This window comes from Limnohabitans sp. 2KL-27 (genome assembly GCF_001269345.1).
In the GTDB taxonomy this organism is placed as follows: Bacteria; Pseudomonadota; Gammaproteobacteria; order Burkholderiales; family Burkholderiaceae_C; genus Limnohabitans_A.
Window position 1 is genome coordinate 1,343,067 of sequence record NZ_CXOP01000002.1, and the last position, 55,713, is coordinate 1,398,779.

The following is a 55,713-nucleotide window of genomic DNA, read 5'->3' on the forward strand; positions in this document are numbered from 1 at the left end:
GAGGCCACGCCAGCTGAAGCTGCCCGAGCCTGTGCCGTGCAACAGCAACAGGCACGGGCCTTGGCCCATTTGCTGCACATGCCACTGGATGCCACCGGCTTGCACGAATCGGCTGTGCTGCGCGTGTGGCCATGTGGCTTGGTGAGCGGCCCAGACCATGCCGGGGTAAAAGCTTTCAAACATGGCGGTTCATGCGCCGGGGGCGCGCACCCGTTCGATGGCGTGTGCCATGCGCTGCGACTGCACCTGCGGCATGGGCAAGTAGCTCGCGCCCATCGTGGCCGCCAGTTGCTGCGCTTGCGCGTCGGGGTGCTGGGACGTGTCGATCCACAATGCCCGGTGGCCGCTGGCGCGCCACTGTTGGCCCCAGCTTTGCGCGTCGGTTTGGGCTTGGGCGCGGCCGCCCAGGCCTTGCAGGGTCACGTTGGCGCGGCCGTCGCTGAGCACCACCAAAATCGGCGTGACGCCTTGGCGTTGTAACTGCGCCGCTTGTTCATGCGCCATTTTGAGGGCCAGCGCCAAGGGCGTGCCGCCGCCACCGGGCAGGCCGGTCATGGCGCGTTTGGCACGCACCAATGAACGCGTCATGGGCAGCAGCAGCTGGGCCTGGGCACCCCGAAAGGCCACGATGCACACGCTGTCGCGCCGCGCGTAGGACTGTTGCAGCAGCAATTCGACCGCGCCCTTGGCCTCGGCCAGGCGTTGCAGTGCGGCCGAGCCCGAGGCGTCCAGCGCCAGGATCAGGCAGCTGGAGGCGCGTTGCTGGTAGCGTTGGATGTGGAAGTCTTCGGCGCGGATGGCCACGCGGCCGGTGTTGTGCGCTTGGCGCAAACGCTGCTTGGGCGCGGCGGCGCGCAAGGTGGCCAGCACATGCAAGCGCGCCTGACCGCCGGGGCGCCCCGGGCGTGGGGGCAGGGGGCGGCCGCGCTGCGAGCCCGCGCGGGTTTGGCCGCTGCGGCCGGAGGTGTTGTGGCTGGCTGCGCCCTGGCGGGTCATCAAGGCATCGAGCATGTGCGGCGGCAAACTGGCCAAAGCCGCCGCCACCATCATCTCTTGCAAATCTTCGGCGCTGGGTTCGGGGGGTGCGTCTGTGTTCTGGTCGTTTTCAGCGTCGTTCTCAGGCGCGGTGTCGGCGTTTTCTGGGGGCGCTGGCGGCGGTGGGGTGTCTGGCTGTGGCGCGGGTTCTGCGGCCGTTTCTTCGGCTGACGGCTCTGCCGGCCACTGCGTGGCGCGTGGCGCGAGCACGCAGCGCGCGGCAAAACCCAGATCGTCCGCGTCCAATGCCTGGCGCCCGTTCAGCGCGGCATGGCCGCAGGCCACGCGCAACGCCAGGCTGGGCACGCGCAAAGAGGCAATGCCCAGTCCCAGCGCCGCAGCGCACAGTGCCTGCATGTGGTCATCGCTGGCTTGCACCAGCGGCAGGTGTTCGCGGGCGCGGGCCAAAGCGCCAGGGCTCAGGCGGATGTGCAGGCGGTCGGCATCCGCATCGGCATCGGCCCAGCCCGCGTGGATGTCGGTGGGCGAGAGTTCGTGCAGGTCCAACCACAGGCCCAGACGCTCTGCCAAAGCCGCGCCTAAGCCGGGTTCGTCGGGCAAGGATTCGTCGAGCGCCACCACCCCAAAACGGGTGGGTGTGGGGGCTGCGCTGTGGCGGGTGGCCGGGACCTGGCCTTGTTCGAGGGCCTGCACCAAAGGCGCAAGCAGGGCCGGGGATAAGCGCTCGGCCATGGGTAGGCACACCAGCCCTTGGTCGGCCTGCTGCAGCAGGCCCGCTTGCAGGTGCAGCTGCCCGGTTTGCAGGGTCTGGGCCAGGTCGATGCCGCCCAGCAGCCGCTCGCTGTCCGCCGAGCCGGGGACTTTGACCAGGCCAAGGCCCAGCCCCGAGAGGGCTTGCAGCCAGCGCTCGCGCACCGGGCCGTGCGGCGCGCGCAGGCACACGCCGCCAAAACCGTGGGGGTCGAGTTGCAGCAGCTGCAGCGAGGTGAGCGCGTCGTTCCAGCGCTCCAGCGGGTCAGAGGATGCCTTGGGCGGCGTGTTGTCGAGGGTCATGCGCCCAGGCCCACTTCAGGCGGCCAGCACTTCTTGCAAGCTGCGCTGCACGCGCGCGCCCGAGTCGGTGTCGTCCAGCGGGTTGCGGCGCAGGCGGTGGCGCAGGGCCAGCGGGGCCATGCTTTGCAGGTGCTCGGCCTTCACCGCCTTGTGGCCTTGCAGCGCGGCATACGCCCGTGTGGCGCGCAGCAGCGTGAGTTCGGCGCGCAGGCCGTCGGTGCCCAGCTGCTGACACAGGCGGGTGCACAGCATCAGCATGTCGTCGCTCACATCCACTTGGTCCAACAACTCACGCGCTTTGAGGATGCGCTTTTGCAGCTTCTGGTTGTCCTTGTGCCACAGCGCCTTGAAGGCCTCTGGGTCTTTGTCGAAGGCATCGCGGCGTTTGATGATGCTCACCCTCAGCGCCAGGTCTTGTGGGGTGCGCACCTGCACCGACAGCCCAAAGCGGTCCAGCAGTTGCGGGCGCAGCTCGCCCTCTTCGGGGTTGCCGCTGCCCACCAGCACAAAGCGGGCAGGGTGGCGCACGCTCAGGCCTTCGCGCTCGACCAGGTTCTCGCCCGAGGCGGCCACGTCGATCAAGAGGTCCACCAGGTGGTCGTCGAGCAGGTTGACCTCGTCGATGTACAAAAAGCCCCGGTGCGCTTGGGCCAGCAGACCGGGCGCGAAGGACTTGACCCCTTGCGACAGGGCCTTTTCCAGATCGAGCGCACCGACCACGCGGTCTTCGGTTGCGCCCAGGGGCAGGTCGACCACGGCCACGCTCTGTCGCTCGGTCACGACTTTGTTTTTCGGGTCACGGGCCTGACAGACCGGGCAGGCAGCCGCCGGTTTGGCCGGGTCGCAGCGGTAAGGGCAACCCTTAACGACCGAGATGGGCGGCAGCAGGTCGGCCAGGGCCCGCACGGCCGTCGACTTGCCGGTGCCCCGGTCGCCCAGCACCAGCACGCCGCCGATCGAGGGGTCGACCGCCACCACCTGGATGGCGAGCGTCATTTCATCTTGACCAACGATGGCCGCAAAAGGGAAGGTCAATGCCATGGGGCGTCCCGCAAAACTGTTCTCGGCCCATCATCCAAAAGACGCGGCAAAGTGTCAAGTTAAATTTACACTTGATGTCGGATTTTTGGCGTGGGTGGGTCCACTGTGTCAATTTCGGGCTTCAGTCCATGGCGGGCCGCCGAGTTCCAGCCGTGCTGCGCAAGCATGTTGAAGATGCGAGCGGGCCCTTCGCGGCACAGGCCCCGTTCGCATGACCGGTCAGCCAGCCCGGGTAAAGGGCATCACGCCGACCAGCCAAACGTGCAGGCCACCCATCAGGAAAGCCGCCCAGACGCCTGTGCCCACCACCACGGCGAGCAAAGTAGCCAGCAGTTTGCCTTCGGGCGCAGAGTGCATGCTCATGCGGTCTCGCTTGCGGGCCGCGCGGAACACCAGCACTGACCAGACCAGAAAACCGCCGAACAAGAGCACATCGGCCAAGTTGCCGTTGGACAACAAATGGCCGAGTGCCCAGACCTTGACCGACAAGGTCATGGGGTGGCGCAGTTTGGCCTTGATCTGGTTGCCAGGCACATAACTGGCCACCAGCAAGACCATGGCCAACCACATCAGCAAAATGGTGGCATGCTGCATGCCGCGAGGCGGTGTCCACAGCACCACAGGGTCGATGCGCGCTTGGCTGTAGCCTTGCACCAGAAGGTAAAGCCCGAGCACGGCCACCGCCGCATAAACGGCCTTGAAGCCCAGTGACCCCCAGCGGGCGATGCCGTTTTGGCGCATGTGTGGGGCCAGGCTTTGCAGAGAGTGAATGCCCAAAAAGAGCACCAAGCCGATCAGCAGTTGCAGCATGTCAAAACCTTTGTGAAAGCGGTGTGGATCTGTGCCGCATTCTGACATGGGCATGTCCAATACAGTTGACATTCATAAAGCAGGGCTTTCCTGTGTGTTTTGCTCAAGTATCCCGGGCCACATGACAAAGTGACTCATGTGGCGCACAATGAACCGTCCAGTAATTTTTGACATACCCTCAGAGGAGTCTTGCATGTCCCGTTTCACATCCACCCCTTCCACTCGCCGCGTCTTCATGATGCAAGTGGCCACTGCTGCCACCGCCGTCATGGCCGTGAGCGAAGCTTCTGCCCAAGCCATGGTCGATGAAAAAGACCCGCAAGCTGTGGGCTTGGCCTACAAGGCCGACGCCAGCAAGGTCGACAAAGCCAAGAACCCCAAGTTCGCTGCCGGTTCCAACTGCGCCAACTGCGCCTTGTTCCAGGCCAAGGCCGGTGCGGCAGCGGGCGGTTGCCCCTTGTTTGCAGGCAAGCAAGTGGCCGCCAAAGGCTGGTGCTCGGCTTGGGCCAAAAAGGCCTGATGCGCCATCGGGCCATGGCGGGGTGAGACCCGCCAAGACCTCAAAAACCGCCTTAGGGCGGTTTTTTGATGTCCGTTTCAAGTCTCAAACTCAGGGCATACCCTGATTTACCGGTCTAAATCAAGGCTTTCAACACACAAAGTGTCAATCCATCGTTACACTTTGCCTTGTCTTCAACCGACCGGAAAGCCTTTTCATGGCGTCTTGGGTGCTCACAGCGATGGACCTGGCCTGCCAAAAGGCCCAGCGGACCTTGTTCGAGGGCGTGAGCTTTTCCGTGCCTGCGGGCAGTTGGTTGCACATCGAAGGCGGCAACGGCTGCGGCAAGACCAGTTTGCTGCGCATCCTGTGTGGCCTGTCTCCGGCGGCACGCGGCCAGGTGCTGTGGCCTCAATCCCCTGCGTCCCGCCTGGCTCGCCCAGACCGCGCCGTGCTGCATTACATCGGCCACGCCTTGGGCCTCAAGCCCGATCTGACCGCTTGCGAAAACCTGTGTGTGGATGCCCAAGTCAGCGGCTTGGCGCTCAGCCGTGAGCAGGCGGTGCAAGCGCTGGCCGCCCAAGGCCTGCAAAGCCGTGCCCACCTGCCCGTGCGGGTCTTGTCGCAAGGCCAGCGGCAAGGCGTGGCTTTGGCACGTTTGCGCACCAGCCCGGCGCGGCTGTGGATTTTGGACGAGCCCTTGGTGGGCCTAGACGCGCAGGCCACCGCCACGGCCCGCGCCTTGCTGCAGTCGCATGTGGACGCAGGTGGCGCGGTGGTCATGACCAGCCACCACGATGTGGGTCTGCAAGGCCCGGGGGCGCGACTGCAGTTGGGGCGTGTGACTGGCCGTGAGGCGGGCCACGCATGAACGCACCCGCCATGAGCGTCCCCGTGCAAGCGCATCCGCACCCATTGCCCAGCCCCTGGCAGGCCATGGGCGGCGTGCTGCGCCGCGACCTGCGCCTGGCCTTCAGGCGCAAGGCCGAGTGGTTGGGCGCGGTGTTTTTCTTTGTGTTGGTGGCGGCCTTGTTTCCGCTGGCCATCGGCCCCGAGCCCGCCACTTTGCGCCTGATCGGGCCGGGGGTCTTGTGGGTGGCGGCTTTGCTGGCCAGCATGCTGAGCTTGGGCCGCTTGTTCGAGGCCGACCACCAGGACGGCAGCCTCGAGCAGATGGCCTTGTCGGCCGCCCCCCTGTCCTGGCTGGTGTCGGCCAAGGTGGCCGCGCACTGGTTGATTTCGGGTCTGCCCTTGGTGCTGCTGTCGCCGCTGTTGGGTTTGCAGTTTGGTTTGGGTTCTGATGCCTTGGTCATGCTGGCTTTGACACTGTTGATCGGCACGCCGGTCTTGTCCTTGCTGGGCGCGATTGGCGCGGCCCTCACTTTGGGGGTGCGCGGTGGTGGCGTGCTGCAGTCGCTGTTGCTTTTGCCTTTGTACGTGCCGGTGCTGGTGTTTGGCGCGGGTGCGGTCGATGCGCAGCTGCGCGGTCTTGGCGCACAAGCCCATGTGTCGGTGTTGCTGGCTTTGTTGTTGGCTGCAGCCGCGTTCAGCCCTTGGGCAAGCGCTGCGGCTTTGCGCCTGGCACTGGAATGAAGGACCCGACATGAAGCTGTTTCATTACGCCGCACCGCAACACTTTTACCCCCTGGCCGGGCGCCTGTGGCCTGTGTTGGCACTGCTGGCCACGGCGCTGGCCTTGGCAGGCTTGTGGGTGGGCTTCATGGTCGCGCCGTCCGATGCGCAGCAGGGCCAGGCCTACCGCATCATTTACATCCATGTGCCCGTGTCCTGGATGGCGATGATCATTTACCTGGCCATGGCGTTTTGGAGTGTGTTGGGCCTGGTGTTCAACACCCGCTTGTCGGGCCTGTTGACGCGCTCGCTCGCACCCACGGGGGCTTTGCTGGCGTTTTTGTCGCTGTGGACTGGGGCCTTGTGGGGCAAGCCCATGTGGGGCACCTATTGGGTATGGGACGCACGCCTGACCTCGATGCTGATTTTGCTTTTTTTGTATTTGGGCTACATCGCTTTGACCTCGGCCATCGAAGACCCGCGCCGCTCGGACCGGGCAGGCGCCTTGGTCGCGGTGGTGGGCGCGGTCAATGTGCCCATCATTTACTTCTCGGTCAAATGGTGGAACACCTTGCACCAAGGGGCGTCGGTCTCGCTCACCCAGTCGCCGCGCATGGCCAGCATCATGCTGACCGGCATGCTGCTGATGAGCTTGGCCATTTGGTTGTATGCGGCGGCGATCGCTTTGTGGCGCGTGCGCAGTTTGATTCTGACGCGCGACAGCCATGCGGCCTGGGTGCACCAGCTGCCCGAGGTGCTGGCGCACCGCGCTGTGAGAGGTGCCGCATGATTTGGTCCAGCGCTTCGGAGTTTTGGGCCATGGGCGGCTACGGCGTGTACGTGTGGGGCAGCATGGGCGTGAGCGCGGCCTTGCTGGCTTGCGAGGTGCTGCTCGCGCGCATGGGCCGACAGCAAGCGCTGGACGCGGTGTGCGAGGCCATGAATGCCGAGGCCCTGGACGCCGAAACCCCAGGCGGTGCGGCGGCCAGCCCAGCTGTGGCATCCCGCACCCTCCCTTTTCCCCAAGGAGCCGAGACATGAAAAGTCGCCACCAGCGGTTGTTGGGCATCGGACTGGGCGTGCTGCTCTTGTGCGGCGCGCTGTTTTTTGTGCTCAACGCCTTCCAGAGCAACCTGGTGTTTTTCTTCACGCCCACGCAAGTGGCCGCGGGTGAAGCGCCCAAAGAGGGGCACTTTCGTGTCGGGGGTTTGGTCAAGGCAGGCAGCATCGAGCGCGACGGCATGGCTGTGGCCTTTGTGGTGACCGACACACAGCGCGAGGTGCCGGTGCGCTATGTGGGCCTGTTGCCCGATTTGTTCAAAGAAGGCAAGGGCGTGGTGGCGCAAGGCCGCTTGGACGCGGGCCGTCTGTTCGTGGCCAGCGAAGTGCTGGCCAAGCACGATGAAAACTACATGCCGCCCGAGGCCCAGCACGCGCTGGACGAAGCGGCCAAGGCCCGTGTGGGCGCGGCGGTGGTGCGGTGACGCGCGCAGACATGAACGGAGCCGTGTATGTGGCCTGAAGTCGGCCATCTGGCCTTGATCATGGCGACCTGGGTCGCCTTGGCGCAGGCGGTGCTGCCGCTGTGGGGCAGCTTGTCAGCGCGGCGTGCCGGCTGGCAAAGCTTGGCGCGGCCTTTGGCGGTTTTGCAGCTGGTCTTGATCGTGCTGGCTTTCGGCGCTTTGTGGCACGCTTTTTATGTGCACGATTTCAGCGTCAAGTACGTGGCCCACCATTCCAATACCTTGCTGCCCACACCTTACCGTTTGTCGGCCATTTGGGCCGGACACGAAGGCTCGCTGCTGCTGTGGGTGCTGATGCTGGCGCTGTGGTCGGTGGCAGTGGCCACGTTTTCCAAGCGCTTGCCGCAGGGCTTGGTTGCGCAGGTGCTGGGCGTCATGGGCGCGGTGTCGGTGGGCTTTTTGGCCTTCATCCTCACACTGTCCAACCCGTTTGCACGGCAGTTCCCGGCGCCTGACGAGGGGCGTGACCTCACGCCTTTGTTGCAAGACCCGGGTTTGGTCATTCACCCGCCCATGCTCTACATGGGCTATGTGGGGCTGTCGGTGGCCTTTGCTTTTGCCATGGCGGCGCTGCTCTCGGGCAGGCTGGACGCCGCTTGGGCGCGTTGGGCGCGGCCTTGGACGGTCGCGGCCTGGGGCTTTTTGACGCTGGGCATCGCCTTGGGTTCGTGGTGGGCCTATTACGAGCTGGGCTGGGGCGGCTGGTGGTTTTGGGACCCGGTGGAAAACGCTTCGCTCATGCCTTGGCTGGTGGCCACGGCGCTCATCCATTCGCTCATGGTCACCGACAAGCGCGGGCAGTTCAAGGCCTGGACGGTGCTGCTGGCCATTGGCGCGTTTTCGCTCAGTTTGCTCGGCACCTTCCTCGTGCGCTCGGGTGTGTTGACTTCGGTTCACGCCTTTGCCACCGACCCTTCGCGCGGCATTTTCATTTTGATGTTTTTGGCCGTGGTGGTGGGCATGTCGCTGGCCTTGTTTGCTTGGCGCGCCCCGCAGTGGGCTAATGCCTCGCAGCCGGTGGCGGGCTCGCGCGAATCGTTTTTGCTGCTCAACAGCGTGCTCTTGGTGGTGGCCATGGCGGCGGTGCTGTTGGGCACTCTTTACCCCTTGATCATCGACGCGCTGAACCTGGGCAAGCTGTCGGTCGGGCCGCCGTATTTCGACCGCGTGTTCGTGCCCCTGATGGTGCCGCTGCTCTTGGCCATGGTGCCGGGCACGGTGGTGCCCTGGCATGTGGCCCGCTGGGCGGCCGTGCGTTCGGTGTTGGTGCCGGGCGCGCTCGCGTTGCTGGCGGCCAGCGCTTGGGCCAGCTGGGGCGCCGCGCCGCAAGATGCCGAGACGGTGACCACCGCAGGCGGTTGGCTCACGGTGATGGGCGGCACGCTGGGCGGCTGGATTGTGTTGTCGGGCGCGTGGCAAATCGTGCAGCGCTTGCGCTTGCCCGGATCGCCGGGCCTGGCCTGGTGGGGCATGCAGGTGGCGCACCTGGGCGTCGCGGTGCTGGTGCTGGGCATCACAGGCGTCAAGTCGTTTCAGGTGGAGCGCGATGTGCGTTTGGGTCTGGGGGACTCGGTTACGGTGGCGGGTGCGCGTTACCAACTGATCAGCGTGGACAACCATTTGGGGCCCAATTACTTGGCCTTGCGCGCGCAGATGCAGGTGTTCGAGGGTGAGCGCCAGGTGGGAACGCTGCAGCCAGAAAAGCGCCGCTATGTCTCCAGTGCCATGCCCATGACCGAGGCAGCGATTGACCGCAACCTGTGGCGAGACCGCTATGTGTCTTTGGGTGAGCCCTTGACGGGCGAGCCGCCGCAGTGGAGTTTTCGGGTCTACCACAAGCCTTATGTGTCGTGGATCTGGCTGGGTGCGGTGTTCATGGTCTTGGGTGGTGGTTTGGCCGCCTTGGATCGGCGTTACCGCCAAGCCCCATCGATAGTCGGTGCGCGGGGCGCTTTGGCCAACCAGGGCGCGGGTATGGGCGCACAGGGGACAGGTGTGCGTGCTGCAGCGCCTGGCGCTGTGGCCAAAGGAGCCTTGTCATGAGCGGCGCTTTTGCCAACGCCTCAGCTCGGCGGATGCCGCGCTGGGTGTTTGTGCCGCTGGGCTTGTTTTTGGGCATGGTGGTGTTTTTGGCCGTGGGCCTGACGCGCAACCCGCAAGAGATTCCCTCACCGCTGATCGGTCAGAATGCACCCGCTTTCAAGTTGCCGGTGGTGGGCGGGCCGGGCGTGTTCAGTGCTGAGCAGTTCAAGGGTCAGCTCACCCTGGTCAACCTGTGGGCCACCTGGTGCGCGGGTTGCAAGGAAGAGCACCCGATCTTGATGGCGCTGTCCCGCCAGCCGGGGCTGCAGATGCTGGGCATCAACTACAAAGAGCTGCAGGCCTCGGAGCTGTCCGGGCAGGACCCGCAAAGCGCCCAAGCGTTGCAAAAAGCCACTGACCGCAGCCAAGCCTGGTTGCAAAAACACGGTCAGGCTTTTGGCGTGAACCTGATGGACATGGACGGCCGCGTGGGCTTGGATTTTGGCGTGTACGGTTTGCCCGAAACCTATTTGGTGGACCGCGATGGGGTGGTGCGTTTCAAGCACGCCGGGCCTTTGACGCCGGATGTGGTGCAGCAAAAGTTGCTGCCCTTGCTGCGGAGTTTCAATTGATGCGCGCGCTGCTGCAGTGGCTGTTGGCCAGCGTTTGGTTGTGGGGCGCCTGTGTGGCGGCCCAAGCGCCGGTTGCTGCGACAAGCGGTGTGGCTGTTCAATCGGGGGTGCAGGCCACTTTGCCGGGTGTGGGCGCGCCAGGAGCGGCGCACACCGAGGCCCCCATGTCCTCGGCCGTGCAGGCGCGCTGGGACCACATCGCGGCCGAGTTGCGCTGTCTGGTGTGCCAAAACGAATCGCTGGCCTCGTCCAATGCCGAACTGGCGGTCGACCTGCGCCGCGAGTTGCGCAGCCTGATCGAGCAGGGCCAAAGCGATGCCGACATCCGCAGCTTTTTGGTCAGCCGTTACGGGGACTTTGTGCTCTACAAGCCCGAGGTCAAGCCCGTGACCTGGCTGCTGTGGTTCGGCCCCTTTGTGTTGTTGTTGGGCGCGTTGGCCGTGGCGCTGCGCTTGATGCGTCGCAAAGCCGCTGCGCCCGCCCCCTTGACCGACAGCGAACGCGCACGCGTTCGCCAACTCTTGGAGTCTTGATGTCCTTGTTGCCGCCTTGGCTGGGTTTGTTGTTGGCATGGTTGGCCTTGGGTGGGGTGTCCGCGTGGGTCTTGCGGCGTGGCCTGAAAAACCCTGTCCAGGTCGTGGGGCCCGAGTTGCAGTCAAAAACCAACCGCCTCATTCACCAGGAGCATCTGGCCGATCTGGACCGTGCTTTGGCCGAAGGCCGTTTGACGGCGCTGCAGCACCAGGCGGCCCGTGACGAGTTGCTGCGCCATCTGTTGGACGATGCGGCGCGGGCTGATGAGCATCCAGCGATCCTTGCCCCTGCGCGATGGCTGGGCTTGCTCGTGGGCCTGGTGTTGCTCAGTGGACTGAGTTATGTGCAATTGGGTGCGCCCCAGACCTGGTGGCCAGAGCCCTTGAGCCAGCGGGTCAAGATCAGCGCCACCACGCCCGAGCAACTGGCCGAGCAAACCCGCGTCTGGCAAGAAGCCACGCAAAAACGCCCTGACGATGCTCAGGCTTGGTTGACCTTGGCGCGGCTGCACGCAGCCCAAAACGCGCATGCCCCGGCCGAGCAAGCCCTGGCCCGTGTGCTGGCTTTGTCGCCTGAGCCCGATCTGTGGATTGAGCGCGCGCAAATGAAAGCCTTGAGCGCGGGGGGTGTCTACACCGGCGAGCCCTGGCAGTGGATTCAAAACGTGTTGCGTGGTCAACCCCAGCACCTGAACGCATTGGTGCTGGCGGGCAGTGCCGCGTTGTCCGAAAAACGGCCTGCCGCAGCGCAAACATATTGGCAGCAAGCACTGGCTTTGGTGCCTGCCGAAAGCGAAGCAGCGCAAGGCCTGCAACAGGCTTTGGCCCAAGCGGGCGAGATGGCCAAGGCAGCGGCTGTGTCTACGCCGGCTGGACAAGCGCAGCGGCCCGCAACGCTGGCTTCGCCCCATGCGCCGATGTCTGCGAGCGCGCCAACAGCAGGCCACAGCAGAGCCCTCATTCAGGGCGAAGTGCGTGTGTCAGCCCAGGTGCAAAGCCAAATCGGCTCGGGTGCCACTTTGTTCGTGTACGCGCTGGCCGAAGAGGGCACGCGCCGCCCCGTGGCGATTTGGCGCGGCACGCCCACCGCATGGCCGGTGCCCTTTGCCCTGAGCGACAGCATGGGCATGGGTGCGCCGCCGATGCTGTCGGATCTGAAGCAGGTTCGGTTGGTGGCGCGGATTTCCAAGACAGGCGCAGCCCAAAAGCAGGCGGATGATTTTCAGGTGGAGCTGCCTGGCGTGAAGACGGGCGTACAAGGTGTGGTGCTCCACATCACCGGACGCATCCCGTAGGTCGCACCTGCAGGTCCGACCTTGGCCTGCTGTGACACAGGTCCCTGTCGGGGCTGAAGCCGCCGACTGGCCCATACCGTCACTCAAGCTTGTCGCAATTTGCGCGAATGGCTGTGCACGGCCTCGACCAGCGCCGTCACATGCTCGGGCGGGGTGTATTGGCTGATGCCGTGGCCCAGGTTGAAGATGTGCGTGGGCCCGGTGGTGGTTGTGTCCGTGTGCGGCGTGCCAAAGCTGTCGAGCACGCGGTGCACTTCGGTGGCGATCTGCGCGGGCGGCGCAAACAAGATGTTCGGATCGATGTTGCCCTGCAGCGCTTTGCCGGGGCCGCCCACTTGACCGCCCACGAGAGCCCGGGCGCGGCCCAGGTTCATGGTCCAGTCCAGGCCCAACACGTCGCACTTCAAAGGGGCCATCTCGGGCAACCACAGTCCGCCGCCTTTGGTGAAGACGATGCTGGGGATGCGCTGGCCGTTGTGCTCGGTTTTGAGCTGGGCCAGCACGCGGGCGGTGTAGGCCAGGCTGAATTCCTGGAAAGCCCCGTCGGCCAGCACGCCGCCCCAGCTGTCGAAGACCATGACCGCTTGCGCGCCCGCTTCGATTTGCGTGTTCAGGTACAGGGCCACGGCGTCGGCGTTGATGGCCAGGATGCGGTGCATCAGGTCGGGGCGGCTGTACATCAGGGTTTTGACGTGGCGGTAGTCGTCCGAGCCAGCGCCTTCGACCATGTAGCACGCCAGCGTCCAAGGGCTGCCGGAAAAGCCGATGAGGGGCACGCGGCCGTTCAGGGCTTTGCGGATGCTGGTGACGGCGTCGAACACGTAGCGCAGCTTGTTCATGTCGGGCACGGCCAGCTGGGCCACGGCGGCTTCGTCGCGCACGTTCTTGGCAAAGCGGGGGCCTTCGCCCTGGGCAAACGACAGGCCCAGGCCCATGGCATCGGGCACGGTCAAGATGTCGCTGAACAGGATGGACGCGTCGAGCGGGTAGCGCTCGAGGGGCTGCAGGGTGACCTCGGTGGCGAAGTCGACGTTGGTGGCCAGGCCCATGAAGCTGCCGGCTTGGGCGCGGGTGGCGCAGTACTCGGGCAGGTAACGCCCGGCTTGGCGCATGAGCCAGACGGGGGTGTGGTCGGTGGCCTGGCGCAAGCAGGCGCGCAGGAAGGTGTCGTTTTGGAGGGGGGCGAAAGCCGAAGATGCGCTGGAGGTGTTGGAAGCCATGAAAAAACCCGAAGTCAAGGCTGGCATTGTCTCAGGCTGTCAAGCCAGGGTCCAGCACTTCAAGCGCAATCCGTCACTTGTTGTGCGCCATCACAACAGGGCCTGCCGCAGCAGGCCCAACACGAGGCAAGCGCCCAGCACGCGCACCACGCTGTAGCCTTTCCAGACCAAGGCCCAGATCGCCAGGAGTGTCAGCCCCATCGCACTCAGGTCGGGCAGCGCGTGCCAGCCTCCGGGCAGCCAGGTCTGGCGCGCGAAAACACCGGCCAGGTGCAAGATGACGCCGATCACCGCGGCCGTGATGCCTTGCAAAGGGCCGCTCAGTGAGGGTATTTTCCGTGTCGACTCCACCAGTGGCCCGCCAGCCAAAATGAACACGAAGGACGGTAGGAAGGTGAACCAAGTGACCACGCACGCGGCCACAACGCCGCCCAGCAGCGGGTGGCCGAGCAAGGCCTGGCTGTGTCCACCGAGAAAGCCGACAAAGGCCACGACCATGATCAGCGGCCCAGGTGTGGTCTCACCCAAGGCCAGGCCATCCATCATTTGGGCAGCCGTGAGCCAGCCGTATTGCACCACTGCTGCTTGAGTCACAAAGGGCAGCACCGCATAAGCCCCGCCAAAAGTCAGCAAGGCCGCTTGCGTGAAAAAGCCACCCATTTGGGTGAGGGTGTGGCCCATGCCGAACAGCCCGGCGATCAGGCCCAGGCTGAGCGCCCACAGGCCGACGCCCAAGGCCAGTGCGCGAAGCAGTCGCTTCGAACTGTGGTGTGTGTGTGCGGGCTGAGGTGAGGTGTCGTCCAGCCACCCTGCAGCATCAGAAGACGGCGGGTTTGCCCGCAAGGTGGGTTTGGGATTCACCACTGCGCTGGCATGGGCCATGTCGGTTGCTTCAGGGCGCTGACGCGTCATGTAGAAACCCACAGCGGCTGAGGCCGCAATGGTCAGCGGAAAAGGCAGGCCCCAAAGGGTGCCGACAAATGACACCGCCGCCAGCCCCCACAGCCAGCGTTCCTTGAGGGTTCGTGTGGCCATGCGGTGGGCGGCCTGAAGCACCAGCGCCGTCACCGCAGGCTTCAGGCCCCAGAGCAAGGCTTGCCCCCAAGGGTGTTGGCCCCAGGCGCTGTAGACCCAGCTCAGCACGATCAGCAGTAACAAAGAGGGCAACACAAACAGGGCGCCCGCCGCGATCCCCCCGCGCGTGCCGTGCATCAGCCAGCCCATGTAGGTGGCCAGTTGCTGCGCTTCGGGGCCGGGCAGCAGCATGCAGTAATGCAGCGCGTGCAGGTAGCGTTTTTCTGAAATCCAGCGGCGACGCACCACCAGCTCTTCGTGCATCAGGGCGATCTGGCCTGCGGGGCCGCCAAAGCTCACGCAGCCCAGCCAGACCCAGAACTTCAGGGCCTGTCCAAAGCTGACCGGGGCAGGGGGGCCGGCGTTGTTCATGGGGCGTCCCAGTGGTCGCGAAAGGCTTGGGCAAATGCCGGGGTGCCGCTCAAACTCAGGCCCAGTTCGATACGTTGGTGCAAGGACAGGGGCGTTATCGTGGTCTGGCCCGTGCTCGGGTTGAACACAATCTGCGCGCTCGAAGGCGCCTGGTCTTCGGCGTGCAGTGTGGCTTGCAGGTCATAGTCCCATTGGGCACCGTCTTCCAAACGGCCGGGACCTTGCGCGTTAAACAGGTAGGCCCACGCCAGGACCTCGGAAACCTCTTGGAGCAGGGCCGCGTTGTGGTGTTTGTGCGGCTGCGCCAACGCATCCCAGCACACCACACCCTCGGCGTCTTCACTGCATTCAAAGTCCAATAATTCCAAATCCATCGGGGCGTTCCTTCAAGGCGCTCAGATTGTCGCCGCTCAAAAATTCTCGTTCAATGATGTTATGAATACATTAATGATTTATTTTGCTTAAATAATGAGCAAATAACTGGAATAAAGGGATTCCCTGTATACATTGTTGGGCTGGTTGGTGGTTAAATATCTTTTTTATCGATCTCTCCATGAGCACATCCCCCGTCCGAACCCTTGCAGCAGATGCCGCTGAAGAAGGCGGCTCCCAAGCCATCAAGGCACAGCAGCGCCTGCGCGAATGGATTTTGGCGGGTGATTTGCCAGCGGGCAGTCGCATTGCCGAGTTGGGCTTGGTTGAGCGCTTGGGCATGTCCCGAACTCCGATTCGTGCCGCGCTGATGCGTCTAGGGCAAGAGGGCTTGCTGGAGCTTTTGAGTCACGGCGGCTATGCGGTGCGCACATTTTCAGAGCGCGATGTGGCCGATGCGATTGAGCTGCGGGGTACCTTGGAGGGATTGGCCGCAAGGCTGGCGGCGGAACGAGGTGTGCGCCCTTCCGTGCTCAAGCAAGCGGGCGAATGTCTCGATCAAATTGACGAGCTGTTGCGCCAAAGCGTTTTGGATGACGACAGTTTTTCGGTATTTGTGCTGTTGAATGGCCAGTTTCACAAACTCTTGTCTGAGATGGCTGACAGCGCCGTGTTGGCTCGCGAAATCGAACGTGCTTCGAGTATGCCCTTTGCCTCGGCTTCTGGTTTTGTGGGAGTGCAAGCCCACAAAAGCGATGCGCGCGACTTGTTGGTGGTGGCGCAGCACCAGCACAGACAAGTGCTTCAAGCCATTGAACAACGCGAAGCCGGACGGGCAGAAGCCATCATGCGTGAGCACTCGCGCATTGCCCGCCACAACCTGGGTCTGGCCTTGCAGAACCCCCAACAGTCGGTCACACCCGGCATACAACTCATTCGAAAAAAGGTTTGAAACATGTTCATCAAAAACACCTGGTACGTGGCCTGCACCCTGAGCGAACTCGAAGCCCTGGGCGACAAGCCGCTGGGGCGCACGGTTTGCAACGAAAAAATGGCTTTTTTCAAAGGACCGGACGGCCGTGTGGCGGCGGTGGAGGACTTTTGTCCGCACCGGGGAGCCCCCTTGTCGCTGGGCAAGGTGTGCAAAGGCCATTTGCAGTGCGGCTACCACGGTCTCGAAATGGGCGTCGATGGCAAAACCGTGCAGATGCCCGGTCAGCGTGTGCGCGGTTTCCCGGCCATCAAAAGCTTTGCGGTGCTCGAGCGCTATGGCTTTGTCTGGGTTTGGCCTGGTGACCAGAACCAAGCCGATGAAGCGAAGATGCCGGTGTTCGAATTTTTTGACAACCCCGCTTGGGCCTATGGTGGCGGGCTGTACCACGTCAAGGCCGACTACCGGCTGATGATCGACAACCTGATGGACCTGACGCACGAGACCTATGTGCACGCCAACAGCATTGGCCAGCCCGAGATCGATGAGACGCCTTGCACCACCACGGTGGAGGGTGATCAGGTCATTTTGCAGCGCCACATGACGGGCATTCAAGCGCCACCGTTTTGGCAAATGGCCATGAGCGCCCATGGTCTGGACCCGCAGGCCAAGGTGGACCGCTGGCAAATCTGCCGCTTCACGCCGCCCAGCCACATCATGATCGACGTCGGCGTGGCGCTGGCAGGTCAGGGAGGTTTTGACGCCGCACCCGAGCACAAGGCCTACAGCGTGGTGGTGGACTTCATCACCCCAGAGACCGAAACATCGCACTGGTACCACTGGGGCATGGCGCGTCAATTCAAGCCTGAAGATGCGGCGCTGACCGACAAAATCCGTGCCGGGCAAGGCGGCATCTTCAATGAAGACATGGCGATGCTGCAGTTGCAACAAGCCAACATCAGTCAGTGGCCCGACCGCAAACTCTTGATGCTCAACATCGATTCGGGTGGCGTGCAGTCGCGCCGTATCATCGACCGTCTTTTGGCCCAAGAAAATTCTCCCGAGATCACCGCATGAGCATCCCAGACCCGACCCAAACCCCCATCGATGCCGATGGCCACTTCGAAGTCCATTTGCAAAAAAGTGACCAGACCTTGAAGGTGCGGCCAGACCAAAGCATCCTGAGCGCGCTGCAGGATGCGGGCCACGAGGTGCCGTTTTCGTGCTCGCAAGGCGTGTGTGGCACCTGCCTGACCCAGGTGGTGGCGGGCACGCCCGACCACTGGGACATGTTCCTCACCCCCGAGGAACAGGCGACCAACACGCAGATGCTCATCTGCTGCTCGCGAAGCCAGACCGCGCGTCTGGTGCTGGACCTGTGAAGCGCCGACTGATTTTTGGGCGCCAACCCCGCTGAATCCTGGAGGGCTTCATGCTCGACATTCTGGGCATCACCGTCCCCATTTACCTGACCATTGCACTGGGCTATGTGTGCACCCGCATGGGGCTGTTTGCCAAGGCCGAAATGCAGGTGTTTGGGCGTTTCACGCTGCAGTTGGCCTTGCCCGCTTTGCTGTTCAACGCCTTGTCGCAGCGCAGCGTCGCGGAGATTCTGAACCTGAACTATTTGCTGGCCTATGCCTTGGGCTCTTTGGTGATGGTGGGCCTAGGCCTGTGGTGGGCGCGCCGGGTGCTCGGTCAGAGTCTGAGTTACAGCAGCATGATGGCCATGGGCATGTCCTGCCCGAACAGCGGGTTTGTGGGTTACCCCATCATTTTGTTGTCGTTTGGCCCGGTGGCCGGGGTGGCGCTGGCGTTGAACATGGTGGTTGAAAACTTCTTGTTGTTGCCTTTGCTTTTGGCCGTTGCCGATGCACAGGGCCGACCCGGGCAGTGGAAAAGTGTGCTGCGAGAGACTGTGAAAAATGTGCTCAGAAACCCCATGATTTGGGGCGTGGTGGCTGGTTTTGTGTTTTCGCTGTCGGGCCTGCAGATGCCTGCGCCTTTGGGGCGCACCATCGATTTGTTTGCGCAGTCCAGTGCGGTGCTGGCGCTGTTTGTGATTGGCGGCGCCTTGGTGGGCCTGCAGGCGCGGGGGCTGCAGGGCACTGTGCTGCCGATTGCGCTGGGTAAGCTGGTGTTGCACCCCTTGGCCATGTGGGCGGTCCTGGTGTGGCTGGTGCCCATCGAAGACCCGGCTTTGCGCGCCGCAGCCTTGCTCACAGGGGCCATGCCCATGCTGGGCATCTACACCATCTTGAACCAGCGCCATGGCCACGCCACCCTGAGCGCGGCGGCCTTGTTGGTGACCACGGTGTTGTCATTTTTCACGCTCAATGCGCTGCTGTGGTTGCTGACGCTGAAGCCTTTGTAAGTGGGCGTCAAGGCGGGCTGAGCCACTGAACGGCCATTTCGGTCAGCAGGGCCAAGGTGGCTTGTTGGGTGAGGGTGCTGGGGCGTTGCGCGCTGATGGCGGTGGTCAGCTGGATGTGCAGGGCCGGTTGCTTCAGTGGCCGCACCGAAAACGCCGAAGGCCGCACCGAACGCATCACAGCATTGCGCGGCAAGATGGCGTAGCCCGCGCCATCGGCCACCAGGTCCAGGATGGCGCTCACCCCGTCGATTTCCAGCGCAATGTGGGGGCGACAACCCACGGCAGCCATTTCTGACTCCACATGCATGCGGATCGCGTTGGGTCGGGTGGGGATCACCAAGGGCAGCGCGGCGACTTCTTGCAGGCTGATGGCGGGCGGGGGCGGGTCTTCTTGCAAGCCCGGTGGGCGCGGCTGCACCAGCAGCAACTCTTCTTGCCCCAGGGCGGTGTGTTCAATGCCAGGCATGGGGCTGGGGTTGTACAGCACCGCAATGTCCAGGCGACCGTTTTGCAGGTTTTCCTGCATGGCGCTCGACAGACCTTCGCTGATGGACAGTTGGGCCTCGGGCATCTTGGCGCGAAAGGCCCGCGTCAAAGGCACGGTGAGCACCCGCGCCACGCTGGGCGGCAGGCCCAAAGCCACCCGGCCCGTCAGGCCCGTGCGCACGCGGCCCAGTTCCTCCCGCGCACGTTCGACCTGGTGCAAGATGCCCCGGCCGTGCTCAAGCAACAGCTGCCCCGCCTGGGTGGGTATGGCACCCCGCCCATTGCGCACCAGCAGGTTTTGCCGCAGCTCGACTTCGAGCAGGCGCACCTGGCGGCTGAGCGCTGGTTGGGCGATGTTCAGGGCCTGGGCGGCGCGGGTGAAGCTGCCCAGTTCGGCCACGCGCACAAAGTATTCGAGCTGTTTGAGATCCATGAGGGTGGTAGGTTTTGGGTTGTATTGATTTTGTCATACCTATTGAGTGGTTATGCATATTTGTTCTAGCTGCTAGATGCACTGGGGACTGTGCTGACCAGTCTGGCACCTGCACAATCTGCGCAAACCATTTCCCCCATCAGGATTGCCCATGAGCCAAACCCAGCCTTTGATCATCGACGTGCACGGTCACTACACCACCGCCCCCAAGGCCTTGGAAGACTGGCGCAACCGCCAGATCGCCGGCATCAAAGACCCCGCGTCCATGCCCAAAGTGTCTGAGCTGAAGATCAGCGACGACGAACTGCGCGAGACCATCGAAACCAACCAACTGGCCAAGATGAAAGAGCGCGGCTCGGACATCACCATCTTCAGCCCCCGCGCCAGTTTCATGGCGCACCACATTGGCGACTTCAATGTGTCCTCCACCTGGGCGGCCATTTGCAACGAGCTGTGCTACCGCGTGAGCCAGCTGTTTCCTGACCACTTCGTGCCGGCGGCCATGCTGCCCCAGTCGCCCGGTGTCGACCCGGCCACCTGCATCCCCGAGCTGGTCAAGTGCGTCGAGCAATACGGCAACGTCGGCATCAACCTGAACCCCGATCCCTCGGGCGGCCACTGGACCTCGCCACCGCTGTCCGACAAGGCCTGGTACCCCATCTACGAAAAGATGGTCGAGTACGACATCCCCGCCATGATCCATGTGAGCACCAGCTGCAACAGCTGCTTTCACACCACGGGCGCGCACTACCTGAACGCCGACACCACCGCCTTCATGCAGTGCCTGACCAGCGATCTGTTCAAGGACTTCCCGACGCTCAAATTTTTGATCCCGCATGGCGGCGGCGCGGTGCCTTACCACTGGGGCCGTTTCCGCGGTCTGGCGCAAGAGCTCAAAAAACCCTTGCTGTCCGAGCACCTGCTCAACAACATCTTTTTTGACACCTGCGTCTACCACCAGCCGGGCATCGACCTGCTCACCAAGGTGATCCCGGTCAAGAACATCTTGTTCGCCTCTGAGATGATCGGCGCGGTGCGCGGCATCGATCCCGAAACCGGCCATTATTTCGACGACACCAAGCGCTATGTGCAAGCCACCGCGAACCTGAACGACCAAGAGCGTTACATGGTCTACGAAGGCAATGCGCGACGGGTGTTCAAACGGCTGGACGACCAGCTGAGCGCCAAAGGCATCTAAAAATTGCGCGTGACAGACCGACCTCGCTGTCACCCACAAATCAAAAAGGAACGAACATGTACGAACTCGGCGTTGTTTACCGCAACATCACCCGCGCGGACCGCGCAGCCGCTGACGGCCTGGGCGCATTGGGCTCCGCCACGGTGCACGAAGCCATGGGCCGCGTGGGCCTCTTGAAACCCTTTATGCGCCCGATTTATCCCGGTTCGCAGGTTTCGGGCACGGCGGTCACGGTGCTGCTGCACCCGGGCGACAACTGGATGATGCATGTGGTGGCCGAGCAAATTCAGCCCGGCGACATCGTGGTCGCGGCCATCACCGCCGAATGCACCGATGGTTATTTTGGCGACCTGTTGGCCACGTCTTTTCAAGCCCGTGGCGCACGCGCCCTGATCATTGATGCCGGTGTGCGCGATGTGAAAGAGCTGCACAAGATGAACTTCCCCGTGTGGAGCAAAGCCATCAGCAGCAAGGGTTGCATCAAGACCACCATCGGTTCGGTGAACATCCCCGTGGTGTGTGCGGGCATGCTGGTGACCCCTGGTGATGTGATCGTGGCCGACGACGATGGCGTGGTGTGCGTGCCTGCAGCCCGTGCCGTGCAAACCTTGGAAGCGGCCCAAAAACGCGAGAGCTTCGAAGGCGAAAAACGCGCCAAGTTGGCTTCGGGTGTGCTGGGCCTGGACATGTACAAAATGCGCGAGCCATTGGCGGCTGCGGGCCTGAAGTACATCGACTGATGCCAACATTCGTGGGGGGTGATACGCGGCTGCGGCCGTGCCGGGGCTCATCAGTCCTTCGGCCAGCAAATCGCCCCAACACGGCCACAGCCGCGCATCGCAGTGAGCGATGGCCTTTTGCATGAACAGGAGAAGACAAGTGAGCAAACCCACGACAGGTGATTTCACCAAAACCGCAGGCTGGATGGACTGGTACAGCGGTCCTTCCCAGCCCACATTCAAGCTGCCTGAAGGCGCGGTGGACGCCCACTGCCATGTGTTTGGCCCGGGCGCTGAGTTCCCCTACGCCCCTGAGCGCAAGTACACGCCTTGCGATGCGTCCAAGCACCAGTTGTATGCGCTGCGCGACCACCTGGGCTTTGCCCGCAATGTGGTGGTGCAAGCCACTTGCCACGGCGCCGACAACCGCGCCATGGTCGATGCCTTGGTTCATTCCGGCGGCAAAGCCCGTGGCGTGGCCACCGTCAAGCGCAGCGTGACCGACGACGAGATCCAGGCCATGCACGACGCCGGTGTGCGCGGCGTGCGCTTCAACTTCGTCAAGCGCTTGGTGGATTTCACCCCCAAGGACGAGTTGATGGAAATCGCAGGCCGCATCCAAAAATGGGGCTGGCATGTGGTGATTTATTTTGAAGCGGTGGACCTGCCCGAGCTGTGGGACTTTTTCACCGCCTTGCCCACCACCGTGGTGGTGGACCACATGGGCCGCCCCGATGTGTCACTGCCTGTGGATGGCCCGCAGTTTGCGCTGTTCCAAAAGTTCATGCGGGAGCACAAAAACGTGTGGAGCAAAGTGTCTTGCCCTGAGCGTTTGTCGGTGACGGGCCCGAAAGCGTTGAAGGGTGAGCCAAACGCTTACCAAGACGTGATCCCCTTTGCGAGGCGCATCGTCGAGGAGTTTCCCGATCGCGTGCTGTGGGGCACCGATTGGCCGCACCCCAACCTGAAAGACCACATGCCCGACGACGGCCTGTTGGTGGACTTCATCCCGCACATTGCCCCCACGGCCGAGTTGCAACGGCAACTGCTGGTGGACAACCCGATGCGCTTGTACTGGCCCGAGGAGAAAAACTGATGGCGCTCGATAAACCCTACACCGACGTGCCCGGCACGATCATTTTTGACGCCGAGCAATCGCGCAAAGGCTACTGGCTCAACCAGTTTTGCATGTCGCTCATGAAAGCCGACAACCGTGAACGGTTCAAAGCCGACGAGCGCGCTTATCTGGACGAGTGGCCAATGAGCGAAGAGCAAAAGCAGGCGGTGCTCGCGCGCGACCTGAACTGGTGCATGCGCACCGGTGGCAACATTTACTTTCTCGCCAAGATCGGTGCGACCGACGGTAAAAGCTTCCAGCAAATGGCAGGCTCCATGACCGGCATGACCGAAGAGGAATACCGCAACATGATGATCGCAGGCGGCCGCAGCATCGAGGGCAACCGCTACATCGGCGAAAACGGCAGCGCCCAAGCGCAAAACCAACCGCAAGGCGCAGCCGGGCGACAGTCCATCGCAGCCGGGAAGAAAGCATAAACATGGCCAAAATCACCGCATCTGTTTTCACTTCGCACGTGCCCGCCATCGGCGCGGCCATGGACCTGGGTAAAACGAAGGAAGACTATTGGAAGCCACTTTTCGCAGGCTACGACTTCTCCAAGCAATGGATGAAGGACAACAAGCCCGACGTGATCTTTCTGGTCTACAACGACCACGCCACAGCCTTCAGCCTGGACCTGATCCCCACTTTTGCCATCGGCACGGCTGCCCAATACCAACCCGCCGATGAAGGCTGGGGCCCGCGCCCTGTGCCGGTGGTCCAAGGCCACCCTGCGCTGGCCTCGCACATCGCGCAGTCGGTCATCCAGCAAGACTTTGACCTGACCATCGTCAACAAGATGGACGTGGACCATGGCCTCACGGTGCCGCTGTCCTTGATGTGCGGCGAGCTCGACCCGGTGAAAGACGCCTGGCCTTGCCCCGTGATCCCGTTCGCGGTGAATGTGGTGCAGTACCCCGTGCCCAGCGGCCAGCGCTGCTTCAATCTGGGGCAAGCCATCCGCAAAGCGGTCGAGAGCTACGACGAAGACCTCAATGTTCACATCTGGGGCACGGGCGGGATGAGCCACCAGCTGCAAGGCGCGCGAGCGGGCTTGATCAACCGCGAGTGGGACAACGCCTGGCTCGACCAGCTGATCCGCGACCCGGCCGCAGCCGCTGCGACGCCGCACATCGACTACGTGCGCGAAGCGGGCAGCGAAGGCATCGAGCTGGTCATGTGGCTGATTGCCCGCGGCGCCATGGGCGACATCGAGGGCGGCAAGGCCACTGGCCCCGCGCCCAAACTGCGTCACCGCTTCTACCATGTGCCTGCCAGCAACACGGCGGTGGGGCACGTCATTCTTGAAAACACCTGAATTTCTGGAGTCAGCAACATGAGCAAAACCATCCAAGTCGCCCTCGCAGGCGCTGGTGCCTTTGGCATCAAACACCTCGACGGCATCCAGAACATCGATGGCGTCAAAGTCGTCTCCTTGATCGGTCGCGAGTTCGGCAAAACCAAAGAGGTGGCCGACAAATACGGCATTGGCCATGTCACCACCGACTTGAACGAATCGCTGGCCTTGAAAGACGTCGATGCCGTCATCCTGTGCACGCCCACGCAAATGCACGCCAGCCAGACGCTGGCTTGCCTGAAGGCGGGCAAGCATGTGCAGGTGGAGATCCCGCTGTGCGATGTGTACGCCGAAGGCCAAGAGGTGCTGCGCGTGCAGCAGCAAACCGGTCTGGTGGCCATGGTGGGCCACACCCGCCGCTTCAACCCCAGCCACCAGTGGGTGAATCACAAAATCCAGGCCGGTGAATTCAACATCCAACAGATGGATGTGCAAACCTATTTCTTTCGCCGCACCAACATGAACGCGCTGGGCCAGGCCCGCAGCTGGACCGACCACCTGCTGTGGCACCACGCGGCCCACACGGTGGACCTGTTCGCGTACCAGTGCGGCAGCCCTATCGTCAAAGCCAATGCGGTTCAAGGCCCGATCCACCCCACACTCGGCATCGCCATGGACATGAGCATCCAGCTCCAAGCAGCCAACGGCGCAATCTGCACACTCAGCTTGAGCTTCAACAACGATGGCCCACTGGGCACTTACTTCCGCTACATCGGTGACACGGGCACCTATCTGGCGCGTTACGACGACCTGTTCACGGGCAAGGAAGAAAAAATCGATGTGTCGCAAGTGGCCGTGTCCATGAACGGCATCGAGTTGCAAGACCGTGAATTCTTTGCTGCGATCAAAGAGGGCCGCGAGCCTAACAGCTCGATTGCCCAGGTGCTGCCGTGTTACCAGGTCTTGCACGATCTGGAACAGCAGCTGAATGCTTGAACGATGAACACTGCGCACGCTGAGCGCAACAGCTTGCGCGTGATGGGCTTGGCAGGTTTTGCCAGCATGGCCTCGATGCGTTTGTGCGACCCGATGCTGGTGGTGCTGGGGCAGGAGTTCCAGGTCACCACGGGCGAGGCTTCTCTGGTGGTCTCGGCTTTTGCCGTGGCTTATGGCGTGCTCCAATTGTTTTACGGGCCCTTGGGGGACCGTTTTGGCAAGTTGCGTGTCATCTCTTTGGCGGTTCTGGCCTGCGCGGTGTTCAGTGCCATCACCAGCATGGCGTCTGATCTCAGCTTGCTGATCGTCATGCGCGGTTTCATGGGGGCAGCGGCAGCGGGCATCATTCCACTGTCCATGGCATGGATCGGCGACCAGGTGGCCTACGATCGCAGGCAGGAGACGCTGGCCAAACTGATGGGCTATACCGTCAGCGGCATGATGGTCGGCCTGTGGTTTGGTGGCTTTGCGGCAGAGCACTTGGGGTGGCGCGCTGCATTCGCTGTGGTGTCCGGGCTCTTCGCTATCGCCGCCTGGATGCTTTGGCGCAAATTGCGCAGCACACCTGCCTCCGTTTCAGCTTCTGGATCCGGCAGTTTCTTGGCTTACTTTGCCAACTCGGTTCAGATGCTGCGCACCGCGCGTGTTCGGCATGTGATGACGGTCACCGCCATTGAGGGCGCATTGGTGTTTGGCGCCATGGCCTTCATTCCCACCCATTTGCACCAGCAGTTTGACATGAGCGTGGTTCTGGCTGGCTCGGTCATGATGCTTTACGGAGTGGGTGGTTTGGTCTACAGCCAGATGGCCAAGCGCTGGCTGGGCTGGCTGGGCGGGGAGCGTGGCTTGGTCAGAGCAGGCGTTGTCTGCATTGCGGTGGGATTGCTCACGCTGGCATGGGCGCATGGAATTGCCCTGGGCATGCTGGGTTGCCTGGCCACGGGGTTTGGTTTTTACATGCTCCACAACACCTTGCAGGTTCAGGCCACCCAAATGGCCCCGGCCTCTCGGGGTACCGCCGTCACCTTGTTTGCCTGTTCTCTGTTCTTTGGCCAATCCACCGGCGTGGTGCTGATGGCGCAGGCCGTTGACCTGGACTGGTTACCCCAGGCGTTCACGGCAGCTGCTGTGGGTGTTTTGCTGCTGGGGGGTGTTATTTTCAAGCTGGTGGGACGGCACTGAACCAGCAAGCTTCAGGTTTCTTTCAGGAGGGGCCGCAGGGCCCACAAGCCCAGCACGGGGCCGGGGGCGAGGAGCCACAAGGCCATGCTGCCCCAGTGCTGCACAGCCCAGCCCAGCAGCAAGATGCTGAGCACGGTGATCAAAAAGCCCACACCGTTTTGCAGTACCAAGGCGCTGCCCAGCCACTGCGGCGGCGCGTATTGCGACGACATGGCTGAAAACTGCGGTGAGTCGGCCACCACGCAAATGCCCCAAAACAGCAAGGCCCCCAGTTGCACCAGGGGCCAGGTGTCGGGAATGAAGGGGTAGCCCAGGCACATCAGGCCCGATGCGGCCAAGGCTGTGGCCGCCACCCGCGCACTGCCCACGCGGCGGCTCCACATGCCGCCCAGCACGCAACCGAAAAAGCCCACGCCGATGGCCGCAAAACTCACCAGCGCCACCGACGGCGCCCAGCCGTAGCCCGCAGCCACCAGTGAGCGGCTGATCGGCACGCTCAGCCAAGGCAGGACGCTCCAGAAGGCATACAGCTCCCACATGTGGCCAAAGTAGCCCAGCGCCGATGCGCGAAAGCCCCGCACCGCCAGGACCTCGCGCAAGGCCTGGGTGTTCAGGCGAACGGGGGAAGGGGCTGTGGGTTGACTCGGAGAAGCGGCCTGCTTGGGCGGCGGGCCCATCCAGGCCACCAGCGCCGCACCCAACAAGGCCAGCACCGACGAGCCCAGCAGCACCTCGGGCCAAGGCCAGCTCTGGCCAAGAGCCCGCAAACCGTGCGGCATGGCCGTGCCCAAGGTCAGCATGCCCACCAGCCAGCCCAAGGCTGCGGCCGGTTTGCTGCCCACGCGCTGCACCAGCATCTTCATGCCCAGCGGGTAGCTGCCGGCCAGGCACATGCCCACGACAAAGCGCAGGCAACAGAACACCCCGTAATCGGTCACGCCCCAGGTGACGGCGGCGTTCGCCATCGCCCCCAGCGAACTGCACACCACAAAAATACGCGTGGCTTGAAAGCGGTCGGCCGCGCCGCTGAACGCAAACGCCAGGGTGCCCGCAATGAAACCCAGCTGGGTGGCGGCCAACAGCCAGCCAAAAGAAGTGGCGCTCAGTTGCCACGCCTGCATCAGGCTGTCGGCCACCCCGCTGGGGCTGAACCACAGCGAGGTGCTCAGGCACTGGGCCAGAACAATGACGGCCACCGCCAGGGAGGGTTGAGGGACGGCAGGAGGAAGGGTCGGTGGCGTGGCGATCACTTCAAAAGTATATCGACCATCATTCCAGAGTGACTTCGTCAGCGCGAGTTCAGGTGACGCTAAGATCCTCTGAAAAGCCATCTGGACATTTCCCCATGACCGACCGTTACGCCGTCATCGGCAACCCCATCGAACAAAGCAAATCGCCCCTCATCCACACCGCCTTTGCACAGGTCACGGGGCAGGACATCGAGTACACCAAGCTGCTGGCCCCTTTGGGCGGTTTTGCCGCGGTGGTGGACGCGTTTCGCGCCAGTGGCGGGCGGGGCATGAACGTTACCGCCCCCTTCAAACTCGATGCCTTTGCCTACGCCACCGACCTGGCCCCCAGCGCCCAAATGGCGGGGGCGGTGAATGCGCTGAAGTTCGAGGGCGCCAGGGTCTATGCGGAAAACTTTGACGGCGTGGGCTTGGTGCGCGACTTGGTGCACAACCTGGCCTGCCCGCTCAAAGGGCGACGCGTGTTGATTTTGGGTGCGGGCGGCGCCACGCGAGGCGCTTTGCTGCCCTTGCTGGCCGAGCAGCCTGCCGAGCTGGTGATCGTGAACCGCACGGTGGCCAAGGCGCAAGCGTTGGCGGCCTTGGCGCAGCAGCATCAAACTGGCCAAGTGCCCGTGCAGGGGCTGGGTTATGCCCACTTGCAGGGGGAGGCGTTTGACGTGGTACTCAACGCCAGCTCGTCCAGCCTCACGGCCGAGTTGCCGCCTTTGCCTGCCAGCGTGTTTGCGCCCGGGTGCTTGGCCTATGACCTGACCTACGGCAAAGGCCTCACACCATTTTTGAAGCTGGCGCAGCAAGCGGGCGTCACGCAACTGGCCGACGGCGTGGGCATGCTGGCCGAGCAAGCGGCGGAGGCGTTTGCTTGGTGGCGTGGGGTTCGACCCGACACGTCGACAGTCATTCGCCAAATCACGGTAGCGCTGGTTTGATGCGCTGTTGATCTTGTTGCCGAACATCGACGCTCAGCGCTGCACCGGTTGTGGCTGGTGTGTGGCGGTGTGTCCACCGCACGTGCTGAGCTTGCAGGTCGTGGCCTGGCGCAAGCGTTCGGTGCTGCACGGTCCAGAAGCTTGCACCGGCTGCAGCCTGTGCGCTCGGCGTTGCCCGTTTGGGGTGATCACCATGGCCCAAGCACCCATGACCCCAGCCGATGAGTTGAAGGGCTGAAAAGGCTTGCCGAGCGCTGCGGGCGATCTATACTCACCAAATGAACCAAATGGTACATTCAGACAACAGCCAAGCGGTCGAAACCGAGCCGGGCAGGGAGTCGGGCCGCACCAACGACCCGGCCCGCACCATGGCCGAGATCCTCACAGTGGCCACGCACGAGTTTGCCGACAAGGGCCTCTCGGGCGCGCGCATCGACGCCATTGCAGCGGCCACGCGCACCAGCAAGCGCATGATCTATTACTACTTCGGCAGCAAGGACGGCTTGTACCTGGCAGTGCTCGAAGAGGCTTACCGCCGCATGCGCGCCATCGAGTCGGACTTGCACCTGGACGACTTGCCGCCTGTGCAGGCGCTGCAAAAGCTGGTGGAGTTCACCTATGACCACCACCGGGACAACGAGGACTTTATACGGCTGGTGATGAACGAGAACATCCAGCGCGGTGACTATTTGCGGCAAAGTCAGAGCATTCAGGCGCTCAACACCAATGCCATTGCCTCCGTGAAAGCGGTGTACGACCGGGGCGTGGCGCATGGCGTGTTCAGGGAAGGGCTGGACCCGGTGGACATCCACTCGGCGATTTCGGCTTTCACGTTTTTCAACGTCTCCAACCGCCACACCTTTGGCCTGATCTTTCAGGACCGAGCCAGCCAAGACAAGGCCAACACGCTCAAGCGGGTCCACGTGGTCGAGTTGATTCTGCGTTTTGTCAGCCATTCGATTCCGGCATAACTGCTAGCGTCAGATGGCATCGATTGATCAGGGTAATCACTGATCCCCTAAAAACTAACCAGTTCGTACATTATGGGCAGTCCTTTCATGGAGCGTTGTGGTGGTTCAAAAATTCATTGACGGGTTTTGCAAAGTCCTGAGCGTGGTCATTGCCCTGTGTCTGGCGGTGATGGTCGTTCTGGTGTTTGGCAACGTGGTCATGCGCTATGGCTTCAACTCGGGCATCACTTTGTCCGAAGAACTGTCGCGCTGGCTGTTTGTCTGGATGACCTTCATGGGCGCGGTCATCGCCTTGAAGGAGCATGGTCATCTGGGCACCGACATGCTGGTAGGCCGACTGGGGCCTGCGGGCAAAAAGTTTTGCTTGGGCTTGTCCTACCTTGCCATGCTGTTCATCTGCTGGCTGCTGTTCAAAGGGGCTTACCAGCAGACCGTGATCAACCTGGGCAGCACCAGCGCGGTGATGGAAGTGACCATGGCCTGGGTGTATGCCCCCGGGGTGGTGTTTGCGTTATTGGCCGGCCTGATCTTGCTGACCGAGTTGTTCCGATTGCTCACCGGTCAAGTGCGCGACGCAGACCTGGTCATGGTCAAAGAATCTGAAGAGTCCCCCCACGGCTCGGACAAAGCCTGAGCACGCTGGAGACAACGACATGACGATTGCCATTTTTGTTTTTTCTCTGCTGGGTGCGATGGCCATTGGCATCCCGATCGCTTTTTCATTGCTGATCTGCGGTGTGGCCTTGATGTGGCATCTGAACATGTTCGATGCCCAGATCCTGGCGCAAAACCTGCTGGAAGGCGCCAACAGTTTCCCTTTGTTGGCGGTGCCCTTTTTCATGCTGGCGGGCGAGATCATGAACGCAGGCGGCTTGTCTCGCCGCATCGTGAACTTTGCGATGGCCTGCGTGGGCCACATCAAAGGGGGCTTGGGTTACGTGACCATCATGGCCGCCGTGATCATGGCGGCGCTGTCGGGCTCCGCCGTGGCCGATGCGGCGGCGCTGTCGGCCCTGCTTTTGCCCATGATGGTGGCGGCCGGCCACGACCGCGCCCGTTCGGCGGGGCTGATCGCCTCGGCCGGCATCATCGCCCCGGTGATCCCGCCCAGCATTGGCTTTGTGATCTTTGGCGTGGCGGGCAACGTGTCCATTTCCAAGCTCTTCATGGCCGGTATCGTGCCCGGCATCCTGCTGGGCGCTTCCTTGTGGGTCACCTGGTGGTGGCTGGCGCGCCGTGAAATGGTGCAGGTGCCGCCCCGCAAATCCATGGGCGAGATCATGGTGGCCATGCGCGAAGCCACTTGGGCTTTGGTGATGCCGCTCATCGTCGTCTTTGGTCTGAAGTTCGGGGTGTTCACCCCCACCGAAGCGGCGGTGGTGGCGGCGGTTTACGCCTTGTTCATTGCCACCTTCGTTTACCGTGAATTGGGCCTGAAAGACCTGTACCCCTTGTTTGTGAGCTCGGCCAAAACCAGCGCCATCGTGATGTTTTTGGTGGCTGCGGCCATGGTCTCGGCCTGGCTCATCACGGTCGCCAATTTGCCCGCCCAGTTGATCGAGATTTTGCAACCCATGCTCGACAGCCCCCGCTTGCTCATGTTCACCATCATGGTGATCATCATTGTGATCGGCACAGCGCTCGACATGACGCCCACCATTTTGCTCTTGACCCCGGTGCTCATGCCGGTGGTCAAGGCCGCAGGGATCGACCCGGTGTACTTCGGGGTGCTGTTCATCATCAATTGCGCCATTGGCCTGATCACGCCGCCGGTGGGCACGGTGCTCAATGCCGTGGCGGGCGTCGGAAAAATCAGCATGGACGAGGTGACCCGGGGTGTCATGCCTTTCATGATCGCCCAGTTCACCATCATGTTCGCCATGGTGGCTTTCCCGGCCTTGGTGATGGTGCCAGCCCGTTGGTTCTATTGATTCCCGGGAGTGGTTGTCTGATCGGGTACGCCTGACAACTCTCCCTTTGATGCACAGCGTACGTCCTTCTTTTTTCTGGAGACCCATCATGAAACGTGTATTCATCAAGTCCTTGATCGCCACTGTGGCCTTGGCCGCCATGGGCGTGGCTTCTGCGCAAGACAGGACCATCAAGTTCGCCAACCAGAACGCGGCGGGTCACCCCATCGTCCAAGGCATGGAGAAGTTCAAGGAGATCGTCGAGAAGCAGTCCGGCGGCAAACTCAAGGTCAACCTGTTCCCCGGCGGTGCGTTGGGCAGCGACCAGGCCAACGTTTCGGCCATCCAAGGGGGCACCCTGGAGATGGCCTCGATGAACTCGGGCATCTTTGCCTCCCAGGTCAAGGACTTCGCCGTGTTTGACTTCCCCTTCCTGTTCGCCAGCGGCCAAGAAGCCGATGTGGTGGTGGATGGGGCCTTTGGCAAAAAGATGCACGCCAAACTGGAAGAAAAAGGGCTGGTCGGTCTGGGCTACTACGAGCTGGGCTTTCGCAACCTGACCAATGGCCGCCGCGCCATCAACAAGGTCTCGGACATCGAGGGCCTGAAGCTGCGCGTGATCCCCAACCCGATCAACGTGGACTGGGTCAAGGCCTTGGGTGCCAACCCCACACCCCTGCCGTTCCCTGAGCTGTACGCCGCTCTGGAGCAAAAGGCCGTGGACGGCCAGGAAAACCCCGTGGCCACCATCAACGGTGCCAAGTTGTACGAAGTGCAAAAACACCTGACCTTGACCGGTCACCAGTACAACCCCCAGTCGATCGTGATCAGCAAGAAGTTCTGGGACACCCTGTCGGCCGCAGACAAGAAAATCCTGAGTGACGCCGCTGCCGAGTCGTCCAAGTTCCAACGCGCCCAGGCCCGTGCCCAGGAAGCGAGCTTGCTGGAGAACCTGAAAAAAGGGGGCATGCAAGTGACCACCTTGCCCGCAGCCGAAGTGGCCATCTTGCGCGAGAAGATGAAGCCTGTGATTGCCAAGCACGGCGAGCCGATTGCGGCCACCGTGGCCGAGTTGCAAGCCGAGCTGGCCAAGCTGCGCAAGTGATGGTTTGTGGCATTCACGCCGTCTGGACGGCGTGAATGCCCCATATGCGGGGGGTCAACTGCAGAGGTTGACCCCATGTTTAATTGTTTCTGGAGTCCCCATGAAAGTCTTGATGCTGCACGGCGTGAACCACAACATGTTCGGCCAACGCGATCCCCAGCAATACGGCACCATCACCCTCGATGAGATCAATGCCAGCTTGCAAAAACTGGGCAAGGAGTTGGGCGCCGAAGTCGCGTGCTACCAGACCAACCACGAAGGTGACATGTGCGAGCGCATTCACCAGGCCTATTTCGACCAGGTCGATGCCGTGCTGATCAACGCCGGTGCCTGGACGCATTACAGCTATGCCATCCGCGATGCCTTGGCCGTGTTGACGTGCCCCATCGTGGAGTTGCACATGTCCAACATCCACGCACGCGAAGAATTTCGCCACAAATCGGTGTTTGCCGAAATCGTCAAAGGCCAGATCTGCGGCTTTGGTGCAGACAGTTATTTGCTGGCCCTGCGCGCAGGCGTGTCGGCGGCCCAAGCCGCTTGATGCGTCCGACTTCCCCCTTGTCCCTTCCATGATCAACGGCAACACCGAACTCATCGCCCACATCGGCTACCCGACGCACACCTTCAAGTCGCCGATGATCTACAACCCGTACTTCGAGGAAGCGGGCATCAACGCCGTGGTGGTGCCCATGGGCTGTCAAGCTCAAAACTACCCGCTGTTCCTGAAGTCCGTGTTCACCCTGGAGAACATCCGGGGCGCCTTGATCACCATGCCGCACAAAGTGAGCACCGTGGGCTTGCTCGATGCAGTCACTGCCACCGTGCGCGTGGCCGGCGCCTGCAACGCGGTCAAGCGGCTGGCCGATGGCCGACTGGTGGGCGACATGTTCGACGGTGCCGGTTTTGTGCGCGGGGTGCAGCGCAAGGGTTTTGATTTGACCGGCAAAAGAGTCCTGGTTGTGGGCACAGGCGGCGTGGGCTGTGCGATTGCGGCCTCTTTGGCAGGCGCCGGGATTGCCGCCATCGGCCTGTTCGATTTGAATACGGCCGGCTGTGAGGCGCTGGCTCAGCGGCTGAAAGAAAACTACCCGAAGATCGATGTGCGCACAGGCGATCGTGACCCTGCAGGCCACGATCTGGTCGTCAACGCCACGCCCCTGGGCATGAACGAAGGCGATCCGCTGCCCTTGGATGTGTCGCGCCTGTCGCCCAACACTTTTGTGGGTGAAGTCGTGATGAAAGCCGAGACCACCGCATTTTTGGCTGCAGCGCAGGCCCGCGGCTGCCGAACCCAAGTCGGCACCGACATGCTGTACGAGCAGATCCCGGCTTACCTGGAGTATTTTGGTTTGCCCACGACCACCGCCGATGTGCTGCGCCGTGTGGCCCAACTGAGTTATTGAACCTGTGTCCGATGGCGAGGAATCGCCTGACTGGAGCCCCGAGATGACCTTGAACCCAGCACACCGCGAAGCCGTTCCCGAGATGCCCAACCGCTTGGGCATTGCGGGCATTGAATTCATCGAATACGCCACCAGTCGCCCGCAGGCGCTGGGTCAGGTGTTTGAAAACATGGGCTTTCGACCTGTGGGCCGCCACCGTTCGCGTGAAGTCACGCTGTACCGGCAGGGGGCCATGAATCTGGTGGTCAATGCCAGCCCGGATGACGCCCGCGTCAGCGGCACGGTCGACGGCCAGCCGGTGATCTCGGCCGTGGCCTTTCGGGTTCAGGACGCCCTCAAGGCGCACACCCGCTGCCTGGATTTGGGCGCCTGGAAGGTGGACAGCCACGCGCAGGCCATGGAGCTGCACATCCCAGCCATCCACGGCCCGGGTGGTAGCCGCTTTTACTTTGTGGACCGCTGGCAAGAGTTCTCGATCTACGACATCGACTTCAAACCCATTCCCACGGTAGACCCCAACCCCCCTGCGCTGGCCGGCATGAGCTACTTTGGCGTGGTGCAGTACATCGGTGCGGCCCGCAGCGCCGATTGGCAGACCTATTACGAACACATGTTCGACTTCAGCAGCATTCCCGATGAAGAGCGCTTTGGCATCTTGCCCAAGGGCAAGCTGATGAAAAGCCCTTGCGGCACCTTCTTGTGGCAGCTGATTGAGCCCGAGCCGTGGATGGACGCCGACGACAGCCCCGAGTGCTTGCAGCGCATCGGCTTTGGCGTGCCCGATGTGGGGCAGGCCGTGGCTGCGCTCAAGGCGCGCGGCGTGGAGTTTGTCGAATCCACCCAGCTGCACCCCGAAGACCGGGGTGCGCTGACCCGAGCTGCGCTGGGTTCGGTCGCTTTTGAGCTGGTTCACCAGTGAGGCCACGCATGAACATGCTCGACGGCTACGGCATGGACACCATCACCATGGCCGGTACCCTGGAGGCCAAGCTGGCCGCCATGAAAGGTGCTGGGTTTTCTCAGGTGATGTTGATGGCACGAGATCTGGTCACGCATCCGGGGGGTGTAGAGGCCGCTGTGGCGGCGGTACAGGCCAGCGGCATGCGACCCACAGGGTTTCAGGTGCTGCGCGATTTTGAGGGTCTGTCAGGACACCTGCACAGCTACAAACTGGACATCGCCAAAGCCATGCTCCAGATGTGCGCGGCCACCGGCAGCCAAGTCTTGCTGGCGTGCTCGTCCACTTCGCGCCACGCCACGCAAGACCTCGACGCCATCGCTGCCGACCTGAAGAAACTCGCCATGCTGGCGGTACCGCTGGGCATCCAGATCGCTTACGAAGCGCTGTCCTGGGGGCGCACGGTCAACGAATTCACCACCAGCTGGGATGTGGTGTGCCGCGCAGACTGTCCGAATCTGGGCATCGGCATCGACTCCTTCCACATCTTTGCCGCCAAAACCTCGCTGGACGCCATCGATGAGCTGGACCCGTCCAAGATTTTTCTGGTTCAACTGTCCGACTTCATGTGGCAAGAAACCCCCACTTTTGAAGAGCGCATGACCACAGCCCGCACCTTCCGCGTGTTCCCGGGTGAAGGCGTGCACAGCGAGCAGTTGGCCGATCTGGTGCTGCGCCTGGACCGCATTGGCTACCGGGGCGACTACAGCTTTGAGGTCTTCAACGACGACTACCAGCAGCTGCCTCTGGAGACCGTCGCCGAACGCGCCCGGCGCAGCGCTACCTGGCTGCACCAGGACGTGCTGCACAAATCAGCACCGCTGCCGCAGTGGGTCAGCCACAGGTCTTAGGGCCCGTGCACGCTTGCGGAACCGGCACGTGGATCAACGAAACAAGCTCGGTGGCGAGATCACACCAAAATCCGGCCCGATGCCGCCGGATGGTGGCCCAAAGTGGTTTTGGTGGTGTCCACGGATTGATGAGACGGATCACGAGAGAGCGGCCTTTGGGCCGCGCATGGGGGGGCACGCGAGCGCCTAAGATATCGCCATGAACAACCGCCAAATCGCCTCCTTTTCCATCAGCGCCATCGGTCTGGGCTGCATGAACCTCAGCCATGCTTATGGTGCGCCCGTCTCGGCCCAACAGGGCGAGCGTGTGCTGCTCACCGCCCTGGACCAGGGTGTGACATTTTTCGACACCGCCGCGCTCTATGGCTTTGGCGCCAATGAGACCCTGGTCGGCCAAGTGATGAAGCCGCACCGCAATCGCTTCACGCTGGCCAGCAAATGCGGCATGCAGGGCGTGGAACAAAGCGACGGCAGCAAGGTGCGGGTGATTGACGGGCGCCCCGAGACGATCAAAAAGACCTGCGAAGACGCGCTGCGCCGCCTGCAGACCGAGGTGATCGACCTGTATTACCTGCACCGCTGGGACAAGAGCGTGCCCATTGAAGACAGCGTGGGCGCTTTGAGTGACTTGGTGCGCCAGGGCAAGATCCAGACGATTGGCTTGTCCGAAGTGTCGGCCAGCAAGCTGCGCAAAGCCCATGCGGTGCACCCGATTGCGGCGCTGCAAACCGAGTATTCGCTGTGGACGCGCAACCCCGAGATTGCGGTGCTGCAAGCGTGTCGTGAACTGGGCGTGGCCTTTGTGGCCTTCAGTCCTGTGGCGCGGGGCTTTTTGTGCGGCGCGGCTTTGGACGTGGCCGGATTTGACGCCAAGGACATCCGCCGCAGCATGCCGCGTTTCGCGCCCGAGAACTACACCGCCAACCTGAAGCTCTTGCCCGCATACCACGCGCTTGCACAAGAGGCCGGGTGCAGCCCGTCGCAGCTGGCACTGGCTTGGCTGCTGCACCAAGGCCAGGACATCATCCCCATTCCTGGCACCACCTCGGTCGAGCACCTGTTGGACGATTTGGCGGCGGTGAATGTGAAACTGGATGCAGAAATGATGGCTCGCTTGGACGCCTTGATCAACCAGAAAACCGTGGCCGGCGACCGCTACAACGCACAGGCCAACAGCGAAGTCGATACCGAGGTGTTTGGTTGAGTGATCTGTCGTCCTAGGTTTGAGCAGAGGAACCGTTTCATCTGTCATCCTCGGGCTTGCCCCGAGGATCCATGTCTCGATCACTGACCAAGCATGTGGCTGGTTTGGGTTATGGGAGTCTGGTTAAGGCGGCGGATTCAACTGGTCAGTGCAACACATTCGCTGAACATCTCAGCGGGCGTTTGGAAGCCGAGCGTTTTGCGCGGCCTCTCGTTTAATTGTCGTGCAATTGCGTTGAGCTGAATTTGAGAGTAGCCAGACAGGTTCATGCCTTTGGGCAGGTACTGCCTGAGCAACCCATTTGTGTTCTCGTTGCTGCCACGTTGCCAGGGACTTTTGGGATCGCAGAAGTAGACTTGGATGTCGGTTGCCATCGTGAATTTCTTGTGCCCGTGCATCTCCGTGCCACGATCCCAAGTCAGTGATTTATAGAGCTCTTGCGGTAACCTTCGAGCGCTCTTGATAAGGGCGTTGACCACTGTCTGCGAATCCTTGCCATCGAGCTTGATCAGCATCAGATATCGCGTCTGGCGCTCAACAAGCGTTGCGACCTGGCTGTTGCCACTTCCAAATACCAAGTCGCCTTCCCAATGGCCAGGAATCGCACGGTCTTCGACGCAGGCAGGCCGTTCACTGATCGAAACAGCATCAACGATCTGACCATGAATCGCTGTCTTTTGGGTGTAATGGCGAGATCGCCGCATTCCCCGAGTGCGTCTGAGGTGCGCCAGCAATTCCTTCTTCAAAGCGCCACGCGCTTGAATGAACAGGCTGCGGTAGATGGTCTCGTGTGACACGTGATGGCTTTCGTCGCACGGGTAAGTATGCTTGAGCCAGCCTGAGATTTGCTCGGGAGACCAGAACATCCGCAGCTTTGCCGCCACGATACGGGCCAATGCGCGGTTCTCGCTGAGCTTGCAGCGCTTAGGGCGTTGCGCACGCGCCCACGTAGATTTGTCGGCTTGGCTGGCTCGGTAGTTGTCACGTCCGCCATTGCGCTGAACTTCTCGACAGATCGTCGATGGCGCTCGCCCAAGCCCAGCAGCGATTGACCGAATCGATTCACCAGTGGCAAGAGCTCTTGAGATTTCCTCTCTCTCGGCCAATGTCAATGCAGTCGATGAGCGTGATCGCGGTACTGGCCGGATTCCGCCTGTCTGCGCGAGTATTTGATGGATAGATGAGTGAGCTCGATCAAAGAGCTTTCCGATCTCATGAAGCGTCCAGCCTTGCTTCCAACGCTCCCACATCAGCGCTCTCTGGCTCTCAGAGTAGTAAATTCTTCGTCGCTGTTTCATTTGCAACACTCCTTCCGCCTATGCGGTGGTTAGTGTGTTGCATCGACCAGTTGAATCCGCCGCTGGGAGCGGTCTTTCAGTTAAGACATATATTCAGCAAATGAAGCTGCCAAGCCAACATTCGAGTCTTCACAAAGCGCGACATTGCCCGACATATGAGTTGGCCTATGACAAAGGCCCTACACCTTTCCTACAACTCGTGCAGCAAGCATGTGTGTGACCCACTTGGCTGACGGTGTTGGCATAGTGGAGGAGCAAGCGGTTGAAGCCTTTGGGTGGTGAGGCGTTCGCCCGAACACAGATATTGCCATCTGGCAATAGACCGTGACGTTGGTCTGACAAAAGCTTGGTTGGTATAAAAGTACGAGGATTTCTGTGACATCTTCTTTTGTTTGGGCATCAGGACTTAAAGTAGGCCGCCTTCATGACCTTCAGGTTTTGGGCAATCAGCGGTGTGAATTTCATCTGCTCTAGCACGTCGCTGTGCAGGTCTATGCCCGGCGCAATCTCGAACAATTCGATGCCGTTGGGAGTGAGGCGAAAGCTAGCGCGCTCGGTCAGATAGAGCACTTCCTGTTTTCGCACCAGGCCTTGGGGTCCCGAAAAGGTGATTTGGTCGACTTTTTTGACCAGTTTTTTCACAGCACCTTGCGCGGTCACGCGTATTTGGCCGTCGCCGGTCGCCAGCTTCACACCTTTGGCAGCCAATGTGCCGCAGAACACCACTTTCTTAGCGTTTTGCGCGATGTCGATAAAGCCGCCAGGGCCGACGGTAACGCCGCCCAAGCGCGATACGTTGACCGAGCCTTCTTCATCAAACTCGCCAAATCCCAAAAATGCGATGTCCAAACCGCCGCCACCATAAAAGTCAAACTGCGTCGCAGCGTCCAGCATGGCGGTAGCGTTGCGGGCATAACCAAAGAGCTCACCGTCCATCAGTGTGCCGCCATAGGTGCCGTGCTCGATGGTTTGGTAGATACGGTGTTGCTCGTTGCGAGCCGCAATCAATTTAGCAACAGCGTCAGGCACACCCACGCCGTAGTTGATGACGGGGCGGTCCTTGCCTGTGTTGAAAAGTTCCTGGTATGCCCGGCGAGCTACCGCCTGCCGTTCACTGAAAGTCTCTTGCGATGCGGCCACTTCGCGGGTATGGTCTTCGGCTTCGCTTTTTGCACGGGCTGTGCCCGTTAGTTCGCCGCTGAAGGCTGGATCGAACGGGATGGCGTAGCTGGTGGACTGTTCAGGGTCCACCACGATGGCATCGACCCAGGCCGAAGGGATGCGTACTTCGCGTGCCTTGAGTGCGCCCTTGGGCAAGCGTTCCTTGACCTGCACGATGACCTTCCCGCCGCTGTTGCGTGCGGCCAATGCCAATGATTGCGCATCGAGGTTGGCCGCTTCGTGTTCGAAACTGACGTTCCCGTCTTCGTCTGCCGCGCTGGCCCTTACGATGGCCACATGGATGGGGAAGGGTTTGTAGCGGAGCCATTCACGGTTATCGATGGTGACGACCTCAGCCAAGTTATCTTGGGCTGCATCGTTCATGCGGCCCCCGCCGTGGCGCGGATCGCACACCGTGCCCAGGCCCACATGGCTGATGAGTCCAGGGCGGCCCGCGCCTATTTCGCGCATGAGTTGGCTGCTCACGCCGCCGGGCAGGATGTAGGCCTCGATCTTGTTAGACAGGGCCAGTTTCTGCATGGCCGGTGACCAGACCCAGTGGCCTCCGATCACGCGTTTGACCAGACCTTCGTGCGCGAAGCAGTTCATGCCTTTGGTCTTTTTGTCTCCAATTCCAAGGGCGTGGATGACGGTCAGGTTTTTAGGTGTTTGTGTGCTGAGGAAGCGTTCTTGCACCGCTTCAAACAAATGGGTCGCTTCCATCAAGCCGCCGCCGCCACCCATGAGGCCCACGGTGTCACCGTTTTGTATCAGTTGTGCCGCTTGTGTGGCGGTCATGAATTTGCTTTGCATGTCGGGCCTCAGCGGTTCACGTCAAACAGCGCTGCGCCTTTTTTCATCGTACTTTTCGCGATCACGCCCCGGTGGATTTCGCTGGTGCCGTCGTAAATGCGATAAATTCTCGCGTCTCGGTAGTAGCGCTCGATGGACAGCTCCTTGCAAAAGCCCATGCCGCCAAACACCTGCACCGCACGGTCCACCACACGGCCCAAAGTTTCTGCGGCGTGCACCTTGACCATGGCGATCTGCTCGCGTGCGTCCAAGCCTTGGTCCAGCATCCAAGCGGCGTGGTAAACCATCCAGCGGGCGGCGTTGATCTCGATCACGCTGTCGGCGATCATCTGCTGCACCATCTGGAAGTCGCCAATCTTGGTGCCGAACTGCTTGCGCTCATTGGCCCAGTTCAGCATCAGCTCGCACACATGCGTGGCCTTACCCACGGCGCGAGCGCCCACCTGGGCCAGACGCACCACATTGAGCGCGCCCATGGCCAGCTTGAAGCCTTGGCCCGCTTCGCCCAACAGGGCGGCGTCTTCGAGTTGCACGTTGTCAAAAAACAATTCCAGGTGCGGCGTGCCGCGCAGGCCCATCATTTTTTGGTCTTTGCCCACTGTGAAACCGGCCAGGCCTTTGTCGACCATGAACATGGAGATTTCTTTCTCGCCGGTCTTGGCCGACACCAAAAAGAAGTCGCTCCACTCGCCATCGCTGATGAAGTGCTTGGAGCCGTTCAGGACCCAACCTTGCTCGTTTTTCTTGGCGTTGGTTTTGATGCCTGCGGCGTCCGAGCCCGCGCCGGGTTCGGTGATGGTGATGGCGCAGGTGCGTGTGCCCGCCACAGAGGGTTTGAGCCAGCGCTCAATTTGCGAGCCCTTGCAGTGCAGCAGGGGTTCGTACACATTGCCAAAGGCGCGGCGGATCAGGATGTCGGTGGTGTGGCCGAACTGCTCTTCGCACAGGATGCGGTCCATGTTGGACAGGCCGCCACCGCCCAGCTCTGCAGGCATGTTCATGCCGTACAAACCCAGAGCCTTGGCTTTGTCGTGGATGGCCTGTGCTATGTCTTTATCGAGAAAGCCTTTGTCCTCGACTTCCTCTTCTAGAGGCTGCAATTCTTCAGCGATGAAACGGCGCACCGTTTCGATCATCATTTTTTGTTCGTCGTTCAGGGAAAAGTCCATGGGTGCTCCAGATGTTCGAAAGTGGTTTCTCGTCGGGCAAAAGACGCCATTCAAGCACTGCTGAACCAACGTGCGCCAAAGAAGAATGGCAGGCGGGAGAGTTTTTCAAAACGTGTGAACATCGCTTCAGGTTTCCACAAAGGTCCGACTCTTGGCCAGGCATTCGGCGGCCCAGTCCTTGACCGAGGTGTTCGCTTCACGGCCAAAGTTCACGACTTCCACGCTCACCGGCAGGTCGGCGGGCAGGGCGTCGAATAGACCCTGCAAATCGATGGTGCCGTCGCCGGGCAATAGGCGTTCACAGCGGGCGGTGTGGATCATTTGCTCGGTGCTGAAGTTCAAGCCCGCCAAAGCATCGCAAATTTGGGCGTAATGGAACAGTTCACGCGGGATGGCGCGGATGTCATCGAGTGTGGTGGTGGAGCGGCCAACGTGTAACGCGTCGACCAGGATGCCTGCGTTGGCCGGGCTGCCCGCGCCTTGCACGATGCGCAGCGCAGCGTTGGCGTCTTTCACCGCTGTCCAGGGCATGAACTCCAAGTCGGCGGTCATGCCAAAAGGCTTCATCACCTCGCACAGGCGGGCGTAGTTCTCGGTCAGGCGCGCTTCGTTGGTGTCGTCTCCGGCCACCAATATGGCCTTGGCCTTCAGAGCCGCGCCTGCGTCGTACAGTGCATCCCAGGTGTGCGGGTCGAACTGCTCGCCGATGCGGATGATTTCCAGATCGAACACACCCACGCCGGTGTCGGCTTGAGCCGCCAAGGTTTCGCGCAGGGCGTCAGGCTGGCCCAGCAGGTGCTGCTGCGGCGCACCCACGGCGTTGGGCCACAGGCGCAGGCCGACAAAGCTGTAGCCGGTTTTCGCCGCGACACCGATCGCCTCGGCGGGCGTGCAGCGGTGCGAGCTCAGGTAAGCGAGGGAATAGATGCGGGTCATGGGCTTTATTTCAGAGGGGACACTGCCGTGGGCATGGCGATGGTCGAGACCATGTTCGTGGTCAGGTGCGCGGGGCCGCCCTTGGGTGGCCAGATGCCTTGGGCCACGGCTTCGCCGCGGATTTGGCTACGGGCGTTCAGGCTGTCATAAGCCCAGATGTTGGTAAAACGCAGCGGGCCGTCGAGCGCCACCATGGCTACCACGCAAGGCGAGAGCTTGTCGCGGGTGGGCACGTACTGTTCCCACAGGTCGATGGTGGGTTGCACGCCGCCGGTTTTGATGCCGTAGGTGCGGATCTCGTAGACCGGTCCGGTGATGCCGCTTTCAGCGCTGGGGCGCACCGGCTTCATCCAGGGAAAGCCTTTGTAGCTGTGTTGCTCCAGCGACTGGTAAATCTCGCCGCAGCCGAACGGGTTGGTGCTTTGCTGGGTGCGTTCGCGTTCGGTCTGCAAAGCGTCCAATGTGGCAAAGCCGCGCAGTACGATCATCTGGTTGAGCACGCCGATGTCGGTGAACCAGCATCCCAGCAGTTCGCCTTGGGCCTCAGGGGCCGTGGCAAAAGCCTGCACATGGGTGGCGGCTTGGCCTGCAGAGCCAAAGGGCAGGGTCATGGTGGCGAGTTCGTAGTACATGGTCTTGGCTTTCGAGTTGTCGTTTGACTTGTGGGTGATTGGGTATTCGCAGGTGGACGCTGGATCGCGTCCTGCGGCGTGGTGCGCGGCGATGAAGCCAAAGGTCATGGCGGGGCCGAGCGTTATGCCGCCTGCGGGGTAGTGGCCGCCCATCATGCTGCTCAGGTCGTTGCCACCGGCGTACAGACCGGGGATAGCCTGACCCTGGGCGTTGATGACTTGTGCGTGGTCGTTGACGCGCAAACCGGCAAATGTGCCGAGGCTGCCCATGACGACTTTGACGGCATAAAACGGGCCGCTTCCGATGGGGCCCATGCAGGGGTTGCGCATGCCGCGCCGCGTGGCGTTGATAGCGTCGCCCTGGATGCGGTTGTAGGGCGTTTCGCCTTTTCCAAAGTCGCGGTCTTTGCCGTCTTGCGCCTGCGCGTTGTAGCGCTGCACAGTGGTTTGCAGGCCCTGCGCGTTGATGCCGCAGGCCTGGGCCAATTCGGCCAGTGTTTTGCCGCGTTTCAGGTAACCGTTTTTCAGCCACGACCCCAGCGGCATGGGCGCGGGTTTGACGGCACCCAAGCCGTAGTAACGGATAAAGGGGTGGTCACAGACCAGCCAGGCTTCGGGCTTGTGATCGGCGGGTGTTACAGCCAGCAGGCCTTGCATGAAGTCGTGGTACGAGTTGGCCTCGTTGGTGAATCGTGCACCTTGGGCCGCGACGGCGATCAGGCCGGGCTTGGCGCGTTCGATCAGGTGTGGAAAGTGCGCCACGCTGCCGTCCTTGCGGGGCACCAGAGACACGGGGGCCAGCGCTGCCGCTTGCACCAGATCGCCCGCCACCACGCCGCCTGCACTTTCGCCAAAACGCAGGCCATCGCCCGTATTGCCCCGGTTGCCAGCCGACCAGTGCTCGTGGCCGGTGGGGGCATGCGGCAGCAGTTGCTGTTTGCGCGCCGGATCGTGCGGAAAGCCGCCGGTGGCGAGCACCACGCCACAACGGGCTTGGATGCTTTGTTCACCTTGGGCTGTTTTGATCACGGCACCAGTCACGCGACCACCGCTTTGGAGCAAGCGTACGGCGGGGCTGTTCATGCGGATCTCTACGCCCAGATCGAATGCGGATTTGGCCAGACCGCCGATCAGCGCATTGCCATTGACCAGGCGCGTGCCACGGCGGTGCACCAGGAGGTCACGCCAGTGGCGCAGCACCAGCTTCGTGGCATACCAGAATGAGGCGGGTTGGCGCAGCGCGTTCAAAAAATGCCGCAGCTCAGCACCCGAAGCGATGCCCATGCCCCACAGGGTGGTCTCGTGCAGCGGGGGCTTGAGGTCGTGCAGGCGATCGCCCAGTTGGCGGGCATCAAAAGGCGCTGCGCAAATCGAGCGGCCACCCAGTGCCGCATCGGGCGTGTGGCCATGAAAGTCGGGAATGGCGTTGCCATCGATGAACTGCAGCGCGGTGTGGCGGCGAAAGAACTCGACCATGCGCGGGCCATTGTTCAGGAAGGCCAGCGCCCGGGACTCATCGAACTTTTCGCCCAGTTCGCGGCGCAGGTAAGACAGCGGTTTTTCGATGCGCTCGACCAAGCCCGCCTCGATGGCCAGCGGGTTGCGCGGCACCCACATCCAGCCGCCCGACCAAGCCGTGGTGCCGCCGTATTGCGGGTCTTTTTCGACCACGATGACTTGCAAGCCCAGGTGCGCCGCCGTGACGGCGGCCGACAGCGCGCCCGCACCAGAGCCCACGACCAGCAGGTCGCAGTGTTCGGTCGAAGGCGTTACTGTGTTCATCGGCTCGCTCACATCACACCGCGTAAATCGGTTTGCGCCCTTCGGTAGCGGTGGCGCTGCCGGTCTCGGCTGTAAGGCTGAAGAAGGGCGATGCGCCACTGGATGCGGCCAGCTGTTGCGCGATGCTCTGCAACTCGGGTGCGAGCTCGGTCATTTTTTCGGCTGTAAAGCGCACCGTGGGGCCAGCGATGGTCAGCACGCCAAAAGCGGGCTGTCCGGCAAAGCGCACGGGCGCGGACATGGCCGACAGGCCTGCGGTGTAGGTGTCGGTTGTCAGGCTGTAGCCACGCTCGCGGGTTTGGGCCACGGCGTCCATCACGGCTTGCAAGCTGGTGGGGGCGGCGGGACCGAATTGCTCGGGCTGGCCCAGACCTTGTTTGGCCACCAACGCCAGTGCCGCGTCATCGCTCAGAGTCGACAGCAATGCCCAGCCCGAGGACGAGCACGACAAGCGCGCATCGCTGCCCATGTCGGGGTCGTAGCGCAAGCCTTGGCGTGCGCCTTGGGCGCGGGCCACCCAGGTCAGGCGCTCGCCGTCGACCACTGAGAGGCGCACCAGCTCGCCCGAAACTTCGGCCAAGCGGTTGAGCAAGGGCTGGGCAATGTCCACGATGCCGCTGTTGCTCAGGTAGCTCAGGCCCATCGAGACCAGCTTGGTGGTCAGCAGGTAGTCGCCGTGGCCGCGTGTCTGGCGCACATAGCCCAGGCGCACCAGGTCGGTCAGCAGGCGGTGTGTGCCGCTGCGCGGGATGTCGAGCTGATCGGCAATGGCGGCCAGTTCCAGGCCTTCGCCGTGTTGCGAGAGCAATTCGAGGATGCTCAAAGTCCGTTCGAGAACGCCGCTCATGTGGGATTCCTTGACGCCGAGAAGGCCGAGCAGGTTTGACGTTGACCGCTGCGTGCCGCTTGCAGCAAGGCCAAGGTGGCTTGCAAAGTGCGCCAGCCGTCCAGTGCCGAGCAGATGGGGGTTTTGCGCCGCTCGGCCACCGCGCGAAAGTGCCGCAATTGCTGAACGTACACATCGGTGTCGTGCACTCGGCTTTGTTCGCGCACCATTTCGCGGTGCCAGTGGCGCTCGCCGGGGTAGCGCCACCAATCCAGATCGGGCAGAGACAGCGAGCCCTGTGTGCCTGATAAAAAGTGGGACTGCACATTTTGGCGGGGGTACTGGCCTTGCTCGCCGGCACAAAAATCCCAGCACCAAGGCGAGACGGTGGTGTCCGACACCGTCATGACCGCTTGCGTGCCACCCGCAAATTCCAGCAGGGCCGCGCCGGTGTCTTCGACTTCAAAGCCCCGCACCGCGCTGGACAGACTGCCTTGCACGGCACGCACTTCGCCCAGCAGGTACACCAGCATGTCGATGTCGTGGATCAGGTTGATCAGCACCGGCCCGCCACCTGCTTGGCGGCGCCAGGGCACATCGAAGTAGGCCTCGGGCTTGTAGAAGTTGGCCATCACGTTGGCGCTGAGCACCTGGCCCAGGCGACCGTCGGTAATGATTTGACGGGCCCTTTGCAAGATCGGGTTGTGGCGGCGGTGGTGCCCCACGAGCACCGGCACGCCAGTGTCTTGTTCGATCTGGATCAGTCGCTCGGCGGCGGCCAGCGTGTCGGCCACCGGTTTTTCAATCAACACCGCCATGCCGCGCGCCATGCAATCGGCGGCCACATCTACATGGGTGACGTTGGGGGTGGCGATCACCACGCCTTGGGGACGGGTGGACTCCAACAGCGCTTCGTGGTTTTCAAACGTGGGGATATGGCGCTCGACACACCATTGGCGACCGGCCTCGCCCTTCTCTGCCACGCCCACCAGAGTGAACTCGGGTGTTTTCAGGATGCGTTCGATGTGGGTCCGGCCAATCACGCCAGCGCCAATCACGGCCAGAGGGAACTTGTGCATGGGTGTTTCGGTGGGTGTGTGCTGCCTCAATGCCACAAGTATATTGATTTTTGGAAATGAATTCATAAATGGAATTTAATTCTGTTTTTATGTATCATCTCAGTCATGACCATAACCAAACCACTTCAGTTGGACGGCGCTTCGCGTATCTATTTCATCGTGGGTGATCCGATCGCCCAGGTCAAATCGCCTGCCGGTGTGAGTCAGGCTTTTCAAGTTGCTGGGCTGAACGCCTTGTGCATCCCGGCCCATGTGACCCAGGCCGATCTGGTGACCTGGACATCCGGCGTGTCGATTTCCAAAAATGTGGACGGCATCATCGTCACGGTGCCGCACAAGTTCGCTTACTTTGATTTGTGCGCCACCACCTCTGATCGGGGTGCATTCCTCCAATCCATAAACACCTTGCGCCGCAACGCCGATGGCAGCTGGCATGGCGACATGTTTGACGGCCTGGGCTATGCACAGGCATTGGCTCTCAAAGGCTGCAGCCTGCAAGGCAAAAAAGTATTGCTGGTGGGCGCAGGTGGTGCCGGTTCGGCCATTGCGTATTCGATGGTCACGGGCGGCGTGTGCGAGCTGGCTATACATGACGAAGACACCGTGCGCCGTGACGCGCTGTTGCAGCGTCTGGCCTTGTTGGGGCAATGCTCTGTGGTGGCGGGCAGCAGTGACCCCACAGACTTTGACATCGTGATCAACGCCACACCGATCGGCATGAAAGCGGGCGATCCACACCCGATCGATTCAACGAAATTCAAGCCCGCCATGTGGGTGGGCTGCGTGATCACTTCGCCCGCTGTGACGCCGATGATTGAGGCTGCACGGGCTATGGGCTGTAACACCCTCACGGGCGCTGAAATGTTTGCACAGGTGAAAGACCTGATGGTTGAATTTTTGATGGGGGCCTGAGATGCAACTCCTGAAAAACGGTCTGGATGGTTTGCAAGACGGCTGCGAATTTGATCTGGTGGTCATCGGTGCGGGCGGTGCGGGCTTGTCGACTGCCGTGTTTGCTGGCATCGAGGGCGCAAAGGTGCTGCTGGTCGAGCACACTGAATTCGTGGGCGGCACAACGGCTTGGTCTGCCGGCACAACTTGGGTGCCGGGCACGCACCACGCATCCAAGGTCAACTCGACTGATACGCTTACCGAAGCCGAGAAATACCTGAACAACGCCGTGGGCGAGCAAGCGCCCGCCGCATTGCGTGATGCCTTCTTGCGCAACGGCGCCGAGGCCGTGGCCAAGATCGAAGCAAAGTCGTCGATGAAGTATCGGCCCTATCCCAAACACCCCGACTACATCAGCGATTTGCCGGGTTCAACGTTGTGTGGCCGTGCCTTGGAACCCGTGCCTTTTGATGGCCGTTTGCTGGGCGATTTGTTTCCCTTGTTGCGCCCGCCGATCCCCGAGTTCACGGTGCTTGGCGGCATGATGGTAGACCGCAACGACATCAACCATTTGCTGGCCATGACGAAGTCTTGGGCTTCGCTGAAACACTCGGTCAGTATCCTGTGGCGCCATTTGAGAGATCGCCTGACACACACACGTGGCACTCGATTGGTGATGGGCAATGCGCTGGTGGGCCGTTTGCTGCACGCCTTGATGCAACACGCCCACACGACGCTGGCACTGAAAACTTCGGTCGATGCACTGGAGCGCGACGCCAGTGGCCGAGTGGTCGCGGTGCGTTTGAGCAGCACCTCTGGCAACGCCCGCGTGTTGGCCAAGCAGGGCGTTGTGCTGGCCAGTGGCGGTTTCAACCGCGACCCGGCTTTGCGTGCTCAAAAAATCCCCGGCATTCCTGCTGAATGGTGCCCCGCTGCACCGGGCCATACAGGCGAGGCACTGGCTTTGGCGCGCGGTTTGGGTGCGGTGGAAGGGCAGGGCGCGCAAAGCCCAGCGTTTTGGGCACCGGTGTCCTTGCGCAAGCGAACAGATGGCAGCACCGCTGTGTTTCCGCATTTCGTGATGGACCGCGCCAAGCCCGGCATGATCACTGTCAACCAGGCCGGTGAACGCTTTGTGAATGAAAGCACTTCCTACCACCTGTTTGCCTTGGGCATGCAGGCGGCCCAGCAAGCGGTGCCTGCCTATTTGATCGCCGATGCCAAAGCCCTGCGCCAATATGGGATGGGCATGGTACGCCCCGGCGGCAAGGGCCTGGCCCCATTTTTGGCCGATGGCTATCTGACGGAAGGCCAAACCCTGGCGGAGCTGGCAAACAAGCTGGGGATCTCATCAACAGGTCTGGCCCAAGCAGTGGCGGACAACAATGCCTTTGCCCAAACCGGTGTGGACACACAGTTCCATCGGGGCGAGACGGCTTACCAACAGAACATTGGCGACGCTGCAGCTGGCGATCCCAACCCCAACTTGGGGGCCATCAGCGAGGGGCCGTATTTCGCGGTCAAGCTCTACCCTGGTGACATTGGCGCGGCTCAAGGGCTGCAAACCAACGAACACGCACAAGTGCTCAATGCACAGGGGCAGGTCATTGGTGGTTTGTACGCAGTGGGTAATGACATGAATTCCATCATGGGCGGTGTGTATCCGGCTCCGGGTATCACCCTTGGTCCAGGCTTGGTGTTTGCCAACTTGGCAGTTCAAAATGCATTAGCAGGCACAAGATAGGGATGCGTGCGAAATGTCCTATTCATGGCATGAATCGTCGTGTACCAACTGCGAGAGCATCGTCAAAATTGGTCACCCGCAAAAGGACATTTAGAAATGTAGAGGATGAATCAACGTTAACCCTTATCCCGATCGTTTGTCGAGCGTTAGGGTTTGATAATCAAACTTTGGAAGGTCCGTGCTCATTGAAACTGACATGTACCTCTCTAAAGTGCAGTGACTCAAGGGTCCTGCAAAAGCGAGACCCATGAGTCCGGGTGGTTGGACTTTTAACTTTTTGAAACTTGATGGAGACAAAATGACTTTGAAAAAACGACAATTTTTGAGCGCAGCTTTGCTGGCAGTGACAGCTGCCACGATAAGCGGCCAAGCCATGGCGCAAGCTTATCCAGCACGTGATGTGACTGCTGTGATTCAATGGGGCGCAGGCGGTGGTACTGACGTGGCGATGCGCGGATACGCACCCTATGCCGAGGAAGCTTTGGGCAAAAAAATTGTTTTGCAAAACAAACCCGGTGCCGCGGGTGTGATCGGCGCTAACTTTGTTTTGCAACAACCCGCAGACGGCTATACGGTATTGATGGGTGCAGAGCCCCAATCACTTTATCGTGTGATGGGAGTCGCCGATTTTGACTACGATAAATTTACCCCGATCAACATTGCGGCAGTCGCCAACAGTATTTTGTTGGTTGCGCGCCCTAATGCACCGTGGAACACCATGCAAGATTTGCTCAGCCACGTGCAGGCCAACCCGAACAAGGTCAAGCAATACCTCGCTGGACAGGGCACTGTGCCTTTCACGATGAACGCCATGATCAGCACGCTGACCAAATTTGACACCATCAAAGTCCCGTTCGATGGCGATGGCCCAGCGATTGCAGCCCTCCAAGGGGGCCACGTCGACATCGGCTTCATTGCCTCAGGTGCTGCCATTGAGCACATCAAGGCGGGTCGTCTCAAAGCTTTGGGCGTGGTCGACAACAAGCCGTTTCAGGGCATTTCACCCGTAACTGATGCGCCTTCCCTCAAGGGCATCAGTAAATTTTTACCTTGGGGCTCGTGGTATGGCGTGTTTGTGCGCAAAGAAACACCAGAGGACGTCAAAGCCAAGTTGACTGCTGCTTTCAAGAAGGCAGGCGACAACCCCAAATACCGTGAAATGATGACTGGTCGGGGTACCACGATGCTCAACATCAGCGGAGCTGAGGCTGAGCAGTTCATCAAGAAGTTCCAGTCCACTACCGCTTGGTTGTACCAAAGTGCTGGGGCTGCCAAAGTCGATCCAGGCACACTGGGTATCCCAAAGCCTTGATGCATCAAAGCACATCGGGCACCTCGTACGTGAGGGCCCGATGTGCCTGATATTGCAAGCCCCGCAAATGGGGAATTTTGTTAAGGGAAAAATTCATGGTCACCAACCGTCCACGACTGCCAGGTGAATTGAGTTTTATGGCATTGATGGTGGCATTCAGCGCCTTCATGCTCTGGACATCGTTTCACATATCAAAATTCGATTCAATTTCATCACCGGGTGTTTTTCCGATGCTCTGCGCAGGATTGATGCTGGTGACTGGCCTGATGAGTTTGCGACAGGCTTGGATGTCCTCATCCAGTGCGGATGACACACATACCGTGTTCCAGCAATTTGTGATTCAGTTAGCGCCTTTGAAACTGGTGTTGTTCACGTCCTTGATCGTGGCCTATATGTTGGCACTGGAGGTGACAGGGTTTTTGCTTTCTTCCTACGTCTTTCTTTTGTTGTCGATGCAGGTCCTAGGCAGCAAGAAGATTGTTGTCAATTTATTGGTCAGTGCCTTGGTGTTGATTTGTATTTTCATTGTTTTCCAAACGGCATTTTCTGTGGTTTTGCCTGTAGGCTCCTTGATGGGGCCCTACACACCAGAGTGGTTGAAATGATGGAAGCGCTGGGTTATTTCTTTATCTCGTGGCTGGACATCAAGATGCTGCTGCTGACGGCAGCAGGTACTTTCGCCGGAATATATATTGGAGCCATACCGGGACTGTCGGTCACCATGGCGGTGTCCATTTTGATTTCGTTCACGTTCAAATGGGACGTCAACCAAGCGCTGGCATTGATCTCAGGCATTTATCTGGGCGGTGTGTACGGCGGCTCTCGCAGTGCGATTTTGTTGAACATTCCTGGTGCGCCCGCTGCCATTGCCACAGGGTTGGATGGTTATCCTTTGGCCAAACGCGGAGAGGCCGGGCAAGCGATTGGTTTGACCACGGTGGTGTCTGTTTACGGTGGTTTTATCGGCATTTTGGCTTTGGCGATTGCGGCACCTGCCGTCGCCGATCTGGCGTTGATGTTTGGCCCGCGCGAGTACCTTTTGTTGGCCATGTGGGGAATCTTGCTGGTGGGCAGTTTGTCCGGGCAATCGCTATCAAAGGGTATTTTTTCCGGTGCCTTGGGCGCGCTGATCGCCTGCGTCGGCTTGGACCCGATGACCGGTGAGAACCGCTTGACTTTTGGCAGCCTTCAAATGTCCGCGGGCATTTCTTATGTGGCAGCCATGATAGGTTTTTTTGGTGTGGCCGAAGTCATCGCGCAAATCCATGAGTTGAACCTCAAGGCGGTCAAACAAAACGTGAGCAAAATCATTCCATCATGGGGTTTGCTCAAAAAATACCTGCCATTGGCCACACGCACATCCGCAATCGGTGTGGTGGTGGGGGCTCTGCCTGGTGCCGGCGGTGACATCGCTGCACTGATGGCCTACGACCATGCCAAACGCACGGTTAAAAATCCGTCACGGCCCTTTGGCGAAGGTGCGTATGAGGGTCTTGTGGCACCCGAGTCTGCCAACAACGCAGCCGTCGGCGGCGCTTATGTGCCCATGCTCACGCTGGGCATCCCGGGTGATGCGGTGACGGCTGTCATCATTGGCGCGCTGTACATCCATGGTCTAAAGCCTGGTCCGATGCTCATGATCGAGACGCCACACTTGTTTTGGTTTGTGGTGGGATCACTGACATTGGCCAACATTTTCTTGCTGATCTTTGGTCTCACAGGCATCAAGATTTTTGCCAAAATTGTGGAGACGCCTAAGCCTGTTTTATTGCCTTTGATTTTGGTTTTGTCGGCTGTGGGTGCCTACGCCATCAACAACAACCCCGTTGATGTTTATTGGATGTTGGGTTTCGGCGTGTTGGGGTACTTCTTGAAGATGTACGGCTTCCAAGTGGGGCCTGTCATTCTTGGCATGATTTTGGGCCCAATGATGGACCGCAGTTATCGTCAGGCCATGATGGCCACCAACAACGATGGGTGGTTGTTTATCAGCGAATTTTTCACAACGCCTCTTTCAACCATCATCTTGGCGGCTGTCGTGTTTACTTTGGTCAGTCAGACGCAATGGTGGAAGCGTCTTCGCGGGCTGAGCTGAGGGGTTTGCACACTTGTCTTACATCGAGCCGTTCAGATTGACCCCAAACCCTGAACGGCTCTGTTGCGTAAATCTATTGGCTTGAAGTCTGTGTGTTTGCGGAAAAAATGGCTGAAATACACGTCACATTCCAATCCCAAGTCGCCGGTCAGTCGCTTGACAGGCAAGTGGGTATCAATGAAGCCGGACTGAGCTTAAAGAAGAACACGGTCATTGATCAGCTAAAGCCCTGATATGTCAAAAAATGCTCGCCCTGTCTGATCACTATGGCTGCGACTTTTTCGATGGAGGCTGTACCGGGGCGCATGTCCTTCAAAACACCGTCGTCGGCCAAGAAAACGACCTCTACCTAGGGGGTGCCGGCAAACGCACAGAATGATCACATCCAATGACTTAGCGAGTGCTTATGGCGTGCATAAGTTCGTGCGCTTGTAGCCAGCAGGGAGTCTAGTGGATGGTTCCGGGAATGCTCTAGCACCGTTAGGCTGCTGGCATGGTTGAGCAAAGTGCTTGCAATACCGTGCATATCAGTCAATACGGATCATGCCGATTGTTTTAATGCTTCCTGCAAAGGAATGCCTTCAAGTTTCAAATATACCGAGGACAAACCCTTGCACCTTTGAAGCTCAGAGTGAAGCACTTTTGAGAGACTCACATCTGAGCCAGCAAGCCGCCATCGATCGCTAGCGTCTGGCCATTGACATAGGCTGCTGCGGGAGACACCAGAAACAAGACCACAGGCGCAATGTCTTCAGGTGTAGCCCAACGCGCTTGCGGAACCTCCTGACGCAGGAAATCTTCAAAACCTTCGCGCTGCTGCAGGCCGGCGGTGAATTCGGTGCGGACAAAGCCGGGCGCAATCGCATTGGCCGTGATGCCATTGGCGCCATATTCCACCGCGATCGCCCTGGCCATGGCCCCCAAGGCCGCTTTGGCTGTGGAATACGCACCAATGAGCGGCATGGTCGACTGACCCGAAACCGAGGACGTCATGACAACCCGACCAAAGCCTCGCGCACACATGCCGGGCAAAAATACCCGACTGCAGTTGAACGCACCACCTACATGCACATCCTGAATTTGTTGCCATTCTTCCCTGCTCATCTCCACCAGTGCTTTGCGATTTTGGTTGCCTGCATTGCTCACCAAGACGTCGACCGACCAACCGTCCTGGTCTAGGCGGTGAGCCGCAGCCTGAACCGCGGCCATGTCCGCGACATCAAAACAGGCTGCACGCGCCTCAATCCCTTGGGCCTGTAGTGTGCGAACGGCATCGTCGGCGGCTTGCTCGCGAAGGTCATTGATCAAGACACGCGCACCTGCCTTACCCAATGCGGTGGCAATCGCCAGACCAATGCCTCTGGCCGAGCCAGTGACCAGGGCGGTGCGGCCTTGAAGGCCAAATGATTGGGCGAGGTATTGGGGATTCATTTCAGGCTTTCAAGGGTGATTTCCCGGGGCGGCCCGGGATCATGCTCAGCATGTGGTCGGCGACGCCGCCATCGACCACGAGATTTTGTCCGTTGACGTAACTTGCATGAGCGCTGATCAAGTAATGGACGGCGTGCCCAATGTCATCGGGCCGACCAATGCGCCCCACGGGCACCAGGGCTTCACGCCGAGCCTTGGTGTCAAAGTCCTGGTACACCGCTTCGGTCAGCGGGGTTCGGACCATGCCGGGGCACACCGTGTTCGTTCGAATGCCTTCGGGCCCCCACTCTTGGGCCAATTGACGGCACAGCATGATGAGGGCGGCTTTGGCCGGTGAATAAGCACCATACCCCGGGTGCGGATGCAAACCCGACATCGAGGCAATGGCCGTGATGCTGCCGCTTGTGCGTTTGAGCGCGGGGTAAGCCGCTTGTGCCATCACGAATACCGAGCGGGTGTTGAGGTTGAAGGTCATGTCCCACTGGGCCACCGACAAATCGGCCAGCTTGCCGGGCCCGGATGCGCCAGCCACGCAGACCAAGGCATCCAGGTCGCCCCCATGGTCCAGCGCTTCATTCACCATACTTTGCGCATCTTCTGGGCGGGTCACATCACCCACCACGCCATGGGCCTGAACACCCAGGTCACGCAGGGCCTGAAGCAAGGATTCGAGGCGTTCGCCGTTTTGTGTGCTGGCCACGGTCAGCTTCAGCTTTGGGGTCGCTTGCGAAGCCAGCACCTCGCAAATGCCTCGGCCAATTCCCCCGGTCGCGCCAGTGACCAAAATATGCATGACTCATCTCCCGTAAAAAAGCCGCCTGGGCATGAAGCGCAGGCGGCTTGTTCTTTCACAACTTCATCGCCTCACATCTTGCACAGAGGCGAAGCTGCGGGAACAATGGACGCGGGGAAGGTTTGTTCGACCACGGGGCGCAACACACCATCGGCCATCTTGGCGCGGCCCACGTAGTTGGGCAAGACCAATTGGTTGTCGGCAGCACGCATGGTCACATTGCCATAAATGGTGTCGAGCTGAGCGCCACGCAAGGCCTTGCTGACATCTTCAGGTTTGTTGCTCTTGGACAGCTTGACACCCTCCAGCATGACCTGGGCACCGTTGTAGGCCTGACCTTCGTTGTCGGTGGGCAGACGGTTGAACTTTGCCTTCCAGGCGGCTACAAAGGCCTTGCTCTTTGGCGTGTCGATGTCAGGTGTGTAGCCGGTTGTGCCAGGCGTGCCCTCCAGGGCCTTGCCGGTGGCATTGATCATGAAGTTCAAGATCAGCGAGTGACCGATCAGCGGGGTCTTGGGGATCAGGCCAAATTCTTCGGCTTGCTTGATGAAGGCGATGGCGTCACGACCGACCTCGGCCACCCAAATGCCGTCCACGTTGGCGGCTTTGAGCTGGGCAATATAGGGCGAGAAATCCTTTGTGCCCATAGGCACGTACAGGCTCAGCGGAACGGTTTTGCCAGAAGCTTCAGCGGCTTTTTTGAAGGACTCGCCAGAGTCGCGGCCCCATACATAGTCTGCTGCAATCACGGCAAATTTATTGCCTTTGATGTTCTTGGCCCAAGCGTTGATCATCGCGATGTCCATCGCATCGGAATGGTTGGTGCGAAAGCTCCGTGGCTTGCAGGTGTCGCCAGTCAGCTTGTCAGACTTGCTGGCCACCACAAAGTAGGCCGCGTCCCAACGGTCTAGGTTCTGTGCAATGGCCAGGGAAATGGACGAGGGGATCGCACCGATCAAGAGGTTGTAGCCTTCCCGGGCGAGTTTTTCAGCCTCGCGGCGACCGGCATCTGGCGTGCCCTCGTCATCGGCTTCCTTCACTTCGATTTTGCGACCGTCCACGCCACCTTTGCCATTGGCTTCATCGACGGCGAACTTGATGGCGCGGATGACCTCTTCGCCTTGCTGCGCAAAAACGCCCGATTTGGACGATACCAGACCGACCTTGACCGGCTCTTTGCCTTGGGCCACAGCTGCCATGGGCAGTGCAGCCATCAGCGCAGCAGCGGCGAGGGAACGCTGGATGGTTTTGAGTTTGAACATGCTTGTCTCCTTTTGTTGGAAAGTTGCCGGAAACCGTCCGGACATCGGTTTGAGAAAAAAATTCATACCATGACGTGGCGCTCAAGGTCGTGCAAACCCTCGCGCGAATTCGCCACCTCGCCTTGCGCCACGATGGCGCCTTTGGCCATGGCCATGTAACG

General features: G+C 61.0%; 57 protein-coding genes (2 of these 57 running past the window's edge). 37 read left to right on the forward strand and 20 right to left on the reverse strand.

What is annotated here, in order from left to right; all coding sequences use genetic code 11:
- The 4 genes from bchO to LHAB_RS09290 form a co-directional block, all read right to left on the reverse strand.
- Positions 1-183: the 5' portion of an alpha/beta fold hydrolase BchO gene (gene bchO, locus LHAB_RS09275; protein WP_090045643.1), read on the reverse strand. 705 nt of this gene lie to the left of the window's left edge; 183 of the gene's 888 nt are visible here — the first part of the coding sequence; it begins with the start codon at positions 181-183; its stop codon lies off the left edge, out of view.
- A 6-nt stretch (positions 184-189) separates the two neighbouring features.
- The gene (locus tag LHAB_RS09280) at positions 190-2,049 is read right to left on the reverse strand and encodes a magnesium chelatase subunit D (RefSeq protein WP_090045645.1); all 1,860 of its coding nucleotides are present in this window, start codon (positions 2,047-2,049) and stop codon (positions 190-192) included.
- A 15-nt stretch (positions 2,050-2,064) separates the two neighbouring features.
- Complete coding sequence (gene bchI, locus LHAB_RS09285; RefSeq protein ID WP_090045647.1) at positions 2,065-3,090, reverse strand: magnesium chelatase ATPase subunit I; 1,026 nt, start codon at positions 3,088-3,090, stop codon at positions 2,065-2,067.
- Between the two features lie 219 nt (positions 3,091-3,309).
- Entirely contained in the window at positions 3,310-3,900 is a 591-nt protein-coding gene (locus LHAB_RS09290; protein WP_090047852.1) for an NnrU family protein, read from the reverse strand.
- A gap of 193 nt (positions 3,901-4,093) precedes the next feature.
- Here LHAB_RS09290 and LHAB_RS09295 point away from each other — a divergent pair, with 193 nt between their 5' ends.
- The 10 genes from LHAB_RS09295 to ccmI all read left to right on the forward strand — a co-directional run bounded on the left by LHAB_RS09295 (position 4,094) and on the right by ccmI (position 11,976).
- Positions 4,094-4,420, forward strand: a complete 327-nt coding sequence (locus tag LHAB_RS09295) for a high-potential iron-sulfur protein (protein ID WP_194943144.1) — start codon at positions 4,094-4,096, stop codon at positions 4,418-4,420.
- 196 nt (positions 4,421-4,616) lie between these two features.
- Complete coding sequence (ccmA, locus tag LHAB_RS09300; protein WP_090045651.1) at positions 4,617-5,270, forward strand: cytochrome c biogenesis heme-transporting ATPase CcmA; 654 nt, start codon at positions 4,617-4,619, stop codon at positions 5,268-5,270.
- A gap of 65 nt (positions 5,271-5,335) precedes the next feature.
- On the forward strand, positions 5,336-5,992 hold the full coding sequence (ccmB, locus tag LHAB_RS09305; RefSeq protein WP_194943216.1) for a heme exporter protein CcmB: 657 nt from the start codon (positions 5,336-5,338) through the stop codon (positions 5,990-5,992).
- 10 nt (positions 5,993-6,002) lie between these two features.
- Positions 6,003-6,761, forward strand: a complete 759-nt coding sequence (gene ccmC, locus LHAB_RS09310; protein WP_090045655.1) for a heme ABC transporter permease CcmC — start codon at positions 6,003-6,005, stop codon at positions 6,759-6,761.
- Positions 6,758-7,012 carry a heme exporter protein CcmD gene (gene ccmD / locus LHAB_RS09315; RefSeq protein ID WP_090045657.1) on the forward strand — a complete coding sequence of 85 codons (255 nt, stop codon included), beginning with the start codon at positions 6,758-6,760 and terminating at the stop codon, positions 7,010-7,012. Before ccmC ends, ccmD begins: the two co-directional genes overlap by 4 nt.
- Entirely contained in the window at positions 7,009-7,455 is a 447-nt protein-coding gene (gene ccmE, locus LHAB_RS09320) for a cytochrome c maturation protein CcmE (RefSeq protein ID WP_090045659.1), read from the forward strand. Before ccmD ends, ccmE begins: the two co-directional genes overlap by 4 nt.
- Positions 7,456-7,482: 27 nt before the next feature.
- A complete protein-coding gene (locus LHAB_RS09325) occupies positions 7,483-9,537 on the forward strand; it encodes a heme lyase CcmF/NrfE family subunit (protein WP_090045661.1) in 2,055 nt (684 codons plus the stop codon).
- The gene (locus LHAB_RS09330) at positions 9,534-10,148 is read left to right on the forward strand and encodes a redoxin family protein (protein WP_228763400.1); all 615 of its coding nucleotides are present in this window, start codon (positions 9,534-9,536) and stop codon (positions 10,146-10,148) included. The genes LHAB_RS09325 and LHAB_RS09330 overlap by 4 nt, the downstream gene beginning before the upstream one ends.
- Positions 10,148-10,681 carry a cytochrome c-type biogenesis protein gene (locus LHAB_RS09335; protein WP_090045663.1) on the forward strand — a complete coding sequence of 178 codons (534 nt, stop codon included), beginning with the start codon at positions 10,148-10,150 and terminating at the stop codon, positions 10,679-10,681. Before LHAB_RS09330 ends, LHAB_RS09335 begins: the two co-directional genes overlap by 1 nt.
- Positions 10,681-11,976 (forward strand): c-type cytochrome biogenesis protein CcmI, encoded by a 1,296-nt coding sequence (gene ccmI, locus LHAB_RS09340; protein ID WP_090045665.1) that lies wholly within the window; start codon positions 10,681-10,683, stop codon positions 11,974-11,976. The genes LHAB_RS09335 and ccmI overlap by 1 nt, the downstream gene beginning before the upstream one ends.
- Positions 11,977-12,059: 83 nt before the next feature.
- Here the strand turns inward: ccmI and hemE are convergent, their stop codons facing one another.
- The 3 genes from hemE to LHAB_RS09355 all read right to left on the reverse strand — a co-directional run bounded on the left by hemE (position 12,060) and on the right by LHAB_RS09355 (position 15,016).
- Positions 12,060-13,196 (reverse strand): uroporphyrinogen decarboxylase, encoded by a 1,137-nt coding sequence (gene hemE, locus LHAB_RS09345; protein ID WP_090047857.1) that lies wholly within the window; start codon positions 13,194-13,196, stop codon positions 12,060-12,062.
- 90 nt (positions 13,197-13,286) lie between these two features.
- Entirely contained in the window at positions 13,287-14,642 is a 1,356-nt protein-coding gene (gene chrA, locus LHAB_RS09350; RefSeq protein WP_090045667.1) for a chromate efflux transporter, read from the reverse strand.
- On the reverse strand, positions 14,639-15,016 hold the full coding sequence (locus tag LHAB_RS09355) for a hypothetical protein (RefSeq protein ID WP_090045669.1): 378 nt from the start codon (positions 15,014-15,016) through the stop codon (positions 14,639-14,641). The genes chrA and LHAB_RS09355 overlap by 4 nt, the downstream gene beginning before the upstream one ends.
- 179 nt (positions 15,017-15,195) lie before the next feature.
- Here LHAB_RS09355 and LHAB_RS09360 point away from each other — a divergent pair, with 179 nt between their 5' ends.
- From LHAB_RS09360 to LHAB_RS09375, 4 genes are read left to right on the forward strand one after another with little or no spacing between them, the layout of a single operon-like run.
- Entirely contained in the window at positions 15,196-15,966 is a 771-nt protein-coding gene (locus LHAB_RS09360; RefSeq protein WP_090045671.1) for a GntR family transcriptional regulator, read from the forward strand.
- A gap of 3 nt (positions 15,967-15,969) precedes the next feature.
- Positions 15,970-17,022, forward strand: coding sequence for an aromatic ring-hydroxylating oxygenase subunit alpha (locus LHAB_RS09365; RefSeq protein WP_090045673.1), 1,053 nt, complete (start codon positions 15,970-15,972; stop codon positions 17,020-17,022).
- Positions 17,019-17,327: a 2Fe-2S iron-sulfur cluster-binding protein gene (locus LHAB_RS09370; RefSeq protein WP_090045676.1), complete on the forward strand. Its 309-nt coding sequence runs from the start codon at positions 17,019-17,021 to the stop codon at positions 17,325-17,327. Before LHAB_RS09365 ends, LHAB_RS09370 begins: the two co-directional genes overlap by 4 nt.
- A gap of 50 nt (positions 17,328-17,377) precedes the next feature.
- The gene (locus LHAB_RS09375; protein WP_090045678.1) at positions 17,378-18,319 is read left to right on the forward strand and encodes an AEC family transporter; all 942 of its coding nucleotides are present in this window, start codon (positions 17,378-17,380) and stop codon (positions 18,317-18,319) included.
- Between the two features lie 7 nt (positions 18,320-18,326).
- Here the strand turns inward: LHAB_RS09375 and LHAB_RS09380 are convergent, their stop codons facing one another.
- The gene (locus LHAB_RS09380; protein WP_090045680.1) at positions 18,327-19,238 is read right to left on the reverse strand and encodes a LysR substrate-binding domain-containing protein; all 912 of its coding nucleotides are present in this window, start codon (positions 19,236-19,238) and stop codon (positions 18,327-18,329) included.
- A 169-nt stretch (positions 19,239-19,407) separates the two neighbouring features.
- Between LHAB_RS09380 and LHAB_RS09385 the strand changes: the two genes are divergently transcribed.
- From LHAB_RS09385 to LHAB_RS09415, 7 genes are all read left to right on the forward strand, one after another.
- A complete protein-coding gene (locus LHAB_RS09385; protein WP_090047859.1) occupies positions 19,408-20,436 on the forward strand; it encodes an amidohydrolase family protein in 1,029 nt (342 codons plus the stop codon).
- Positions 20,437-20,492: 56 nt separating this feature from the next.
- The gene (gene ligK / locus LHAB_RS09390; RefSeq protein WP_090045682.1) at positions 20,493-21,176 is read left to right on the forward strand and encodes a 4-carboxy-4-hydroxy-2-oxoadipate aldolase/oxaloacetate decarboxylase; all 684 of its coding nucleotides are present in this window, start codon (positions 20,493-20,495) and stop codon (positions 21,174-21,176) included.
- Between the two features lie 139 nt (positions 21,177-21,315).
- The gene (locus LHAB_RS09395) at positions 21,316-22,251 is read left to right on the forward strand and encodes an amidohydrolase family protein (protein WP_304438214.1); all 936 of its coding nucleotides are present in this window, start codon (positions 21,316-21,318) and stop codon (positions 22,249-22,251) included.
- Complete coding sequence (gene ligA / locus LHAB_RS09400) at positions 22,251-22,709, forward strand: protocatechuate 4,5-dioxygenase subunit alpha (protein WP_090045684.1); 459 nt, start codon at positions 22,251-22,253, stop codon at positions 22,707-22,709. Before LHAB_RS09395 ends, ligA begins: the two co-directional genes overlap by 1 nt.
- 2 nt (positions 22,710-22,711) lie before the next feature.
- Positions 22,712-23,590: a class III extradiol dioxygenase subunit beta gene (locus LHAB_RS09405; RefSeq protein ID WP_090045687.1), complete on the forward strand. Its 879-nt coding sequence runs from the start codon at positions 22,712-22,714 to the stop codon at positions 23,588-23,590.
- 18 nt (positions 23,591-23,608) lie between these two features.
- Entirely contained in the window at positions 23,609-24,565 is a 957-nt protein-coding gene (locus LHAB_RS09410; protein ID WP_090045690.1) for a Gfo/Idh/MocA family oxidoreductase, read from the forward strand.
- A 3-nt stretch (positions 24,566-24,568) separates the two neighbouring features.
- Entirely contained in the window at positions 24,569-25,747 is a 1,179-nt protein-coding gene (locus LHAB_RS09415; protein WP_090045692.1) for an MFS transporter, read from the forward strand.
- Between the two features lie 11 nt (positions 25,748-25,758).
- Here LHAB_RS09415 and LHAB_RS09420 read toward each other — a convergent pair whose 3' ends face one another.
- Positions 25,759-26,943 (reverse strand): MFS transporter, encoded by a 1,185-nt coding sequence (locus tag LHAB_RS09420; protein ID WP_228763401.1) that lies wholly within the window; start codon positions 26,941-26,943, stop codon positions 25,759-25,761.
- Positions 26,944-27,092: 149 nt separating this feature from the next.
- Here LHAB_RS09420 and aroE point away from each other — a divergent pair, with 149 nt between their 5' ends.
- From aroE to LHAB_RS09475, 11 genes are all read left to right on the forward strand, one after another.
- Positions 27,093-27,926, forward strand: coding sequence for a shikimate dehydrogenase (aroE, locus tag LHAB_RS09425; protein ID WP_090045697.1), 834 nt, complete (start codon positions 27,093-27,095; stop codon positions 27,924-27,926).
- Between the two features lie 7 nt (positions 27,927-27,933).
- Positions 27,934-28,164, forward strand: a complete 231-nt coding sequence (locus LHAB_RS09430) for an ATP-binding protein (RefSeq protein ID WP_228763402.1) — start codon at positions 27,934-27,936, stop codon at positions 28,162-28,164.
- Positions 28,165-28,204: 40 nt separating this feature from the next.
- Positions 28,205-28,897, forward strand: a complete 693-nt coding sequence (locus tag LHAB_RS09435; RefSeq protein WP_090045701.1) for a TetR/AcrR family transcriptional regulator — start codon at positions 28,205-28,207, stop codon at positions 28,895-28,897.
- 100 nt (positions 28,898-28,997) lie between these two features.
- Positions 28,998-29,531: a TRAP transporter small permease gene (locus LHAB_RS09440; RefSeq protein WP_090047862.1), complete on the forward strand. Its 534-nt coding sequence runs from the start codon at positions 28,998-29,000 to the stop codon at positions 29,529-29,531.
- A gap of 19 nt (positions 29,532-29,550) precedes the next feature.
- Positions 29,551-30,828 carry a TRAP transporter large permease subunit gene (locus LHAB_RS09445; protein ID WP_090045704.1) on the forward strand — a complete coding sequence of 426 codons (1,278 nt, stop codon included), beginning with the start codon at positions 29,551-29,553 and terminating at the stop codon, positions 30,826-30,828.
- 88 nt (positions 30,829-30,916) lie between these two features.
- Entirely contained in the window at positions 30,917-31,912 is a 996-nt protein-coding gene (locus LHAB_RS09450; protein ID WP_090045707.1) for a TRAP transporter substrate-binding protein, read from the forward strand.
- Positions 31,913-32,012: 100 nt separating this feature from the next.
- On the forward strand, positions 32,013-32,453 hold the full coding sequence (aroQ, locus tag LHAB_RS09455; RefSeq protein ID WP_090045709.1) for a type II 3-dehydroquinate dehydratase: 441 nt from the start codon (positions 32,013-32,015) through the stop codon (positions 32,451-32,453).
- A gap of 28 nt (positions 32,454-32,481) precedes the next feature.
- Complete coding sequence (locus tag LHAB_RS09460; RefSeq protein WP_090045711.1) at positions 32,482-33,315, forward strand: shikimate dehydrogenase family protein; 834 nt, start codon at positions 32,482-32,484, stop codon at positions 33,313-33,315.
- A 43-nt stretch (positions 33,316-33,358) separates the two neighbouring features.
- Entirely contained in the window at positions 33,359-34,234 is an 876-nt protein-coding gene (locus LHAB_RS09465; protein WP_090047864.1) for a 4-hydroxyphenylpyruvate dioxygenase, read from the forward strand.
- An 8-nt stretch (positions 34,235-34,242) separates the two neighbouring features.
- Positions 34,243-35,124 carry a sugar phosphate isomerase/epimerase family protein gene (locus LHAB_RS09470; protein WP_090045713.1) on the forward strand — a complete coding sequence of 294 codons (882 nt, stop codon included), beginning with the start codon at positions 34,243-34,245 and terminating at the stop codon, positions 35,122-35,124.
- A 199-nt stretch (positions 35,125-35,323) separates the two neighbouring features.
- A complete protein-coding gene (locus LHAB_RS09475) occupies positions 35,324-36,328 on the forward strand; it encodes an aldo/keto reductase (RefSeq protein WP_090045715.1) in 1,005 nt (334 codons plus the stop codon).
- A gap of 137 nt (positions 36,329-36,465) precedes the next feature.
- Here the strand turns inward: LHAB_RS09475 and LHAB_RS09480 are convergent, their stop codons facing one another.
- The 7 genes from LHAB_RS09480 to LHAB_RS09510 all read right to left on the reverse strand — a co-directional run bounded on the left by LHAB_RS09480 (position 36,466) and on the right by LHAB_RS09510 (position 46,024).
- Positions 36,466-37,626, reverse strand: coding sequence for an IS30 family transposase (locus LHAB_RS09480; RefSeq protein WP_090045718.1), 1,161 nt, complete (start codon positions 37,624-37,626; stop codon positions 36,466-36,468).
- A 399-nt stretch (positions 37,627-38,025) separates the two neighbouring features.
- Positions 38,026-39,600: an acyl CoA:acetate/3-ketoacid CoA transferase gene (locus LHAB_RS09485; protein ID WP_090045720.1), complete on the reverse strand. Its 1,575-nt coding sequence runs from the start codon at positions 39,598-39,600 to the stop codon at positions 38,026-38,028.
- Positions 39,601-39,608: 8 nt separating this feature from the next.
- On the reverse strand, positions 39,609-40,769 hold the full coding sequence (locus tag LHAB_RS09490; protein ID WP_090045722.1) for an acyl-CoA dehydrogenase family protein: 1,161 nt from the start codon (positions 40,767-40,769) through the stop codon (positions 39,609-39,611).
- A 126-nt stretch (positions 40,770-40,895) separates the two neighbouring features.
- A complete protein-coding gene (locus LHAB_RS09495) occupies positions 40,896-41,705 on the reverse strand; it encodes a sugar phosphate isomerase/epimerase family protein (protein ID WP_090045725.1) in 810 nt (269 codons plus the stop codon).
- Positions 41,706-41,710: 5 nt separating this feature from the next.
- Positions 41,711-44,119: an FAD-dependent oxidoreductase gene (locus tag LHAB_RS09500; RefSeq protein ID WP_090045728.1), complete on the reverse strand. Its 2,409-nt coding sequence runs from the start codon at positions 44,117-44,119 to the stop codon at positions 41,711-41,713.
- A gap of 13 nt (positions 44,120-44,132) precedes the next feature.
- Complete coding sequence (locus LHAB_RS09505) at positions 44,133-44,966, reverse strand: IclR family transcriptional regulator (RefSeq protein WP_090045731.1); 834 nt, start codon at positions 44,964-44,966, stop codon at positions 44,133-44,135.
- Positions 44,963-46,024, reverse strand: coding sequence for a Gfo/Idh/MocA family protein (locus tag LHAB_RS09510; protein WP_090045733.1), 1,062 nt, complete (start codon positions 46,022-46,024; stop codon positions 44,963-44,965). Before LHAB_RS09510 ends, LHAB_RS09505 begins: the two co-directional genes overlap by 4 nt.
- Before the next feature lie 105 nt (positions 46,025-46,129).
- Between LHAB_RS09510 and LHAB_RS09515 the strand changes: the two genes are divergently transcribed.
- From LHAB_RS09515 to LHAB_RS09535, 5 genes are all read left to right on the forward strand, one after another.
- On the forward strand, positions 46,130-46,936 hold the full coding sequence (locus LHAB_RS09515) for a shikimate dehydrogenase family protein (protein WP_090045735.1): 807 nt from the start codon (positions 46,130-46,132) through the stop codon (positions 46,934-46,936).
- Position 46,937: 1 nt separating this feature from the next.
- A complete protein-coding gene (locus LHAB_RS09520; RefSeq protein WP_090045737.1) occupies positions 46,938-48,659 on the forward strand; it encodes an FAD-dependent oxidoreductase in 1,722 nt (573 codons plus the stop codon).
- A 247-nt stretch (positions 48,660-48,906) separates the two neighbouring features.
- Entirely contained in the window at positions 48,907-49,971 is a 1,065-nt protein-coding gene (locus LHAB_RS09525; RefSeq protein ID WP_228763403.1) for a Bug family tripartite tricarboxylate transporter substrate binding protein, read from the forward strand.
- 95 nt (positions 49,972-50,066) lie between these two features.
- Positions 50,067-50,576, forward strand: coding sequence for a tripartite tricarboxylate transporter TctB family protein (locus tag LHAB_RS09530; RefSeq protein ID WP_090045741.1), 510 nt, complete (start codon positions 50,067-50,069; stop codon positions 50,574-50,576).
- Positions 50,573-52,066 (forward strand): tripartite tricarboxylate transporter permease, encoded by a 1,494-nt coding sequence (locus tag LHAB_RS09535; RefSeq protein WP_090045743.1) that lies wholly within the window; start codon positions 50,573-50,575, stop codon positions 52,064-52,066. The genes LHAB_RS09530 and LHAB_RS09535 overlap by 4 nt, the downstream gene beginning before the upstream one ends.
- Before the next feature lie 651 nt (positions 52,067-52,717).
- Here the strand turns inward: LHAB_RS09535 and LHAB_RS09540 are convergent.
- The 4 genes from LHAB_RS09540 to LHAB_RS09555 form a co-directional block, all read right to left on the reverse strand.
- Positions 52,718-53,497: an SDR family NAD(P)-dependent oxidoreductase gene (locus LHAB_RS09540; RefSeq protein ID WP_090045745.1), complete on the reverse strand. Its 780-nt coding sequence runs from the start codon at positions 53,495-53,497 to the stop codon at positions 52,718-52,720.
- 1 nt (position 53,498) lies between these two features.
- Complete coding sequence (locus LHAB_RS09545; protein WP_090045747.1) at positions 53,499-54,290, reverse strand: SDR family NAD(P)-dependent oxidoreductase; 792 nt, start codon at positions 54,288-54,290, stop codon at positions 53,499-53,501.
- Between the two features lie 71 nt (positions 54,291-54,361).
- Positions 54,362-55,552 carry an ABC transporter substrate-binding protein gene (locus LHAB_RS09550; protein ID WP_090045749.1) on the reverse strand — a complete coding sequence of 397 codons (1,191 nt, stop codon included), beginning with the start codon at positions 55,550-55,552 and terminating at the stop codon, positions 54,362-54,364.
- Positions 55,553-55,614: 62 nt separating this feature from the next.
- Positions 55,615-55,713 carry the 3' portion of an ABC transporter ATP-binding protein gene (locus tag LHAB_RS09555; RefSeq protein ID WP_090045751.1) on the reverse strand. 606 nt of this gene lie beyond the right edge of the window, so only the last 99 of its 705 coding nucleotides appear in the window; its start codon lies beyond the right edge, outside the window — the gene reads right to left on this strand; its stop codon occupies positions 55,615-55,617.

Bases quoted from the DNA above. Each gene is read 5' to 3' on its own strand.
- LHAB_RS09280 (WP_090045645.1), bottom strand. From the start codon at position 2,049: ATGACCCTCGACAACACGCCGCCCAAGGCATCCTCTGACCCGCTGGAG.
- bchI (WP_090045647.1), bottom strand. From the start codon at position 3,090: ATGGCATTGACCTTCCCTTTTGCGGCCATCGTTGGTCAAGATGAAATG.
- LHAB_RS09290 (WP_090047852.1), bottom strand. From the start codon at position 3,900: ATGCTGCAACTGCTGATCGGCTTGGTGCTCTTTTTGGGCATTCACTCT.
- LHAB_RS09295 (WP_194943144.1), top strand. From the start codon at position 4,094: ATGTCCCGTTTCACATCCACCCCTTCCACTCGCCGCGTCTTCATGATG.
- ccmA (WP_090045651.1), top strand. From the start codon at position 4,617: ATGGCGTCTTGGGTGCTCACAGCGATGGACCTGGCCTGCCAAAAGGCC.
- ccmB (WP_194943216.1), top strand. From the start codon at position 5,336: ATGGGCGGCGTGCTGCGCCGCGACCTGCGCCTGGCCTTCAGGCGCAAG.
- ccmC (WP_090045655.1), top strand. From the start codon at position 6,003: ATGAAGCTGTTTCATTACGCCGCACCGCAACACTTTTACCCCCTGGCC.
- ccmD (WP_090045657.1), top strand. From the start codon at position 6,758: ATGATTTGGTCCAGCGCTTCGGAGTTTTGGGCCATGGGCGGCTACGGC.
- ccmE (WP_090045659.1), top strand. From the start codon at position 7,009: ATGAAAAGTCGCCACCAGCGGTTGTTGGGCATCGGACTGGGCGTGCTG.
- LHAB_RS09325 (WP_090045661.1), top strand. From the start codon at position 7,483: ATGTGGCCTGAAGTCGGCCATCTGGCCTTGATCATGGCGACCTGGGTC.
- LHAB_RS09330 (WP_228763400.1), top strand. From the start codon at position 9,534: ATGAGCGGCGCTTTTGCCAACGCCTCAGCTCGGCGGATGCCGCGCTGG.
- LHAB_RS09335 (WP_090045663.1), top strand. From the start codon at position 10,148: ATGCGCGCGCTGCTGCAGTGGCTGTTGGCCAGCGTTTGGTTGTGGGGC.
- ccmI (WP_090045665.1), top strand. From the start codon at position 10,681: ATGTCCTTGTTGCCGCCTTGGCTGGGTTTGTTGTTGGCATGGTTGGCC.
- hemE (WP_090047857.1), bottom strand. From the start codon at position 13,196: ATGGCTTCCAACACCTCCAGCGCATCTTCGGCTTTCGCCCCCCTCCAA.
- chrA (WP_090045667.1), bottom strand. From the start codon at position 14,642: ATGAACAACGCCGGCCCCCCTGCCCCGGTCAGCTTTGGACAGGCCCTG.
- LHAB_RS09355 (WP_090045669.1), bottom strand. From the start codon at position 15,016: ATGGATTTGGAATTATTGGACTTTGAATGCAGTGAAGACGCCGAGGGT.
- LHAB_RS09360 (WP_090045671.1), top strand. From the start codon at position 15,196: ATGAGCACATCCCCCGTCCGAACCCTTGCAGCAGATGCCGCTGAAGAA.
- LHAB_RS09365 (WP_090045673.1), top strand. From the start codon at position 15,970: ATGTTCATCAAAAACACCTGGTACGTGGCCTGCACCCTGAGCGAACTC.
- LHAB_RS09370 (WP_090045676.1), top strand. From the start codon at position 17,019: ATGAGCATCCCAGACCCGACCCAAACCCCCATCGATGCCGATGGCCAC.
- LHAB_RS09375 (WP_090045678.1), top strand. From the start codon at position 17,378: ATGCTCGACATTCTGGGCATCACCGTCCCCATTTACCTGACCATTGCA.
- LHAB_RS09380 (WP_090045680.1), bottom strand. From the start codon at position 19,238: ATGGATCTCAAACAGCTCGAATACTTTGTGCGCGTGGCCGAACTGGGC.
- ligK (WP_090045682.1), top strand. From the start codon at position 20,493: ATGTACGAACTCGGCGTTGTTTACCGCAACATCACCCGCGCGGACCGC.
- ligA (WP_090045684.1), top strand. From the start codon at position 22,251: ATGGCGCTCGATAAACCCTACACCGACGTGCCCGGCACGATCATTTTT.
- LHAB_RS09405 (WP_090045687.1), top strand. From the start codon at position 22,712: ATGGCCAAAATCACCGCATCTGTTTTCACTTCGCACGTGCCCGCCATC.
- LHAB_RS09410 (WP_090045690.1), top strand. From the start codon at position 23,609: ATGAGCAAAACCATCCAAGTCGCCCTCGCAGGCGCTGGTGCCTTTGGC.
- LHAB_RS09415 (WP_090045692.1), top strand. From the start codon at position 24,569: ATGAACACTGCGCACGCTGAGCGCAACAGCTTGCGCGTGATGGGCTTG.
- aroE (WP_090045697.1), top strand. From the start codon at position 27,093: ATGACCGACCGTTACGCCGTCATCGGCAACCCCATCGAACAAAGCAAA.
- LHAB_RS09435 (WP_090045701.1), top strand. From the start codon at position 28,205: ATGAACCAAATGGTACATTCAGACAACAGCCAAGCGGTCGAAACCGAG.
- LHAB_RS09445 (WP_090045704.1), top strand. From the start codon at position 29,551: ATGACGATTGCCATTTTTGTTTTTTCTCTGCTGGGTGCGATGGCCATT.
- LHAB_RS09450 (WP_090045707.1), top strand. From the start codon at position 30,917: ATGAAACGTGTATTCATCAAGTCCTTGATCGCCACTGTGGCCTTGGCC.
- aroQ (WP_090045709.1), top strand. From the start codon at position 32,013: ATGAAAGTCTTGATGCTGCACGGCGTGAACCACAACATGTTCGGCCAA.
- LHAB_RS09460 (WP_090045711.1), top strand. From the start codon at position 32,482: ATGATCAACGGCAACACCGAACTCATCGCCCACATCGGCTACCCGACG.
- LHAB_RS09465 (WP_090047864.1), top strand. From the start codon at position 33,359: ATGACCTTGAACCCAGCACACCGCGAAGCCGTTCCCGAGATGCCCAAC.
- LHAB_RS09470 (WP_090045713.1), top strand. From the start codon at position 34,243: ATGAACATGCTCGACGGCTACGGCATGGACACCATCACCATGGCCGGT.
- LHAB_RS09475 (WP_090045715.1), top strand. From the start codon at position 35,324: ATGAACAACCGCCAAATCGCCTCCTTTTCCATCAGCGCCATCGGTCTG.
- LHAB_RS09480 (WP_090045718.1), bottom strand. From the start codon at position 37,626: ATGAAACAGCGACGAAGAATTTACTACTCTGAGAGCCAGAGAGCGCTG.
- LHAB_RS09485 (WP_090045720.1), bottom strand. From the start codon at position 39,600: ATGCAAAGCAAATTCATGACCGCCACACAAGCGGCACAACTGATACAA.
- LHAB_RS09490 (WP_090045722.1), bottom strand. From the start codon at position 40,769: ATGGACTTTTCCCTGAACGACGAACAAAAAATGATGATCGAAACGGTG.
- LHAB_RS09495 (WP_090045725.1), bottom strand. From the start codon at position 41,705: ATGACCCGCATCTATTCCCTCGCTTACCTGAGCTCGCACCGCTGCACG.
- LHAB_RS09500 (WP_090045728.1), bottom strand. From the start codon at position 44,119: ATGAACACAGTAACGCCTTCGACCGAACACTGCGACCTGCTGGTCGTG.
- LHAB_RS09505 (WP_090045731.1), bottom strand. From the start codon at position 44,966: ATGAGCGGCGTTCTCGAACGGACTTTGAGCATCCTCGAATTGCTCTCG.
- LHAB_RS09510 (WP_090045733.1), bottom strand. From the start codon at position 46,024: ATGCACAAGTTCCCTCTGGCCGTGATTGGCGCTGGCGTGATTGGCCGG.
- LHAB_RS09515 (WP_090045735.1), top strand. From the start codon at position 46,130: ATGACCATAACCAAACCACTTCAGTTGGACGGCGCTTCGCGTATCTAT.
- LHAB_RS09520 (WP_090045737.1), top strand. From the start codon at position 46,938: ATGCAACTCCTGAAAAACGGTCTGGATGGTTTGCAAGACGGCTGCGAA.
- LHAB_RS09525 (WP_228763403.1), top strand. From the start codon at position 48,907: ATGAGTCCGGGTGGTTGGACTTTTAACTTTTTGAAACTTGATGGAGAC.
- LHAB_RS09530 (WP_090045741.1), top strand. From the start codon at position 50,067: ATGGTCACCAACCGTCCACGACTGCCAGGTGAATTGAGTTTTATGGCA.
- LHAB_RS09535 (WP_090045743.1), top strand. From the start codon at position 50,573: ATGATGGAAGCGCTGGGTTATTTCTTTATCTCGTGGCTGGACATCAAG.
- LHAB_RS09540 (WP_090045745.1), bottom strand. From the start codon at position 53,497: ATGAATCCCCAATACCTCGCCCAATCATTTGGCCTTCAAGGCCGCACC.
- LHAB_RS09545 (WP_090045747.1), bottom strand. From the start codon at position 54,290: ATGCATATTTTGGTCACTGGCGCGACCGGGGGAATTGGCCGAGGCATT.
- LHAB_RS09550 (WP_090045749.1), bottom strand. From the start codon at position 55,552: ATGTTCAAACTCAAAACCATCCAGCGTTCCCTCGCCGCTGCTGCGCTG.